At 43.6% G+C, this 57,671-nt stretch carries 50 protein-coding genes and 1 tRNA gene (2 of these 51 cut by a window edge); 32 read left to right on the top strand and 19 right to left on the bottom strand.

Features of this window, described 5'->3' with window-relative positions:
* Together glnD and map are read right to left on the bottom strand one after the other, a co-directional pair.
* Positions 1–403, bottom strand: the start of a protein-coding gene (gene glnD / locus KO501_RS06470; RefSeq protein WP_216028820.1) for a [protein-PII] uridylyltransferase. Its footprint begins 2,249 nt before the window's first position; only the first 403 of its 2,652 coding nucleotides appear in the window; its start codon is at positions 401–403; its stop codon lies beyond the left edge, outside the window.
* Positions 404–578: 175 nt separating this feature from the next.
* The gene (map, locus tag KO501_RS06475) at positions 579–1,373 is read right to left on the bottom strand and encodes a type I methionyl aminopeptidase (RefSeq protein ID WP_216028821.1); all 795 of its coding nucleotides are present in this window, start codon (positions 1,371–1,373) and stop codon (positions 579–581) included.
* Positions 1,374–1,723: 350 nt separating this feature from the next.
* On the opposite strand from map, the gene rpsB reads away from it, so the two are divergent.
* The 17 genes from rpsB (at position 1,724) to tilS (ending at position 21,189) form a co-directional block, all read left to right on the top strand.
* Positions 1,724–2,452 (top strand): 30S ribosomal protein S2, encoded by a 729-nt coding sequence (rpsB, locus tag KO501_RS06480; protein ID WP_216028822.1) that lies wholly within the window; start codon positions 1,724–1,726, stop codon positions 2,450–2,452.
* Between the two features lie 124 nt (positions 2,453–2,576).
* Positions 2,577–3,449 carry a translation elongation factor Ts gene (tsf, locus tag KO501_RS06485; protein WP_216028823.1) on the top strand — a complete coding sequence of 291 codons (873 nt, stop codon included), beginning with the start codon at positions 2,577–2,579 and terminating at the stop codon, positions 3,447–3,449.
* Between the two features lie 192 nt (positions 3,450–3,641).
* Positions 3,642–4,382, top strand: a complete 741-nt coding sequence (gene pyrH, locus KO501_RS06490; protein ID WP_216028824.1) for a UMP kinase — start codon at positions 3,642–3,644, stop codon at positions 4,380–4,382.
* A 16-nt stretch (positions 4,383–4,398) separates the two neighbouring features.
* Positions 4,399–4,956: a ribosome recycling factor gene (frr, locus tag KO501_RS06495; protein ID WP_216028825.1), complete on the top strand. Its 558-nt coding sequence runs from the start codon at positions 4,399–4,401 to the stop codon at positions 4,954–4,956.
* 9 nt (positions 4,957–4,965) lie between these two features.
* Positions 4,966–5,736: a polyprenyl diphosphate synthase gene (gene uppS / locus KO501_RS06500; protein ID WP_216028826.1), complete on the top strand. Its 771-nt coding sequence runs from the start codon at positions 4,966–4,968 to the stop codon at positions 5,734–5,736.
* A 58-nt stretch (positions 5,737–5,794) separates the two neighbouring features.
* Positions 5,795–6,658 (top strand): phosphatidate cytidylyltransferase, encoded by an 864-nt coding sequence (locus KO501_RS06505; RefSeq protein WP_216028827.1) that lies wholly within the window; start codon positions 5,795–5,797, stop codon positions 6,656–6,658.
* Positions 6,658–7,839, top strand: coding sequence for a 1-deoxy-D-xylulose-5-phosphate reductoisomerase (gene ispC, locus KO501_RS06510; RefSeq protein ID WP_216029062.1), 1,182 nt, complete (start codon positions 6,658–6,660; stop codon positions 7,837–7,839). Before KO501_RS06505 ends, ispC begins: the two co-directional genes overlap by 1 nt.
* Positions 7,839–9,191: a sigma E protease regulator RseP gene (gene rseP / locus KO501_RS06515; protein ID WP_216028828.1), complete on the top strand. Its 1,353-nt coding sequence runs from the start codon at positions 7,839–7,841 to the stop codon at positions 9,189–9,191. Before ispC ends, rseP begins: the two co-directional genes overlap by 1 nt.
* Before the next feature lie 58 nt (positions 9,192–9,249).
* Positions 9,250–11,727 carry an outer membrane protein assembly factor BamA gene (gene bamA, locus KO501_RS06520; RefSeq protein ID WP_216028829.1) on the top strand — a complete coding sequence of 826 codons (2,478 nt, stop codon included), beginning with the start codon at positions 9,250–9,252 and terminating at the stop codon, positions 11,725–11,727.
* Between the two features lie 47 nt (positions 11,728–11,774).
* A complete protein-coding gene (locus tag KO501_RS06525) occupies positions 11,775–12,290 on the top strand; it encodes an OmpH family outer membrane protein (protein WP_216028830.1) in 516 nt (171 codons plus the stop codon).
* Between the two features lie 196 nt (positions 12,291–12,486).
* Positions 12,487–12,936 carry a 3-hydroxyacyl-ACP dehydratase FabZ gene (fabZ, locus tag KO501_RS06530; RefSeq protein ID WP_216028831.1) on the top strand — a complete coding sequence of 150 codons (450 nt, stop codon included), beginning with the start codon at positions 12,487–12,489 and terminating at the stop codon, positions 12,934–12,936.
* A 1-nt stretch (position 12,937) separates the two neighbouring features.
* A complete protein-coding gene (gene lpxA / locus KO501_RS06535) occupies positions 12,938–13,708 on the top strand; it encodes an acyl-ACP--UDP-N-acetylglucosamine O-acyltransferase (protein ID WP_216028832.1) in 771 nt (256 codons plus the stop codon).
* On the top strand, positions 13,708–14,853 hold the full coding sequence (gene lpxB, locus KO501_RS06540; protein ID WP_216028833.1) for a lipid-A-disaccharide synthase: 1,146 nt from the start codon (positions 13,708–13,710) through the stop codon (positions 14,851–14,853). Before lpxA ends, lpxB begins: the two co-directional genes overlap by 1 nt.
* Positions 14,846–15,421 (top strand): ribonuclease HII, encoded by a 576-nt coding sequence (gene rnhB, locus KO501_RS06545; protein WP_216028834.1) that lies wholly within the window; start codon positions 14,846–14,848, stop codon positions 15,419–15,421. The genes lpxB and rnhB overlap by 8 nt, the downstream gene beginning before the upstream one ends.
* Before the next feature lie 11 nt (positions 15,422–15,432).
* Complete coding sequence (dnaE, locus tag KO501_RS06550; RefSeq protein WP_216028835.1) at positions 15,433–18,897, top strand: DNA polymerase III subunit alpha; 3,465 nt, start codon at positions 15,433–15,435, stop codon at positions 18,895–18,897.
* Between the two features lie 33 nt (positions 18,898–18,930).
* Positions 18,931–19,887 (top strand): acetyl-CoA carboxylase carboxyl transferase subunit alpha, encoded by a 957-nt coding sequence (gene accA / locus KO501_RS06555; protein WP_216028836.1) that lies wholly within the window; start codon positions 18,931–18,933, stop codon positions 19,885–19,887.
* Between the two features lie 12 nt (positions 19,888–19,899).
* The gene (gene tilS / locus KO501_RS06560; protein ID WP_216028837.1) at positions 19,900–21,189 is read left to right on the top strand and encodes a tRNA lysidine(34) synthetase TilS; all 1,290 of its coding nucleotides are present in this window, start codon (positions 19,900–19,902) and stop codon (positions 21,187–21,189) included.
* 30 nt (positions 21,190–21,219) lie between these two features.
* Here tilS and KO501_RS06565 read toward each other — a convergent pair whose 3' ends face one another.
* Entirely contained in the window at positions 21,220–22,044 is an 825-nt protein-coding gene (locus KO501_RS06565) for a GGDEF domain-containing protein (protein ID WP_216028838.1), read from the bottom strand.
* A 245-nt stretch (positions 22,045–22,289) separates the two neighbouring features.
* Between KO501_RS06565 and KO501_RS06570 the strand changes: the two genes are divergently transcribed.
* Positions 22,290–24,227: a monovalent cation:proton antiporter family protein gene (locus KO501_RS06570; protein ID WP_216029063.1), complete on the top strand. Its 1,938-nt coding sequence runs from the start codon at positions 22,290–22,292 to the stop codon at positions 24,225–24,227.
* Between the two features lie 62 nt (positions 24,228–24,289).
* Here KO501_RS06570 and KO501_RS06575 read toward each other — a convergent pair whose 3' ends face one another.
* Positions 24,290–24,523 (bottom strand): hypothetical protein, encoded by a 234-nt coding sequence (locus KO501_RS06575; RefSeq protein ID WP_216028839.1) that lies wholly within the window; start codon positions 24,521–24,523, stop codon positions 24,290–24,292.
* 241 nt (positions 24,524–24,764) lie between these two features.
* On the opposite strand from KO501_RS06575, the gene tadA reads away from it, so the two are divergent.
* Complete coding sequence (gene tadA, locus KO501_RS06580) at positions 24,765–25,283, top strand: tRNA adenosine(34) deaminase TadA (RefSeq protein WP_216028840.1); 519 nt, start codon at positions 24,765–24,767, stop codon at positions 25,281–25,283.
* Positions 25,284–25,536: 253 nt separating this feature from the next.
* On the opposite strand, the gene KO501_RS06585 is transcribed toward tadA, so the two are convergent.
* A complete protein-coding gene (locus KO501_RS06585; RefSeq protein WP_216028841.1) occupies positions 25,537–26,823 on the bottom strand; it encodes a transporter substrate-binding domain-containing protein in 1,287 nt (428 codons plus the stop codon).
* Positions 26,824–26,997: 174 nt separating this feature from the next.
* On the opposite strand from KO501_RS06585, the gene purL reads away from it, so the two are divergent.
* Both purL and KO501_RS06595 read left to right on the top strand, forming a co-directional pair.
* Positions 26,998–30,894: a phosphoribosylformylglycinamidine synthase gene (purL, locus tag KO501_RS06590; protein ID WP_216028842.1), complete on the top strand. Its 3,897-nt coding sequence runs from the start codon at positions 26,998–27,000 to the stop codon at positions 30,892–30,894.
* Positions 30,895–31,064: 170 nt separating this feature from the next.
* On the top strand, positions 31,065–31,211 hold the full coding sequence (locus KO501_RS06595; protein ID WP_216028843.1) for a hypothetical protein: 147 nt from the start codon (positions 31,065–31,067) through the stop codon (positions 31,209–31,211).
* A 153-nt stretch (positions 31,212–31,364) separates the two neighbouring features.
* On the opposite strand, the gene smrA is transcribed toward KO501_RS06595, so the two are convergent.
* From smrA to KO501_RS06625, 6 genes are all read right to left on the bottom strand, one after another.
* The gene (gene smrA, locus KO501_RS06600; RefSeq protein ID WP_216028844.1) at positions 31,365–31,952 is read right to left on the bottom strand and encodes a DNA endonuclease SmrA; all 588 of its coding nucleotides are present in this window, start codon (positions 31,950–31,952) and stop codon (positions 31,365–31,367) included.
* A gap of 356 nt (positions 31,953–32,308) precedes the next feature.
* Positions 32,309–34,207: an AAA family ATPase gene (locus KO501_RS06605; protein ID WP_216028845.1), complete on the bottom strand. Its 1,899-nt coding sequence runs from the start codon at positions 34,205–34,207 to the stop codon at positions 32,309–32,311.
* Positions 34,197–34,700, bottom strand: a complete 504-nt coding sequence (locus tag KO501_RS06610; protein WP_354667816.1) for an ABC-three component system middle component 5 — start codon at positions 34,698–34,700, stop codon at positions 34,197–34,199. The genes KO501_RS06605 and KO501_RS06610 overlap by 11 nt, the downstream gene beginning before the upstream one ends.
* The gene (locus KO501_RS06615; RefSeq protein ID WP_216028847.1) at positions 34,700–35,239 is read right to left on the bottom strand and encodes an ABC-three component system protein; all 540 of its coding nucleotides are present in this window, start codon (positions 35,237–35,239) and stop codon (positions 34,700–34,702) included. The genes KO501_RS06610 and KO501_RS06615 overlap by 1 nt, the downstream gene beginning before the upstream one ends.
* Positions 35,240–35,398, bottom strand: a complete 159-nt coding sequence (locus tag KO501_RS06620; RefSeq protein ID WP_216028848.1) for a hypothetical protein — start codon at positions 35,396–35,398, stop codon at positions 35,240–35,242.
* A gap of 108 nt (positions 35,399–35,506) precedes the next feature.
* Positions 35,507–35,749 (bottom strand): helix-turn-helix transcriptional regulator, encoded by a 243-nt coding sequence (locus KO501_RS06625; protein WP_216028849.1) that lies wholly within the window; start codon positions 35,747–35,749, stop codon positions 35,507–35,509.
* A 188-nt stretch (positions 35,750–35,937) separates the two neighbouring features.
* Between KO501_RS06625 and KO501_RS06630 the strand changes: the two genes are divergently transcribed.
* The 4 genes from KO501_RS06630 (at position 35,938) to KO501_RS06645 (ending at position 38,258) form a co-directional block, all read left to right on the top strand.
* Entirely contained in the window at positions 35,938–36,309 is a 372-nt protein-coding gene (locus KO501_RS06630; RefSeq protein WP_216028850.1) for a hypothetical protein, read from the top strand.
* Positions 36,302–37,675 carry a HipA domain-containing protein gene (locus KO501_RS06635; protein ID WP_216028851.1) on the top strand — a complete coding sequence of 458 codons (1,374 nt, stop codon included), beginning with the start codon at positions 36,302–36,304 and terminating at the stop codon, positions 37,673–37,675. The genes KO501_RS06630 and KO501_RS06635 overlap by 8 nt, the downstream gene beginning before the upstream one ends.
* A 42-nt stretch (positions 37,676–37,717) precedes the next feature.
* A complete protein-coding gene (locus KO501_RS06640; protein WP_216028852.1) occupies positions 37,718–37,918 on the top strand; it encodes a hypothetical protein in 201 nt (66 codons plus the stop codon).
* 103 nt (positions 37,919–38,021) lie between these two features.
* Complete coding sequence (locus KO501_RS06645; RefSeq protein WP_216028853.1) at positions 38,022–38,258, top strand: hypothetical protein; 237 nt, start codon at positions 38,022–38,024, stop codon at positions 38,256–38,258.
* A 312-nt stretch (positions 38,259–38,570) separates the two neighbouring features.
* Here the strand turns inward: KO501_RS06645 and cadR are convergent, their stop codons facing one another.
* Positions 38,571–38,960, bottom strand: a complete 390-nt coding sequence (gene cadR, locus KO501_RS06650) for a Cd(II)/Pb(II)-responsive transcriptional regulator (RefSeq protein ID WP_159609836.1) — start codon at positions 38,958–38,960, stop codon at positions 38,571–38,573.
* Positions 38,961–39,041: 81 nt separating this feature from the next.
* Here cadR and KO501_RS06655 point away from each other — a divergent pair, with 81 nt between their 5' ends.
* The 7 genes from KO501_RS06655 (at position 39,042) to KO501_RS06685 (ending at position 46,889) form a co-directional block, all read left to right on the top strand.
* Positions 39,042–39,677 carry a cation transporter gene (locus KO501_RS06655; RefSeq protein WP_216028854.1) on the top strand — a complete coding sequence of 212 codons (636 nt, stop codon included), beginning with the start codon at positions 39,042–39,044 and terminating at the stop codon, positions 39,675–39,677.
* Positions 39,674–40,033 carry a DUF3703 domain-containing protein gene (locus tag KO501_RS06660; RefSeq protein ID WP_057790215.1) on the top strand — a complete coding sequence of 120 codons (360 nt, stop codon included), beginning with the start codon at positions 39,674–39,676 and terminating at the stop codon, positions 40,031–40,033. Before KO501_RS06655 ends, KO501_RS06660 begins: the two co-directional genes overlap by 4 nt.
* Positions 40,026–40,910: a cation diffusion facilitator family transporter gene (locus KO501_RS06665; RefSeq protein ID WP_057790217.1), complete on the top strand. Its 885-nt coding sequence runs from the start codon at positions 40,026–40,028 to the stop codon at positions 40,908–40,910. Before KO501_RS06660 ends, KO501_RS06665 begins: the two co-directional genes overlap by 8 nt.
* Before the next feature lie 87 nt (positions 40,911–40,997).
* A complete protein-coding gene (locus tag KO501_RS06670) occupies positions 40,998–41,393 on the top strand; it encodes a hypothetical protein (RefSeq protein ID WP_057790219.1) in 396 nt (131 codons plus the stop codon).
* Between the two features lie 125 nt (positions 41,394–41,518).
* Positions 41,519–42,787, top strand: coding sequence for a TolC family protein (locus KO501_RS06675; RefSeq protein WP_216029064.1), 1,269 nt, complete (start codon positions 41,519–41,521; stop codon positions 42,785–42,787).
* Positions 42,784–43,722 carry an efflux RND transporter periplasmic adaptor subunit gene (locus KO501_RS06680; protein WP_216028855.1) on the top strand — a complete coding sequence of 313 codons (939 nt, stop codon included), beginning with the start codon at positions 42,784–42,786 and terminating at the stop codon, positions 43,720–43,722. Before KO501_RS06675 ends, KO501_RS06680 begins: the two co-directional genes overlap by 4 nt.
* Before the next feature lie 53 nt (positions 43,723–43,775).
* Positions 43,776–46,889: a CusA/CzcA family heavy metal efflux RND transporter gene (locus KO501_RS06685; protein WP_216028856.1), complete on the top strand. Its 3,114-nt coding sequence runs from the start codon at positions 43,776–43,778 to the stop codon at positions 46,887–46,889.
* Between the two features lie 438 nt (positions 46,890–47,327).
* Here the strand turns inward: KO501_RS06685 and KO501_RS06690 are convergent, their stop codons facing one another.
* The 7 genes from KO501_RS06690 to KO501_RS06720 all read right to left on the bottom strand — a co-directional run.
* A complete protein-coding gene (locus KO501_RS06690) occupies positions 47,328–49,520 on the bottom strand; it encodes an AAA family ATPase (protein ID WP_216028857.1) in 2,193 nt (730 codons plus the stop codon).
* Entirely contained in the window at positions 49,517–49,942 is a 426-nt protein-coding gene (locus KO501_RS06695; protein WP_216028858.1) for a VPA1267 family protein, read from the bottom strand. Before KO501_RS06695 ends, KO501_RS06690 begins: the two co-directional genes overlap by 4 nt.
* Positions 49,943–50,596 (bottom strand): hypothetical protein, encoded by a 654-nt coding sequence (locus tag KO501_RS06700; protein ID WP_216028859.1) that lies wholly within the window; start codon positions 50,594–50,596, stop codon positions 49,943–49,945. It lies immediately after the preceding gene.
* On the bottom strand, positions 50,593–53,979 hold the full coding sequence (locus KO501_RS06705) for a hypothetical protein (RefSeq protein WP_216028860.1): 3,387 nt from the start codon (positions 53,977–53,979) through the stop codon (positions 50,593–50,595). The genes KO501_RS06700 and KO501_RS06705 overlap by 4 nt, the downstream gene beginning before the upstream one ends.
* The gene (locus KO501_RS06710; protein ID WP_216028861.1) at positions 53,976–55,397 is read right to left on the bottom strand and encodes a site-specific integrase; all 1,422 of its coding nucleotides are present in this window, start codon (positions 55,395–55,397) and stop codon (positions 53,976–53,978) included. The genes KO501_RS06705 and KO501_RS06710 overlap by 4 nt, the downstream gene beginning before the upstream one ends.
* Positions 55,398–55,844: 447 nt before the next feature.
* A tRNA-Arg gene (locus KO501_RS06715) sits at positions 55,845–55,921 on the bottom strand.
* Between the two features lie 243 nt (positions 55,922–56,164).
* Positions 56,165–57,671: the 3' portion of a phytase gene (locus KO501_RS06720; RefSeq protein ID WP_216028862.1), read on the bottom strand. Its footprint extends 368 nt past the window's final position; the window shows 1,507 of its 1,875 coding nt (coding positions 369–1,875); its start codon lies off the right edge, out of view — the gene reads right to left on this strand; the stop codon is at positions 56,165–56,167.

Below are 57,671 nucleotides of genomic sequence, written 5' to 3' on the forward strand. Positions count from 1 at the left end.
GCAGTGTTTCTTTAATGGTGCGAACTGACTGACCCACATCCAGTTTAATATCCCACAGCAAGGTGATGAACTGACTAATTTTTTCTTGCGCACTAGCGTCTAGTTTTTTGTGACTAACAATCAGAAGGTCAATATCTGAGTGGGGTTGCAAATGACCGCGACCATATCCGCCTACTGCACACAGAGCTAAACCTGGGACGGTATCTAAGCCCATTAATTGCCAAATGTGTGAAAGCAATGCATCTATAAAGTGGGCTCGCCCGGTGACCAATTGGTTAACTGGGGTAGTATTAAAAGCGCTTTCCAACCATTCGTAACTGTCTGAAATACAGGATTTGATACCTGCAATGTCTTCAGCCGAGGTAATGGTTTCAGCTTGGTCAATCAGTCTTTGTAAGCTCAAAATATGCCTTTTTTACTGCGGAAAGGAAATTCTGAGGCACAATAACACGAAAAGTGTGTTAGTCGCATTATTCAAACGTAATAGTTATGAGCAAAAAGATGAATAATTAGTCGAAAAAGTTATATAGATGAAGGGGAAAAGACCCACGGCTGGGTCTTTTCTCTGAATTGGGACGTTAGCGGTGGCTTATGACTCGAGGTAGGTCTTCTTCCTCGCGCAATGTGAGCACTTCCACGCCATCTTCGGTTACCAGCAAGGTGTGTTCCCACTGGGCACTTAAACTGCGGTCTTTGGTTACCACCGTCCATTGGTCTGGCAGTACTTTTGAATAGCGTTTACCTGCATTAACCATGGGCTCAATGGTAAAGCACATGCCCGGGACTAGTTCTTCCCCCGTTCCGGCTTTGCCATAATGCACAATTTGTGGTTCTTCATGGAAACCTGCGCCAATGCCGTGACCGCAATATTCTCTTACGATGGAATAATTATGCGATTCAGCGTGGGTTTGGCAAAGATGGCCTATGTCGCCAAGACGCATGCCGGGTTTCACTTCTTTTATTGCTTTATAAAGGCATTCTTGGGTCACTCTTACTAAACGCTCAGCAAGAATGGAAGGCTTACCCACAATGAACATCTTAGAGGTATCACCGTGATACCCGTCTTTAATCACGGTCACATCGATATTGATGATATCGCCATCTTTGAGCTTTTTGTCTGATGGAATGCCGTGGCAAATACAATGATTTACTGATGTGCAGACGGACTTAGGAAAAGGCGGGTGCCCGTAATTAAGTGGTGCAGGTATCGCCTTTTGCTCGTTAACGATATAATCGTGACACAAGGTGTTCAGTTCGTCAGTGGTCACCCCTTTTTTCACATGAGGCGTGATCATGGTTAATACATCGGCAGCCAGTTTGCCGGCTACCCGCATTTTTTCAATTTCTTCAGCGGTTTTAATAATTGCGCCCACTGTACCCTCAATCGTCTAAACAAAAAAAATGTATATAGCTTACTTAACAAACCACAAGATTATGTCTTTGCGCCATGTCTGCTATATACCTCTGTTTTATTATGGTAACCCTTGGGAGTCGCGGTGTATAGTCGCAGGACAATATACCCCTAAAACTTGAGTAAATCTTGTAGCTATGGTATAAAGCGCCCGCGTTTTGTCACGGGAAGGTAATTTACCTTTTTCGTGCCTGTTAAAAACGTAAATTCATTATTGTAAATAACACACATATACCGACACTTGTCATCGGGGTGTCCTACGGGATCGATGCAAGGGGTATATGGAGGCCTAACCCCAAGAGGAAAATTAAAATGGCAAACGTATCAATGCGTGACATGCTGAAAGCCGGCGTGCATTTCGGTCACCAAACTCGCTACTGGAACCCAAAGATGAAGCCTTTCATCTTCGGTGCTCGTAATAAAGTTCATATCATCAACTTGGAAAAAACCGTTCCTTTGTTCAACGAAGCGATGAACTACCTATCTGGTGTTGCTTCTAAGAAAGGTAAAATCCTGTTTGTTGGTACTAAACGTGCAGCGGGCGAAGCGGTAAAAGACGCAGCGGTAAAATGTGATCAGTTTTACGTAAACAAGCGTTGGTTAGGCGGAATGCTGACAAACTGGAAAACAGTACGTCAGTCAATCAAACGTCTTAAAGATCTTGAGCAAAAAGCCCAAGACGGCACGTTTGAAAAGCTAACTAAAAAAGAAGCGCTGATGTTACAACGTGAAATGACTAAGCTTGAAAGCAGCTTAGGTGGTATCAAAAACATGGGCGGTTTACCGGACGTGATTTTTGTTATCGATGCAGATCACGAGCACATTGCAGTTACAGAAGCACGTAATCTTGGTATCCCTGTAGTAGGCGTTGTCGATACAAACTCTAACCCTGACGGTGTTGATTTCATCATCCCAGGTAACGATGATGCTATCCGCGCTATCCAGTTGTATCTTGATGCAGCAGCTGATGCAGTAAACAACGGTCGCGAAAGCAACCTGGAAGTTCAGGCTGAAGACGACTTCGTAGAAGCCGCAGAGTAATCTGACCTGTTCGATGACAGTGGTGGTGTCGTTAACATACCACTGTCATCAATACTGACGAATATCGAAGAGGGGCGCACCGCCCCTTTTACCTTTTAAACGTTTAATGCTGAGGAATTGAAAAATGGCAGTGACTGCAGCACTTGTAAAAGAACTGCGTGAGCGTACCGGCGCAGGTATGATGGATTGTAAAAAAGCGCTGGTTGAGACCGATGGTGACATCGAACTGGCCATCGAAAACATGCGTAAGTCTGGCCAGGCTAAAGCCGCTAAAAAAGCCGGCCGTATCGCCGCTGAAGGTGTTATCTTAACGAAAGTTCAAGGTAACCGCGCAACCATGATGGAAGTTAACTGTGAAACTGACTTCGTTGCACGAGACGAAGGTTTCTTAGGCTTTGGTAACCAAATCCTAGCCGTAGCTCATGACAACAACATCAACGATATCGATGCGCTAAACGAGACAGAGATCGACGGTGTTAAAATTAGCACTGTACGTGAAAACCTGGTTGCTAAAATCGGTGAAAACATCTCTCCTCGCCGTGTTATCAACGTTGAAGGCGACAACTTGGGCGCGTATGTCCACGGTGGTCGAATTGGCGTAGTTGCTATCTTAACCGGTGGTGACGAAGAGTTGGCAAAAGATGTAGCAATGCACGTTGCAGCAGCAAGCCCTCAATACGTTAAGCCTGACGATGTGCCAGCTAACGTAGTTGAAAAAGAAAAAGAAATTCAAGTAGAGTTGGCCATCCAATCTGGCAAACCTGCTGAAATTGCTGAGAAAATGGTTGCAGGCCGTATGAAGAAATTCACCGGTGAAATCAGCCTAACAGGTCAACCTTTCGTTAAAGACCCGTCCATTTCTGTGGGTGAGTTGTTAAAAAGTAAAGGTGCCGATGTCGTTAACTTTATCCGCTTTGAAGTGGGTGAAGGTATCGAGAAAAAATCTGAAGATTTCGCAGCTGAAGTTGCTGCGCAAATGGAAGCGGCGAAGAAATAATTCTGCGTTTTGCTTTTTCATTCGGCCAATGTCGGATACACTACAGAGCACCTCTTCGGAGGTGCTTTTTTATATACATGGTATACTTTTTGCCACTTTTACAATATCGCTTGTAACGAGTCGGTTTGCTTCATTTTTTGTTACTAATAACGAGATATGAAACAAGCCGAATTCATAAGGACAATTCAAACAATGAGTATCACACCCAAATCAGCCTATCGTCGTATTTTATTAAAACTCAGTGGTGAAGCCCTGATGGGCGCTGAAGGGTTCGGTATCGACCCGAAAGTCCTGGATCGCATGGCGCAGGAAATCAAAGAGCTGGTTGAATTAGGTGTACAAGTAGGGTTAGTGATTGGCGGCGGAAACCTTTTCCGTGGTGAAGGGTTAGCCCGTGCTGGTATGAACCGTGTGGTCGGTGATCACATGGGAATGTTGGCAACGGTGATGAACGGCCTTGCCATGCGCGATGCACTGCACCGTGCTTATGTTAATGCCCGCCTAATGTCTGCCATTCCGTTAAATGGTGTCTGCGACGCTTATAACTGGGCGGAAGCCATCAGTTTGCTAAAATCCGGCCGCGTTGTTATTTTTTCTGCGGGTACGGGTAATCCTTTCTTTACTACTGACTCCGCCGCATGCCTACGTGGCATAGAAATTGAAGCTGACGCTGTACTTAAAGCAACGAAAGTTGACGGTGTTTACAGTGATGACCCAGTGAAAAACCCAGACGCTACACTTTATCCTCAGCTTTCCTATCAGGAAGTGCTTGAGAAAGAACTTAAGGTGATGGACTTATCTGCATTTACGTTAGCCCGTGACCACAGCCTACCCATTCGCGTTTTCAATATGAACAAACCTGGTTGTCTAAAACGCGTGGTATTAGGCGAGCCTGAAGGCACGCTTATCGACCATCCAGAAAATTTTAAGTAAGTAATAGGAATCTATTGTGATTGATGAAATTGAATTAGATGCGCGTGAGCGTATGGAAAAGAGCATCAGTGCACTGAAAAGTCAGCTTAGTAAAATCCGCACAGGACGGGCTCATCCGAGTCTGCTTGATGGCATTATGGTGCCTTACTATGGCGTGGACACGCCCCTCAAGCAGGTAGCGAATGTGGTGGCGGAAGACAGCCGTACGCTAGCTCTAACGGTTTTCGATAAAAGCGCTATTCAGGCGGTAGAAAAAGCAATCATGCAGTCGGACCTCGGCCTCAACCCTATGAGTGCTGGCGCGTCTATTCGCATTCCCTTACCGCCACTAACGGAAGAGCGTCGTAAAGATCTCATTCGTGTCGTTAGAAATGAAGCAGAAGGTGGACGGGTCGCAATCCGGAATATCCGTCGCGATGCTAATAGCGATGTAAAAGAACTGCTTAAAGAAAAAGAAATCAGTGAAGATGAAAGTCGGGCGGCGGAAGAAAATATTCAAACGTTGACTAACGACTTCATAAAAAAAGTGGATGTCATGCTGGCAGACAAAGAAAAAGAACTGATGGAAGTTTAAGTAGATACTATGTTAGGAAAGCGGTCTAGCGCAGCGCCCGCAAAGACTGACGGCCCCGTGGATATTCCGGGGCCGCAGCACGTTGCTATTATTATGGATGGCAACGGTCGATGGGCACAGAAAAAAGGCAAAATCAGAACGTTTGGTCACAAGGCAGGGGTTGAATCTGTCCGTGCCGTGGTGCGATTTGCCAGAAAAAACAGTATTCAATCGCTAACTTTATTTGCTTTTTCCAGCGAAAATTGGAAACGGCCTGAAGAAGAAGTGTCAGTGTTGATGGAATTGTTTAATCTGGTATTAAACAATGAAGCTAAGCGTCTACACAAAAATGGTGTGCGGTTAAAAGTTATCGGCGATGTGTCTGCCTTTGACGACAAATTAAAAGAAAAAATCCGCAAAGCGGAAACGATGACCAGCGAAAATACAGACTTAGTATTAAATATTGCTGCAAATTACGGCGGTCGCTGGGACATTGTAAATGCAGCCCAGCAACTCATGGAAGATGTCTCGACAGGTAAGCTTGCTATTAGTGATATTAATGAAACCACGTTTGATGAGCGAATCTCCACGGCAGGTTTGCCAGAACTGGATTTGCTCATTCGTACCGGTGGCGAGCACCGCATTAGCAATTTCTTGCTATGGCAAAGTGCCTATGCCGAGCTGTATTTCACCGATGTACTCTGGCCGGATTTCTCAGAAAGCGTCTTTCAGGATGCTGTTGATGATTATAAACAGCGCCAGCGAAGGTTTGGCCTTACAGGTGAACAAGTCAGCGTTTAGTTAGCCCAAACGTGTATTGCATGCTAACCGACGCTGCCAAAGGAGCACAACGCCCACTATGCTAAAACAACGAATAATAACAGCATTAATTCTGGCGCCATTAGCGCTAATAGCCATTTTATTTCTTCCCGTGTGGTGGTTCGAAATCGCAGTTGCCGGGGTTATTGGGCTCGGTGCATATGAATGGGCCAATATGTCTGGCGTGCCAGCACGTCCATTAAAAGCCGCTTTTGCATTACTGGTTTTTGCTATCTGTTTTTTATTGTCCACCATTGTGGATACGCAAACCATTTGGTTCCAGGGCAAATTACATGGGCTCTATCACTTCATCCTTGCGGTGTCGGTGGTGTGGTGGTTAGCGTCATTATTCATGATCATAGCCTATCCTCGATACTCGGCATTTTGGCGTAATAATAACCTCATCCGAATGGGATTCGGTTTACTTACTTTAATACCGACATGGGTCGCGGTCATCAGTTTACGCACCAGCTTGTATGATGTAGATCCACTGTACGGTGCATCTCTTATCTTCTACGTATTGGGCATTGTGTGGGCGGCAGATATTGGCGCATTTTTTGTGGGGGTCAAATTTGGTCGTCACAAACTGCGTCCCAATGTATCACCGGGGAAAACCTTAGAAGGGCTACTCGGTGGCGTCGGGGCTTCCTTTGCGATTATCGCTTTTGCCGCGCTGCATTACCAAGTGGCGGCATCTCGCATTTGGTTACACTTACTGATTGGCGGCATTACTGTGGCCGTATCGGCCTTAGGTGATCTAAATGAAAGTATGTTAAAACGCTGCGCCGGCATTAAAGATAGCGGAAAACTACTCCCTGGTCATGGTGGTATTCTTGACCGTATTGATAGTCTAACCGCGGCCTTTCCTATTTTTGCTTTTTGCTATGTAACGTGGATGGCATGATGCAAACAGTTACCGTACTTGGTGCAACCGGTTCCATCGGTTGCAGTACATTAGATGTTATTCAACGTCATCCTGATAAATATCGTGTATTTGCTATCTCCGGTTATCAGCAACTCGATAAGCTGATGAAGCAGGCCAAGCAATGCGCTGCCAGATACGTGGTGCTCGCTGATGAGCGCCAGTACGACGACGCTGTGCAAAAGGCCGCTCAATATCAAGTCGAATCAGAAATTCTTTGTGGCCAAAAAGCCTTGGAAGAGGTGGCTAGCGCACCAGAAGTGACTACCGTAATGGCAGCCATTGTTGGAGCGGCCGGTTTACTGCCTACCCTGGCCGCAGTGCGCGCCGGAAAAAGAGTGTTGTTAGCAAACAAAGAAGCCTTAGTCATGTCTGGGGCCCTGTTTATTGAGGCGGCGAATCAATCTGGTGCACAGATTTTACCCATAGACAGCGAGCACAATGCTATCTTTCAGTGTTTGCCCGATAATTTTCAATACGGTGATCTACCCGCATCGGGTATTCAGCAAATTTTACTTACAGGTTCCGGTGGCCCCTTTAGAACCCGCGATTTAGCGACCTTTGACGCGATTACAGTGGAGCAAGCCTGTGCGCATCCAAACTGGTCTATGGGGCGTAAAATTACCGTAGATTCAGCCACTATGATGAATAAGGGCTTGGAGTTTATTGAAGCCTGTTGGTTGTTCGGGGCCTCGGTCGATGATATTACCGTTGTGCTTCATCCTCAAAGCGTTATCCATTCAATGGTACAATACAACGATGGATCGGTGATTGCGCAGATGGGAAACCCTGACATGCGTACGCCTATAGCCCATGGATTGTCTTGGCCTGCACGTATTGATGCCGGAGTAGAACAGCTGGATTTCGCGAAAATACAGGCACTTACTTTCGATACTCCTTGCTACACTCGCTACCCAAACCTTAAATTGGCCATTGATGCCTGTGCCAGCGGTCAGGCCGCGACTACACGATTAAACGCGGCCAACGAAGTGGCCGTGGCGAGCTTTCTTGAGGGCAAGATTTCCTTTACCCAGATTGCTCAGGTAAACGAAGAAACACTTAATGCGATGGAACCTATGGACGTTTCGTCACTCCAACAAATTCTAGAAGAGGACCGCCGAGCAAGAGACATTGCTCATGGTTTAGTAAGAGGTTTAATATAGTGTTGTCTTTTTTATGGAGCCTAGGGGCTTTTATTGTTGCCTTGGGGATCCTAGTGGCAGTACACGAATGGGGCCATTTTATTGTGGCTCGTTTGTGTGGTGTTCACGTAGAACGTTTTTCAATTGGTTTTGGCAAACCATTTTGGCGTCGTACCGATAAGAAAGGAACGGAGTTTGCCATTGCTGCCATTCCCCTTGGTGGCTATGTGCGAATGCTCGATGAACGCATTGATGATGTCCCTGAATACCGTCGCCATTTAGCGTTCAACAATAAACCTGTTTTACAACGAATGGCCATTATAGCGGCCGGCCCGGGTGTAAATTTTGTGTTTGCCGTGCTTGCTTTGTATATCATGTTCCTTATTGGACAAAGTACAGTGAAGCCGGTGATAGGGAGTGTGGCTCCCACAAGCATTGCCCAACAAGCACAAATATCAGCGGGTGATGAAATTACCAATGTTGGCGGGCACGACACACCAGATTGGGAGTCGGTGAATTTAGAATTGATCTCTGCCATTGGAAGTCAGCGGGTCGAGTTAACCGTCAATGATAGCCAAGGACGTGAAGTTGCCCGCACACTGAATATTAAAGACTGGAACTTTGACCCCGAAAAACAGTCTGCATTAAACAGCTTGGGAATTACGCCTTTTCGACCGGCCGTGACATTGGATGTGGCTTATGTTGCTAAAGATAGTCCGGCAGGACAAGCAGGGATCCAAGTAGGGGATACCTTAGTTGCATTAAATAATGAACCCATCGAAGATTGGATGTCGTTGGTAGAAAAAATTAAGTCTATGCCGGGGGAGTCTGTTCAAATTACCGTAAAACGGAATGGACAGGAGCAGGTGATTAATGCCACTATCGCTCGCCGAGACACCCCGCAAGGACAAAATGGTTTTCTTGGTGTAAGCCCTTTAGCTGAGCCCTGGCCCGATGGTTATGTATTTACCCATCAATACGGCCCAGTTGATGCGCTTTTTAAGGCAGCCGATAAAACATGGCGATTAACCGCCGTTAGCGTGGAAATGTTAGGAAAGTTGGTTACCGGTGATGTGTCACTGAATAACCTTAGCGGACCAATTTCTATCGCGCAGGGAGCAGGCACCAGTGCAGGATATGGATTAGCCTACTTTTTAAGTTTTCTAGCGTTGATCAGTGTCAGTTTAGGCATTATCAACCTGTTGCCAATACCCATGTTAGATGGCGGACACTTATTGTTTTACGCCATCGAGTGGTTAACCGGCAAGCCTGTCCCCGAGGCGATTCAGGAATGGGGATTTAAAATTGGTGGGGCACTGCTTTTCATGATGATGAGTATTGCCATTTTTAATGACATAAGTCGCATCACCTAGCTATGTGTGTCGACAGTTTTAATTAGAACAGCAAACGCGGCCAGGAATAAAAGAATAGATGAAGTTAAATCAGTTAGTAGCAGCCGGATTAATGGTATCCAGTGCTAGCTTCGCCCATGCTGCAGCGTCTGACAGTGAATTCGTTGTTGAAGATATCAAAGTTGTTGGACTCCAGCGCGTGGCTCTTGGTGCCGCGCTGACTTACCTACCAATACAAGTGGGTGATCGCCTCAACAGCTTTCGTATAACGCAAGCCATTCGCTCTCTTTATTCTTCAACGCATTTTGAGCGCGTCGAAGTGTTGCGAGACGGCAATACATTGATAGTTAAAGTGGCTGAACGCCCCACTATCAGTAATATCATTTTTGAAGGCAACGATGATATAAAAGACGAGCAGTTGCAGGAGAGTTTGGACGGAAATGGTATTCGCGTAGGTGAACCATTAGATAAAACCGTACTAACCTCCATTGAAAATGGGCTGAAAGACTTCTTCTATAGCATTGGTAAATACAATGCTGACGTAACGGCCATAGTTACGCCCTTACCCCGTAATCGTGTCGATTTGAAATTGCTCTTCGAAGAAGGGGATGCGGCTGAAATCCAACAAATTAACATCATTGGCAATGAAATATTTTCCGATGAAGAGTTAATGGATGATATCGAGCTGCAGTTCGACACACCTTGGTGGGACTTTTTGTCAGAAACCCGTTATCAGCAGCAAACCTTGCAAGGGGATATGGAAACCCTGCGTAACCACTACTTGGATAGAGGTTATCTGCGATTTAATATTGATTCCACACAGGTGTCGATGACGCCTGAAAAAGACGGTATCTATATTGCGCTAAATATTACCGAAGGCGAGCAATACACCATTTCTGGCGTAGAGCTAGTGGGTGATTTATTGGGTAATGAAAAGTATATCGAGCGGGTATTACCTCTGACCGTGGGTGAATTATATGACCAAGCGGAAGTGACCTATACAGAAGAGTTTATCAGTAAGTATCTCGGTCGATTTGGTTATGCTTATCCTGAAGTCACTACCATTCCAGAAATTAACGACGAAGACAAAACCGTTAAACTTACTTTGTCAGTGGATCCTGGCAAGCGTATTTATGTGCGACGCATTAATTTCTCTGGTAACTCTGTCACCTCCGACAGTGTGTTACGTCACAACCTGAATCAAATGGAAGGCACTTGGCTATCAAATTCACTGCTTGAGTCGTCGAAAGGGGCCTTATCGCGGTTAACGTATATGGAACAAGTGGAGTATGAAACGACACGACTTCCAGGAAAAGATGACCAAGTTGATGTGGACTTTAACGTTAAGGAACAGCCTTCTGGCTCGTTCAATGCCGGTATTGGTTATGGCGATAGAACTCAATTAAGCTTACAGGCCGGTATTCAGCAGAATAACTTTTTAGGGACAGGTAAACAGGTAGGGTTGAACCTAAGTACGGTTTCCTATCAAAAATCGGCTCAGTTAACCTACAACGACCCATACTTTACTATTGATGGTATTAGTTTGGGGGGAAGCTTAGGCTATAGCGAATTTGATGGTTCCTCATTTAACGTTATCCAGTACAACTCTAAACGTTGGTCGCTTGGTGCCAATATTGGTTATCCTATTAATGAATTTAACCGTATCAACTTCGGTTTAACCTACTCTAGTGTTGAACTTTACAACACGGGTTACTACGAGCAAACGGAACAATTCTATAATCAGTTCCGAAATACGTCCGATCCGGAAGCGGCCATCGATTATGACAGTTATCTGGCCAGCGTATCATGGAGCCGCAGTACCCTTAACCGAGGGTTATTCCCAACGGCGGGGTCTAGTCAGCGAGCTAGCTTTAGTATTACCACTCCCAACTCTGACGTAAATTATTTTAAAACGATCTTTGATACCAAGTTCTATTTTCCTTTATCTCGTGACCAGCGCTGGTCCGTTCTTGCCCGGTTAAGACTCGGTTACGGAAACGGGTATGGCAGCATCAATGGCAGTGAGCAGATCTTGCCGTTTACTGAAAACTTCACTGCGGGTGGTTCCGACTCTCTACGTGGTTTTGAAAACAATACTGTAGGTCCTCGGGGTATCATCAGAGCCAATTACGACACGATTACCGGTCCAGATGGGCAGGTGTATGCCGGTGACTCATCTACCGATAGCATTTCAATCTCCTCCAGAAGCCTTGGAGGTAATGCGATGGCGCTTGGTGGTATCGAACTCATTGTTCCTACCCCTTTTGTCGATGCAGAATATGATAATTCTGTAAGAACCAGTGTGTTCCTAGATGTCGGTAATGTCTGGGATACAGAGTTTAATTATGATAAATATAGACACCTGACCCAACTCAATGAGTCGAGTGGCAAGTTATTGGACTATTCTGACTGGACACAGTATCGTAGTTCCGCTGGTATTTCTGTACAATGGATTTCACCAATGGGGCCGATGGTATTTAGTTTCTCCCGTGCTATTCAGGAGCGGGAAGGCGATGATGCCAAGTTCTTTACCTTCAACATTGGTCAGACATTCTAATACAAACCCGGCAATGAACCGGAATTATTAATAAAAAGGAGTTCCTTTTGAAACAGTTGGCAAGACAATTCGTTGCAACCCTGATGTTAGGTAGCGCACTGGTAAGTGCGTCTGCAATGGCTGAGCAAAAAATTGGTGTTGTAGATGTGCAGGGTGTATTTCAAGCGATGCCTCAGGCTGCTGAAATTACGAATAATATTCAGATGGAATTTAAAGACCAAATCGACGAAGTTAATCAGCTTCAAAAAGATGGTCAGTTCTATGCCGAGCGTTTACAACGTGATGCGGCAACCATGAGCGAAGACGAGAAAAAAGATCTACAGCAAAAAATTCTGAGTGTACGTGAGCAACTGGCAGAAAAAGGCCAACCCTTACAGCAAAACATTCAACGTCGAAGCAATGAAGAACGTAACAAATTGTTAGGTTTGATTAAGCAAGCTATTGATGCGGTAGCTGCAAAAGACAATTATGATCTGGTACTTAATGCAGGTGCCGTTGCGTTCGCAAAAGATCAACATGACCTTTCCGAGGAAGTTCTCGAGCAGGTTAAGAAAATCAACTAATTCTTGGCTCGGAGACGAGCTAGTTAAGTTGACAGAGCGCTTAAGTGCTAAAAAAAAGCAGGCTAACGTCGAAAGGCGTTGGTCTGATTTGTTTTTGGTAGATATGCGCGTATGGTTGCCGCCATTTAAAATTACAATACGGCAAACAGCCTTCAAGTTTTCAAGCAGGCTGGACTTGGCATAGGAGAGCGTTTTTTTGGCCAATACATTAAATACTATCGATATTCAGGAAATCCTGGATTTACTTCCTCACCGGTATCCTTTTCTGCTTGTTGATCGGGTGACAGATTTTGTTACAGGTGAATCAATCAAAGCCTATAAAAACATTACCATGAATGAGCCGTGTTTTACTGGGCACTTTCCAGGGCGTCCTATTTTTCCCGGTGTATTAATTCTTGAAGCGATGGCGCAGGCCGCCGGCGTACTCGGTTTTAAAACCATGGGTAAATCAGATAAACTGTACTTATATGCCGGAATTGATTCGGCGCGCTTTAAGCGTCCGGTTACACCGGGTGACAGATTGGATTTCGACGTTGTTTTACTTAAAGAACGCCGTGGGATCTGGAAATTTAAAGGTACTGCAAGTGTGGATGGTGAAGAAGCCTGTAGTGCAGAATTTATGTGTGCAATCAGAGAGATAGTATAAGGTGATTCATTCTACTGCCGTGATTTCCGATAAGGCGACATTGGGCAATAATGTCACGGTTGGGCCGTTTAGCTATGTGGGCGACGATGTGGTTATCGGTGATGACTGCGTGTTGGAGTCCCACGTGGTGATTAAAGGGCCAACCACCATCGGTAAGCGTAATCGCTTTTTCCAGTTTTGTTCCATCGGCGAAGAATGCCAAGACAAAAAATATGCCGGTGAAAAAACGTCTTTAACCATTGGTGATGACAACGTCTTTCGAGAAAGTTGTACAGTTCATCGTGGCACGGTTCAGGACAAGGGCGAGACTATTTTAGGGTCTAGAAACCTTATTATGATTAACGCTCATGTTGCCCACGACTGTGTGATAGGCAATGACTGCATCTTGGCTAATAATGTGTCGTTAGCAGGGCATGTCCATCTTGGTGACTTTGTTATTTTTGGGGGTGGCGCCGCCATTCATCAATTTGGCAAAGTTGGGGATCATGCTTTTGTGGGCGCAGGGGCGATTGTCTTACGAGACGTTCCTCCCTACGTGATGGTAAATGGCATCAAAAATGTTGCTGCGGGTATAAATTCAGAAGGCTTGCGTCGTCGAGGTTTTTCTTCTGAAGAAATTATGGCAGTTAAACGGGCTTATCGGGTCATTTATCGTGATAACAATACCGTAGAAGAAGCCATCGCCAAGTTAGCGGAACAAGCCGAGAAATTCTCAGGTATAGAAGTACTCGTTGGCTTTCTAAAACACGCTGAACGGGGCATTATTCGTTAATGCCCAATAAACCTTTGCGTATCGCTGTAGTGGCTGGCGAGCCATCGGGTGATGTTCTCGCCGCAGGAATGATAAAGGAACTTTATCAACAATTCCCTGATGCCATTATAGAGGGAATTGGTGGTGACAATATGCAAGCCACCGGTTTTACATCGTTATTCGATATGGAAACATTATCGGTAATGGGTTTGGTAGAGGTGTTGTCTCACTTGCCCGGGATCTTAAAAGTCAAAAAGCAGTTGTTGGCGCATTTTGAGGCAAACCCACCAGATGTATACATCGGCGTCGATGCCCCCGATTTTAATTTACGGGTAGAAAAAACCTTAAAAGCCCGAGGAATTAAAACCGTTCACTACGTTAGCCCTACAGTTTGGGCTTGGCGAGAAAAACGGATCCATAAGATTAAAGCGGCCACCAACCTTGTACTAGGCCTATTTCCTTTCGAAGAGCAGGTGTATCAAAAATACCAGGTGCCTTATAAATTTGTAGGCCATACCTTGGCCGACACCATTCCTATAGAACCTGATCAGGAAGGAGCAAGGAGCGAGCTTAACATTGCGCAATCCAAGACGGTGATCGCGGTATTGCCAGGTAGTCGAAATGGTGAGTTAAACGCCCTGTTACCTGTTTTTGTGGAAACCATGGCGAAGGTGAAAGACCAATTACCCGATTGCCATTTTATTATACCTGCCGCCAACCGGCACCGGTTCGATACCATAAACGCTTATCTTGCAAACACGGCGTTTTCCGATCAAGACGTTACGCTGTGCCAAGGTAATGCGAGGGAAGCCATGATCGCCAGCGATGTTATTTTACTCGCCTCTGGTACCGCCACCTTGGAAGCCATGCTATGTAAGCGTCCCATGGTATGCTGTTACAAACTGTCTCCCCTTACATATAAAATGATGCAATATCTATATAAAGCACCGTTTTTTTCTTTACCGAATTTACTGGCTAATGCGCCCCTAGTACCGGAATTATTGCAGCAAGACGTCAATCCCGACAATTTGTCTGACAATCTTATCTCGCTGGTTAACCAGGATAATAGTGACTTACTGGCTCGTTTTACCGCTATTCATCAAACTTTGGCGTTAAATGCAGATAAAATGGCAGCAAAAGCGGTGGGAGAGATGATAAATGCCTAAATTAATTGCCGGCGTTGACGAAGTGGGTCGCGGCCCTCTTGTTGGCGATGTAGTGACCGCCGCGGTTATCCTTGACCCGGAAAAGCCCATTGTCGGCTTAACCGACTCTAAAAAGCTGTCGGAAAAAAAACGGGATGCATTGGCAAAACTAATTAAAGAAAATGCCCTATGTTGGGCTATTGGGCGAGCCACGCCCGAGGAAATTGATAAGCTTAATATTCTGCATGCCACCATGCTGGCAATGAAACGGGCAGTGGAAGGACTCGCCATTCAACCGGATTTTGTACGGGTAGACGGTAATCGACTACCGGATTGGCCCTATGCCGCTGAGGCCGTGGTAAAAGGGGATGCCTTACATGGTGAAATATCCGCCGCATCCATTTTAGCCAAGGTAGCACGAGATGCAGATATGGTTGCTTTGCATGCACAACATCCGCAATACAACTTTGCGGGCCATAAAGGCTATCCAACTAAAGCCCACTTCGCTGCACTTGAAACCTATGGCGTGTTACCCTGTTATCGGATGAGTTTTAAACCAGTTCAAGCCCGTTTAGCACAAGAAAAATAAGAGAATTGTTCATGTCATCGCCTTTTATTCACTTACGAGTACACAGCGATTTTTCCATGATGGATGGGTTAAATAAAATAAAACCCATTTTAAGTCAGGTGGAAGCCTTCAACATGCCTGCTGTGGCACTCACCGATCAGATGAACATGTGTGGCTTAGTGAAATTCTATTCCGAAGCTCACAATCGTGGTATCAAACCCCTTATTGGTACGGATTTTTGGGTCAGAAGTGAAATGCTCAGTGATGAGCCGTTTCGTTTAACGTTGCTGGCCATGAATAACGAAGGCTATAAGAATATCACCTTGTTGATTTCTAAAGCTTATCTGCGGGGAGCTGTACATCACCGAGCGGTCATTGAACAAGCATGGTTAGCTGAACACGCAGAAGGCGTGATTGTGCTATCTGGTGGCCTGCACGGCGATATTGGCGTCGCTTTAACGAAGAATCATAGTAAGCTATTAGATGCTGGGTTAGCCTTTTATCAGACGCACTTTGCCGATCGCTTTTACCTTGAATTAATTCGTACCGGCCGTCCCGGTGAAGAAGATTATTTGCACCGTGCCGTGGCACTGGCTGAGCAAGAAGGCTTGCCGGTGGTGGCAACAAACGAAGTTTGTTTTATCGAACGGGAAGGATTTGAAGCCCACGAAATACGAGTGTGTATTCATGATGGCTATACCCTTGATGATACCCGTCGCCCAAAACGCTATAGCGAACAGCAGTATTTACGTAGTGCTGAAGAAATGGTTGAGCTATTTAGCGATATTCCTGAAGCAATTGAAAACACAGTAGAAATAGCCAAACGTTGTAACGTTACGGTAAGACTCGGTGAATATTTTCTACCACAGTTCCCCACCGGGGGAATGAGCACTGAAGATTTTCTGGTAAAAGTGTCAGAGGAAGGGTTAGAGGAACGTCTAGACTTCTTGTTTCCCGATGAAGCCGAACGCAAAGAAAAACGGCCTGCCTACGATGAGCGATTACAAATCGAATTGGAAGTGATTAACCAAATGGGATTTCCCGGTTACTTCTTAATCGTGATGGAATTTATTCAGTGGAGTAAAGACAACAACATACCGGTGGGACCAGGTCGGGGCTCTGGTGCCGGCTCACTGGTTGCTTATGCGTTGAAAATCACCGATCTTGATCCACTCGAATTTGATTTGCTTTTCGAACGTTTTCTAAACCCAGAACGGGTATCCATGCCGGATTTTGACGTGGATTTCTGTATGGATAGACGGGATGAAGTGATTGACCATGTCGCCGAGTTATATGGGCGACAGGCGGTATCCCAGATTATCACCTTCGGCACCATGGCGGCTAAAGCGGTGGTGCGGGACGTGGGGCGGGTTCTTGGTCACCCTTATGGTTTTGTGGATCGTATTTCTAAGCTGATCCCGCCGGATCCAGGTATGACCTTGGCTAAGGCTTTTGAAGCGGAACCTCGCTTACCTGAATTATACGATGACGATGAGGAAGTTAAAGACCTCATCGATATGGCCCGTATTCTTGAAGGGGTAACACGAAACGCAGGTAAACATGCGGGTGGGGTAGTCATTGCACCCACTGCCATCACCGATTTTTCTCCTCTTTATTGTGATGATGAAGGTAAAAACCCGGTTACTCAGTTTGATAAAAACGATGTAGAAACCGCCGGGCTGGTTAAATTTGACTTTCTTGGTTTACGCACGCTGACAATTATTCAGTGGGCACTGGATATGATCAAAGAAGGGCGCAATGAAGAGGTGGATATTACGGCTATCCCCCTTGAAGATAAAAAGAGCTTTCGTTCTTTACAAGCGGCAGAAACCACCGCGGTTTTCCAGCTTGAATCCCGAGGCATGAAAGAGCTAATCAAGCGTCTAAAGCCTGATTGCTTTGAAGATATCATTGCATTGGTGGCACTATTTAGGCCCGGTCCATTGCAGTCGGGCATGGTAGAGAACTTTATCGACCGTAAGCACGGGCGAGAGGCTATCTCCTATCCAGATGCTGATTATCAGCACGAATGCTTAAAAGAAATACTTGAACCAACCTATGGTATTATTCTTTACCAAGAACAGGTTATGCAAATAGCCCAGGAGATGGCGGGCTATTCATTGGGCGGAGCCGACTTGCTTCGTCGTGCCATGGGTAAGAAAAAACCTGAAGAAATGGCCAAACAGCGTGAGGTCTTTAAAGAGGGGTCTCACAACAATAATATCGATCCTGATCTGGCGATGAAAATCTTCGATCTGGTAGAGAAGTTTGCTGGATATGGCTTTAACAAGTCGCACTCTGCGGCCTATGCCTTGGTGTCTTATCAGACATTGTGGTTAAAAGTACATTACCCGCCTGAATTTATGGCTGCGGTTATGTCCGCCGATATGGATAACACCGATAAAATTGTTACCCTCGTCGATGAAGTCGACCGCATGGGCTTGAAAATCTTGCCGCCGGACCTCAATGCTGGACGTTATAAGTTCACCGTGAATGCCGATGGCAATATCGTTTATGGTATTGGCGCCATCAAAGGGGTGGGCGAAGGTCCTATCGAAGCGATTATCGAAGCCCGAGAACAACATGGCGCATTTACCGACTTGTTTGATTTTTGTGCTAAAGTGGATATCAAGCGGGTAAATAAACGGGTGTTGGAAAAGTTGGTGTTAGCGGGAGCCATGGATAATCTGGGTCCCCACCGAGCCGCTTTGATGGCCTCGTTACCTGATGCCATCGCCGCCGCCGGTCAGCATGCAAAAGCAGAGTCTTTTGGACAGTCGGATATGTTTGGTCTTTTGACCACAGAACCCGATGATGTGAAACAAGCTTTTGCCGATGTGCCCGAATGGCCTGAAAAAGTTTGGTTAGAAGGGGAAAAAGAAACCCTGGGGTTGTACCTTACCGGTCATCCTATTAATCAGTACGCAGAAGAAATTAGACAATATTGCGATGGACGCTTGGTTGATCTCAAACCAACCGCCAAAGACCAAATGGCCACGGCGGTTGGATTAGTGCTAGGCGTCCGTGTAATGACAAATAAAAAGGGGCGACGCTGGGCCATTGTCACATTGGATGATAAAAGTGCCAGAATGGATGTTCGTTTTTTCCCCGAAATGTACGAAAAATATGAAAGTATTCTTGAATCTGACCGTATCCTGCTGGTAAAAGGACAGGTCAGCTTTGATGATTTCTCGGGGGGCAATACAATCTCCGCCCGAGACGCAATGGATATTGTTCAGGCGCGAGAGCAAAATGCGAAAGCACTCGCTTTGCAACTGAGCACGGAAACATGGGATGACAATACGTTGTCGTCGCTACAGGCAATTCTGGAACCATATCGCGGTGGCAGTTGCCCGGTACAATTACATGTGGTGCATCCAGATGCAGAAGCCGTATTGGCTTGTGGTGCACAGTGGTATGTAACACCGGAAGATCAGTTGTTACATGATTTAAAACAGTGTCTGGGTGAGCAGTCGGTCGTTATGAGTTATCACTGACAGGCGTGAAAGGTAGTAAAGATAGGACACAGAATGAGTATACAGTTTTTGGAATTTGAACAGCCGATCGCTGAACTAGAAGCAAAAATCGAAGAACTTCGGCTGGTGAATCAGGGTGGTGATTTCGATGTGGGTATCGAAGAAGAAATTACCAAATTACGGGGCAAAAGCTCAGATCTTACCCGCAAGATTTTTTCTGATCTCGGAGCGTGGCAGATTTCTCAGTTGGCGCGTCATCCCATGCGTCCTTACACCTTAGATTACGTTGGGCGGGTGTTTACCGAATTTGATGAACTGGCAGGTGATCGGGCGTTTGCTGACGACAAAGCCATTGTCGGTGGTTTGGCAAAAATCGATGACCAACCTATCATGCTTATTGGTCATCAAAAAGGTCGAGATACCAACGAGAAAATTAAACGTAACTTCGGCATGCCCAAACCAGAAGGGTATCGTAAGGCGTTAAGGCTTATGAAAATGGCTGAACGTTTTAACTTGCCGATTGTTACGCTGATTGACACGCCAGGGGCTTATCCTGGGGTTGGCGCAGAAGAACGGGGCCAAAGTGAAGCCATTGCTCGCAATCTGTTCGAGATGGCACAATTGCGGGTGCCCATTGTGTGTACGGTTATTGGCGAAGGCGGCTCAGGTGGTGCGTTAGCCATTGGCGTCGGCGATCGGGTTAATATGTTGCAATACTCGACTTACTCGGTGATTTCTCCTGAAGGTTGTGCATCCATTTTATGGAAGAGTGCCGATAAAGCGCCACTAGCTGCTGACGCCATGGGCGTAAGTGCTCCACAGATCAAAGAACTTGGCTTGATTAACAGTATTGTGGAAGAGCCTCTAGGCGGCGCTCATCGCGATCACGATAGTATGGCAGCAAACTTGAAAGCCACCATCAAGCAACAACTTAGTCAGCTTAAAACATTGGATGTGGAAGATTTGCTTGAAGAACGTTACCAACGTTTATTGTCATTCGGTTACTGTTAAGTACTAGAGTGGATGACTTCGCAGACTGATCCCACGTCCTTGCTGGCACACATTGCCAAGCGTTTAAGCGGTCTGCTTAATCAACTTGATACACCACCTGCTACCCTTGTTGTTGGGTTTAGCGGTGGTGTGGATTCTACCGTTTTACTGCATGGGATTGCAGACAATACATCCTTACCTGTACACGCAGTATATATTAACCATGGTTTAAGTAAGAATGCCCTCCACTGGCAACAACACTGTCAGCAGTATTGCCAGCAACACAACATTCCTTTTCATGCCATCGCCGTAGATGTTTCTGACGCTCCTCGAAGGAGTTTGGAAGCCCAAGCCCGTGATGCACGGTATGCCGCCTTAACCGAGTACTGTGAGCGCCAGCAAGGGGCCTTATTGTTAGGACAGCATCAAGATGATCAACTTGAAACCATGCTTTTAGCGTTAAAACGAGGAAGTGGGCCGCTAGGTTTAGCCGCCATGTCGGAGGTGTCCTTTCGTAATCGAATCGCGGTATTGCGACCCCTTTTAACCGTATCTCGGACAGATATTGAACAGGCTGCACGGCACCATCACCTTACCTGGATTGAAGATGAATCTAATCAAGATACCCAGTTCGATCGAAATTTTTTAAGAAACGATATCATTCCTTTGCTAACCAATCGGTGGCCTCAACTCGGTGCGGCGGCGCAGCGTAGTAGTCATTTGTTGCAAGAGCACAATGCCATGCTCAACGAGGTGGTTGAGGCGCATTTTCGTCAAGTTGCAGGGCCGAATCAGACCCTTTTCGTTAACCCATTGATGAAGCTAGATGCGCGTTGGCAACGGGCGGTATGCCGGTATTGGCTGGCGAGTAACTCACGGGCTATGCCGAGTCAGGCTCAACTGGGGGAAATGCTACGGAGCATGCAAGCAAAGGAAGATGCGCAACCTGTCGTTCAAATTGGTCAATACAGTGTACGCCGTTATGGAAATGCGCTTTATATTTGTGAAGCATTGCCAGAAGCGTCACCAACAGATTTAGTGCCGGGTCAGTGGGTGCAGTTGCCTTGGTGGAACACCCCTTTATGGGTTGATGGGCCGGGGACGTGGCAGGCGGTGCCGTTAACGGTATTACCTAAAGTGTATTGTGCTAAGCGAAATATAAGTAAAGCGTCTCGCAAATGGCTAAAAGAGTGGCAAGTACCACCCTGGGAGCGGAATAATGTGCCTGCGGTATTAAACGCCGGAGAGCCTGTGGCCGTTATTTTAAAAGAGACGATAGTAGAACTGCAGTTTGATATTAGCGAGAAAGTAAAAGTACGATAACGGCAGTTTCTTGCCGCATCTTACGCAATCTTATGCCGCAATATAGTCATTTTTTCCAGCCGCTTTAACCCGGTACATGGCATCATCAGCACGACAAAATAACGATTCTACATCATCGCCATCTCGATACGTGCTTCCGCCAATACTGCAAGAAATACCATGGCGTGCCAGTAATGTATGGTTTTCGACACGGCTTTTTAATCGCTTGGCGATCTTAATAAGCGCATCTTTGTTTTCGCATGTTAGTAAGCAACAAAACTCATCACCACCTAAGCGAAAGGCTTGGTCTTCAGTACGTAGAACCGAGGAAATTTGAGCGGCCACCGCTTGCAATACTGCATCACCTTCTTGGTGCCCAAATTCATCATTGACGTTTTTGAAGTTATCTAAATCAATCACCATGATGCCGTAACCTTCGTTGTATCGTTGGGCACGGCTATGTAATCGGCTACTGGCTTCGTTAAAAGCATTTCGATTTCCTAACGCAGTCAAGGTATCTTTGGTTGCCAGTTTTCTCATATGCTCAAAGGCTAGAGCGTTGGCAAATTGATGGGCAAACAAAAGGTGTAATTCGCCCACACAAAGACGTTCTTCTCGTGAGGGGATGCCACTGAATGTATATTGAACACAGTGTGGATCGGCATCCTCATTAACCCCTTTAAGTGGCAGCGAAAAGGACTGTTGTTGATTGCAGTTCGCGGGAGCTAGGCCGTAAGTCAGGTGAGGCTGGGCTTTACTCAGACTAAGATGTACCAATGAAACCCGTTGTTTAAGCTGGTGAAAATACAGTGAGCCTAACGCAGATAAATCGATGGTGGTTAATAATTGCCCTAGAAAAGCATTTTTTTGTTCCATGCTAAGTCGCCCGCAATCTGATGTAATTGGATAAAAATGGTCAGACAGCGTATGTTCAAATAGTGACGTAGATAATTCCAAAGCCAAGCTCCTAGGTATCGTTAGGGATTCAAGCGCTGAACGCGAACCCCTAAGTGTCGGAAAATCGTCAATGCAGCATTATTAATTTGGTAAAGCATTTTGCATGCCATCAAGTAGGAGAGGAAAATTTGCTAGCGAGTGGTTTTGGTCAGGTGGTGGCGTTGATGGCCCTGTCGGTAGTCAGTGTAGCGGTGTTTAAAAAACTGCACCTTCCTCCGATTCTCGCCTATCTATTCGCCGGTTTCTTAGCCGGTCCGGATATTTTTTCTTTATTTGCCCATCCGGAAGATATGCACCTGCTGGCAGAAATCGGTATCGTCTTTTTACTTTTTTCTCTTGGCCTGGAATTCTCCTTACCTAAACTGATGTCCATGCGAAGCCTCGTGTTTGGTGTGGGGCTCGGGCAAATGGTGGTCACCACATTGGCGTTTTCCCTCATTGCGTATGGATTGGGTATGGCTCCTGGTGCGTCGGTTATTATCGGTGGCATGTTAGCCCTTAGCTCGACAGCTATTGTCATTAAACAATTTACTGAGGCCGGCGCTATGCATCATCGCCGCCGAGAAATGGCTATTAGTATTTTGTTGTTCCAAGACTTGGCGGTGGTGCCTTTTCTTATCGCTATTCCGTTGATGTCATCAGCAGATGATGTCAGTTTGGTATCGGCTTTGATTCAGGCGCTTGTAAAAGGTTTGCTGGTGGTGGTTATTTTACTGTCCGCAGGAAAATGGATCTTGCCATGGGTATTTCGCGAAGTCGCCAAAACCCGTACTGACGAACTCTTTGTGTTAACCACCATTTTAGTGGCAATTTTGGCCGGCGGGTTAACTTATGTGTTTGGATTATCCATGGCGTTAGGCGCGTTTCTAGCCGGTATGATGTTAGGAGAGAGCCAATATAAATATCAGTTAGAAGCCGATATACGTCCATTCCGCGACATTCTTATGGGACTGTTTTTTGCCACCGTGGGGATGCAACTTAAGCTCGATGTACTCGCCTCTGATGGCGTGTTGATATGTATTGGCGTTGTCTGTTTGATGGCGTTGAAAACGGTGTTGCTCCGATTGGTCAGTAGGGTGCTTCGGTGTGATCCGGTGGACTCCTGGGCGACGGGGATCAAGCTGTGTCAGATTGGCGAATTCAGTTTCGTTATGGCAGCGCTCGCAACGTCTGAAGGTGTCATAGACAGTAGAACCTCTTCGGTGATCATAAGTATGGGCATTATTAGTATGGCGTTAACACCCTTGCTAATAAATCGTAGTGTGGGTTGGGCAAAAAAATTAGTACCGCAAAGTGGACCGGTAGACATACCTCAAAACAGCCCTGTAGATGTGGAAACGCTATCGAATCACATTATTATCGCGGGGTTTGGTCGAGTAGGTCAGTCGGTTTCCCGGTTACTGAAACTGGAAAATATCAATTATATCACCATTGACGTTGATCCTGTGCGAGTACATGAAAGTCGAAATGCCGGCGAATCCATTTTATTTGGGGATGCCAGTCAGAAAAATATATTGGAAAAGGCAGGGGCACACACGGCTAGTCTTGTTCTGATCACCTTTGATGAACCCGAAAAAGCCAAGCAAGTGATTAGCGTTTGTCGGAAAATTGCACCGAAAACCAATATTATGGTGAGAACAAAGCGAGATTATCAGCTTGCGTCACTTTATGAAGCAGGGGCCAGTCAGGTGGTACCTGAAATCCAGGAAGGGAATCTGATGTTAATTTCCCAAGTCTTGCATTATGCCGGTGTGCCAATGTCAAAAATTTTGCGACGGGTACGGGAAGAACGACAAGGGCGTTATGATCATTTGCATGGTTTTTACCCCGGAGAAACCACCGAAATTAGCTATGGTACCGAAGATAAACTAGAGTTTATCCATGGCGTTGAACTCAATCATAATGCTGCTTATATTGGAAAACGCCTCTGTGATATAGATTTTAATCGTATGCGGGTAAAACTAAAGGGGGTGCGTAGACATGAACATACTATTGTACAACCTCCCAAAGCCTTTGTTTTGCAAGCCGCAGATGTGGTCATTATTGCCGGTAAACCGCGCCGGGTGGAACGGGCAGAGCGCCGTTTCTTAGATGGACATTGAGTGTGCCTAGTGTTCCACGATTGCAGGCAGTGCCACCACAGTGGCACTGGACATGTGGAGGATTAAGCAATCTGATCTTTTTCTAAGTCTTTAAATTGTTTTTTGAGATCATAGTTATCATCAGTGACGATTTTTTCCAGCACTTCTATACGGTCTCGTAGCGCGTCTATTTCTTGTTGCAAGGCGGCTTCTTGTTGTGCGCTTTTCTTATTTGGCTGGTTATTTTTGGTGTTTCGAGTGATTTTTACCAAAGCCCAAGCGCATATAGCAACGATGGCAATAACGGTCATGTTCATTTTGTTCCCTCAACATAGTAAAATTAAAGTTTAGCGCCATTAACACCCTGTGTCGTCCGATCCGCAAAGGATCCCCCCGTAGCATCAGGCCCTATGGCATTAAACTGGCACAATATGTAGTAAAATAGCAAAAAGGTTGCCACTTATTAATTCTGTTGTAAAACAAAAGGTTACTATTTTTACCTGATGACGCATTATTATAACTTAGCAATAATTACCAAATTAGTGGTCAAATTAACTAATGAATGAGCTAAAAGAGAATCAAGATGAGCGTTGGATGCGCTATGCCCTCACACTGGCAGAGAAAGCCGAAGCCGTCGGCGAAGTGCCAGTAGGAGCCGTGATCGTGTCTGACGGAAATGTGATAGGAGAAGGGTGGAATATGCCTATCAATCATCATGATCCATCAGCGCATGCTGAAATGATGGCCATTCGAATGGCGGCAGCCCATCGTCAAAACTATCGAGTGGTTGATGCAACCTTGTATGTCACGTTAGAACCCTGCCCAATGTGTGCTGGGGCTATTGTTCACGCCCGTATTCCTAAAGTGGTATATGGAGCGCCAGACTTAAAGACAGGGGCCGCCGGTTCAGTAATGCAATTACTGCAAAATGCCCACCTAAATCACCATACAGAACTGGTTGGTGGGGTACTCGCCGAACAGTGCGCTGCAACCTTGTCTGACTTTTTTCGACGGCGCAGAGCTGAGAAAAAAGCGTTAAAACAAGCACAAAAAGTTAGCGCGCTTGGTGGTCAATAATTAGGGTAACATTTCTTGGGCCATAAACATTCTGCGGCGACGTAACACACGCTGGTGAGCGCGTTTTAACATGAGTTTACGGCGGTAATTATTTTTAACCATTTTCTTGGGCCTCATAAATCGATTTTTTTTCATCAAACCTCTCTGCTTAGTCACGGGGAGGAACTGTGTGCTAACACACCAAATTACAGATGGTTTTAGGCGATATATGTGTCAACATTATGACAATTTTTCAAAACTCGCCAGTAATTCATTATTCTTTTTCATTTGGCGTAGATAAAACCTTCATGGCGTCGTAATAACGCCCCACGTTCTCCACCTTGCTGATAACTTCATCTCCCTGTACAACCCCCGCCTTTGCATGGCGGTAAAACCGTTTGTAGGACAAGTTTATATAGCGTTGTTTTACGTCTATCCAGTTATCTGGATCGCCTCGTTGTTGTTCGGTTAATGCACGCGCATCGGCAAGATGTGGTGCACCGCCAAAATAGGCTGCCAACGTCATCCACAACCGATCCTCACCGACAATGCGCGCGGGTATGGTCATCGCCAGTGTGTCTAAATCTGCCGATACCTGCTGGTCAAGGGATTGCCAGTGGTCGTTTTCATAGGCCACAGCGGCATGAAGTTGCCAAGGGAGTTGGGATGCTAATGGGCGAAAATGATCAATAAGGGTTTGGTATCGGTGATGTGCCTGCGGCACCATGGCATCCATGTCGGTGGTCGAGGTAGCGGCCGAAGCATCGAAGTACTTTGACTCCAATGCCGCAAATTCATCGGACGCGCGATATTGGCTGATAAACTCATAGAGTGCGGCTAATACACTATGGTCTTTGTTTGAATGTAAACGCCACGCTACCTTTTGATGCTGAGCAAGTACATCTCGGATGGTGAGTTGGGGGTATCGAGTACGCATCAGGGCTAGGGTATTAGAATCAACGACGGTAGCCGACAGTTCGTTATTCGCCAAGCGCTGCAAAATTTCACGCTTATCCATGGTTAATGAAGGCGCAATGTTCGCTTTATTCGACTCATCTTGTTGGCGCAATAATGACTGGTTAGTACTGTCGGCCACCACGGTTATTGCGGTATGCGACGTGATGTCAATGGCGTCTTTGGCCGTCACCAAGACCTGATTGACAAAGTATAATACGGGGCCATATTGATGATGGGTTGGCATTTGAACCGGAACGGCATCGCCGGTTATGGCAATATCGATATCATCGTCTTGTAAAGCCGCTTGTAACGCTGCATGATCAAAGTAAACATGAATACGGGTAGTGACATCTAGATAATCGCCAAAGGCAGACACCAATTCGTAGTCAAACCCTACCGGACCGGTGGGCCCAATGGCATAGGTTTGAGGGCCATTTATGATTCCGACACGCAGAGTGTTTTGTTTAACTATCTGACTTAACTTGTTTTCCTCCCAATTTGGCTGGCAACCAATCGAGATAGTACACACCATCAATATGATGAGTATGGGAATAATGCCGCGGGTTAGGCTGGTCGCCTGTAAAGGAGTAAAGTTATACGACACGGTTATCTAATTAAGCCTTATTTGATAAAAATCTGAAAAAATGTAAACAATATCGGCGTAGTAGGTTATCAAGTGACTGGAATTCCTCTATAATCCGCGCCGAAATCCTCGTCCATCCAAGAGATAGCGTTTTGAGCTGTCATACGCTGTTTCCAAACAATCAGGTAAAGCGATATGTTGGTCCTTAGAGGCGCGCCCGCACTGTCTGAATTCAGACAAACTAAACTTATTGAACGGCTGGGTCAATCCGGTATTCACGTTAATGGTATTTACGCAGAGTTTGTTCACCTTGTTAATACCCTTGAACCACTCGATGACGATGCCCGTCAAGTACTTGATAAATTACTCACCTATGGGCCTAAAAACCAAGCAAAGGCGCCCACAGGGAAATGCTTTTTTATCACTCCCCGTCCAGGTACCATTTCGCCATGGTCTTCCAAAGCCACTGATATCGCGCATAATTGTGGTCTGGCTCAAATCGAACGTATCGAAAGAGGCTGTGCCTATTACGTTGAGGTTGACGGCGAATTAACGGAAGCTCAATGGCAGCAGGTAGCGGCACAATTGCACGATCGCATGACTGAAACCGTATTTGCTGCACCACAAAGCGCGGATGTGCTGTTTAAACAGGCCTCTGCTCAGAGCTTTATGTCGGTGGATATCTTAGGTAGAGGTAAGCAGGCCCTTATTGAAGCCAATAGTGGTCTTGGCTTGGCCTTAGCGGATGACGAAATAGATTATCTGTTTGCTAGTTTTACCCGTCTAGGTCGTAACCCTAACGATGTTGAACTTTATATGTTCGCGCAGGCGAACTCAGAGCATTGCCGTCACAAAATATTTAACGCGAGTTGGACAATCGACGGAATGGAACAAGGTAAATCCTTGTTTAAAATGATAAAAAACACCTTCGAAACTCATCCTGAATTTGTTCATTCCGCGTATAAAGACAACGCTGCGGTAATGGAAGGCTGGAAAGCAGGGCGGTTTTTCCCCAATCCACAATCCCATCAATATGAATATCATCATGAAGATATCGATATTCTTATGAAGGTGGAAACCCACAACCACCCTACAGCCATCTCTCCCTTTCCTGGTGCCGCTACCGGCTCAGGTGGCGAAATTCGCGATGAAGGCGCTACCGGACGGGGATCAAAACCTAAAGCAGGATTAGTGGGCTTTAGCGTGTCTAACTTGCGTATTCCTGGTGCCCAGCAACCGTGGGAACAAGATTACGGTAAGCCCCAGCGTATCGTCACTGCACTAGACATTATGGTGGAAGGACCATTAGGTGGTGCCGCATTTAACAATGAGTTTGGCCGTCCTGCGCTGTTAGGTTATTTCCGTACCTATGAACAGGAAGTCGCCAGTTTTAATGGTGTGGAAGTTCGAGGCTATCATAAACCGATTATGCTGGCTGGTGGTTTAGGAAATATCCGCAAAGATCATATCGAAAAAGGTGAAATTACCGTCGGCGCGAAATTGATCGTACTTGGTGGTCCCGCCATGAATATTGGCTTGGGCGGCGGCGCCGCGTCTTCTATGGCATCCGGCCAGTCGAATGAAGACTTAGATTTTGCTTCGGTACAACGGGATAACCCGGAAATGGAGCGTCGTTGTCAGGAAGTTATTGATGCTTGCTGGCAACTCGGCGAGCACAACCCCATTCAGTTTATCCACGATGTGGGCGCAGGCGGGTTGTCTAATGCGCTACCTGAGTTAGTTAACGACGGCGAACGGGGCGGGCGTTTTGAATTACGCGACGTGTTATCTGACGAACCGGGCATGACGCCGCTGGAACTATGGTGTAATGAATCTCAAGAACGTTACGTTTTGTCGGTGGCTCCGGAAAATCTTGCCACCTTTGAAGCGATTTGTGCCCGGGAACGGGCGCCTTTTGCTGTGGTTGGCGAAGCCACCGCAGAACGTCATCTATTGTTAAACGATCAGCAGTTTGAGAATCAACCTATCGATATGCCGTTAGATGTATTGTTAGGCAAGCCTCCTAAAATGCACCGGGATGTGACGTCGAAAACTGTTTCACCTGAGCAACTACAACGTCAGGGTATCACCTTGGCCGATGCCGCTGAACGTTTGCTTCGTTTACCTACAGTGGCCGAAAAAACCTTCCTTATTACCATTGGGGATCGTTCGGTAACGGGTTTGGTGAGCCGCGATCAGATGGTCGGGCCTTGGCAAGTACCGGTGGCCGATGTGGCAGTGACAGCATCTGCCTTTGATACCTACCATGGTGAGGCCATGTCGATGGGTGAACGCACGCCAGTAGCGCTTTTATCTTACGGTGCATCTGCTCGTTTGGCCGTGGCCGAAGCGTTAACCAATATTGCGGCATCTTATATCGGTGATATTCAACGCATCAAGTTGTCGGCAAACTGGATGGCAGCCGCAGGGCACCCTGGAGAAGACGCGGGTTTGTATGAAGCGGTAAAAGCGGTAGGTGAAGAATTGTGTCCTGCCCTTGGATTGACCATTCCCGTTGGTAAAGATTCCATGTCGATGAAAACCGCATGGCAAGATGAAAACGGCGCTGACAAGTCTGTTACCGCCCCCTTATCATTGGTTATCACTGCTTTTGGAGCGGTAAAAGATATTCGCAAAACCCTTACCCCTCAGTTACGCACTGATAAAGGAACAACCCGGTTGTTGTTACTTGATTTGGGGAATGGACAAAACCGACTGGGCGCAAGTTGTTTGGCTCAAGTGTACAGTCAGCTAGGGGATAAGCCGGCTGATGTAGACAGTCCCGAGCAATTACTGGGTTTCTTTAATGCTATACAGACCATGCAGTCCAAAGACTTACTGTTGGCGTATCATGATCGTTCCGATGGCGGTTTGTTTACCACAGTGGCAGAAATGGCCTTTGCAGGTAAAACCGGCGTTAGGGTTTCGTTGAATGATTTGCCAGAGGATGATTTAGCGGTATTGTTTAGTGAAGAACTGGGGGCTGTTATTCAGGTGCGTGAACAGGATGTGGCGGCGGTGACTGCCATTGCCGGCGAACACGGCCTAGCAGCGCAACTTCATGACATCGGTACGTTAAATAGCACGGATATGGTTGAGTTTGTGCGCGGTGATGTCACGGTACTGTCCGACTCGCGGTTGTCTTATAGAAGCATTTGGGCCGAAACCACCCATCAAATGCAACGCTTACGAGATAACCCTCAATGTGCCGATGAAGAAAATAATGGGAAACAAGATGCTGCCGACCCTGGTCTAAACGCAAGGTTAAGCTATGACATCAACGAAGATGTTGCAGCGCCCTATATCGTCAAAGGCATCAAGCCTGCGGTGGCCATATTACGAGAGCAGGGCGTCAACTCGCACCTTGAAATGGCAGCGGCATTTAATCGCGCTGGGTTTAACGCCGTTGACGTACATATGAGTGATGTTCTAAGCGGTAAGGTGGCACTAGAAGATTTTAAAGGGTTAGCGGCCTGTGGCGGTTTCTCCTACGGTGACGTGTTAGGAGCCGGTGAAGGATGGGCTAAATCCGTATTGTTTAACCCCCGAGCCAGAGAACAGTTTGAAGGCTTCTTTACCCGTAACGATACTTTTAGTCTAGGTGTGTGTAATGGCTGTCAGATGTTGTCTAATCTGAAGACCTTGATTCCAGGCACAGAACACTGGCCCCATTTTGTCACCAACCTGTCTGAACGTTTCGAAGCACGCGTTGCTATGGTTGAAGTGCTCGACTCGCCATCGGTATTGTTACAGGGAATGCAAGGATCGAAAATGCCCATTGCCGTGTCCCATGGTGAAGGTAAGGCTGAATTTGCCTCTGAAGCCGCATTTGATGGAATACAGGCAAGCAATCAAGTGGCCCTTCGTTATGTGGATAACTATGGTCAGGTTGCCAATACCTATCCCGCTAACCCCAATGGTTCGCCAGCGGGGATTACCGGGCTAACATCTAAAGATGGCCGTTGTACCATTATGATGCCTCACCCCGAGCGGGTTTTTCGGGCCGTGGCCAATTCCTGGCGGCCTGACGACTGGGAAGAAGACGGCGCTTGGATGCGTATTTTTAGAAATGCGCGGGTATTTGTGCAATAGTGACAAAAAAATGGTGATAAGGCGTCAATTATTTGAACAGATGCCTTGTCATCTGCAAGTCTCTGTTTTACATTAGAGTTGGTCAGGATGGCAAATTCGTAGATAGGGAAGACATTGAGATCTAATTTGGGTCGTGTGATCCATTATTGACGAAATAATAAGAGACGAATATGTATCGTTCTAATAAGGGATTCGGTTTAACCGGTGTGGCTGTTGCAGTGTTGTTCATGATTTTGACCGCCGTCTTCAGTTCTTCTGCCAGCTCGGCAGAAATTAACACAGAGACGTCGTCGAACGTTGAGCAATCTGCAAAATAATAAATAATATGGTGGTGGTAAGAACAAATTTACCGGTTTTATGTTTTTAGCATAACGGTCTGTTTGTTGGTGCCGCCACTTTATTTAACCTTCTTTTCTTTTTTCACTGTTTTTCACAACGATCACATTTTCTTTCTGTGGGTTACACCATGGTCATCGTTTACGATTTTTTTCTCGGTTAATTAGTTTTTGTTGCGGATGCTTTTTAAGCAGTACGTAGGTGGCGCCAAACCCGCCGTGCATAGGCTGGGCGGTATGCCAGGCAATGACAAAATCCAATTCAGCTAGCCAATGGTTAACGTAACTTTTTTTCAACGCGGGAAAGGGCTGGCTGTGTTCTCCCTTGCCATGCTGAATTAATAACGCCCGCCCCCCTTTCTCATGGGCCAGTTTTAGTGACTGAAACAGTAAATCTCGACAGGTTTTAAGGGGCGTCCCGCTTAGTGTGATGCGCTGCTCGATATCGTATTTGCCTAATCGGAGGTTTTTAAATACGCCGTCTTGAATACCGGGTTGCTGAAAGGCAATAAAATCATCGGGCTTAACCGGCTTTACCCCTTCCATGCTCAAGGGGTTGAAAAGGGGATCTTTATCCACCGATAATGCCGCTCGTTTGGCTTTCTTCGCCACACTGTCTTGAGGGTTATGAACAAACACCTTGTCGTTGGAAGCTATGCGCTTTACATCGTCCATTTCTTCCATGAAAGAACGTAGATCATCGTCACTTTGCGGGTGGTGCATAACCCCTCCTGAATGTTTTGACTGGGCAGACAAAGATGCTCAGCTTATGCATTGGGGCATTGTGCCTAAACTTTATAGTAGGTTGCAATCTTTGCGGATCTTTTTGTGCAAAAAATAATCGGATTAGTGGCGGGGTATTTGAGTCGATAAACGGATGGCCTAGGTGGCCGGAACGTATGTCCCAATGGTTGGCTGAAGCCCAAGACAGCACCTGGCGTCCCTAGCTGGAATCGAACTGTTATATCCTATAGAAACACATATTAAAACACTGTGTGAGTGAGTGAAAGCTCATATTAAAAGCACCTTTAGAACATGTATGCAAAATCATTATTACTGCACTTAGTGCATAATTGTTACTAATCGAATGATTTTAACGTCTGGTTTGTTTCGCTATATTCTTCACCAATCATGTATGTAGTCGACTTCAAGCTTCCATCTACATTCTTTGTGGCAAAAATTAACTGATAGTCTGCCTTATATACCGACAAAGCTTCAGCTACAATCTTTTGAAAATTTTGAGAGCGCTCATCTTCCATCCCTCCATTTTCAATACCATCTAAAACTAATATTCTTGGTAATCGAACGTAATTTTTTTCTAAAGAAGCCATTAGCAAGGCTACGTGGAATGCATTATTTAGCAGAACCGTTCCACTCTCTGAAAAGGCAGTTTTTCCGTTAACAGATACACTATTCGCTGCGAAGTCAAACTCAACATATTTTGCATCTTTAAATTCTTTTTCAGCTCCATTGTCTTTACGCAGCAAACTACAAAGCTTCTCAGAGATTAGTTCTTTAATTTCGGGCTCACGTTTCAGTTTTTGCTTTTCAATTAGTTCGATTTTATCTTTTGATAGATTAAATTCAGACTGAAAAGTATCTCTCTCAGAGCGCAATTCAAGTAACGATTGATGTAACTCTGCAATTTTATCTAAAGTTTGCAGCTTTTCTTCAAGCTCACCAGTTTGCCGATAAAATTCAAAAATTTGTTTCTCTCTATTCGAATCAACAGAACTTATAGTTGCAGTTATTTTAGTAACTTGCTTTCTAAAAGCTGTCCTTAGTTCGTTACGCTTTTTTGCTAGCTCAACTAATTTACCTTTCTTTTTAACCAAAAGCTTTTCTGACTCTCGAAGTTGAATTTCGATTTCATTCTTCATTCTTAATAAACTATTGGAACTATCGGTTGAATCACTCGGCTCGCCGCACAAAGAGCAACATTCTTTAGCCTTCTCTTTCACAGGCTTATGGCAACTTGGGCAGGATGAAAATTTAAATCCATCTATTAATTCCCCAACTTTAATAGAATCAGTTATTGAACATTTTTTATCCAATAGTTCTGACACGAACTCTTCTGAATCAAGTATATTGTAATTTAACTGCTGTATCTCAGTTTCAACTTCTAATAACTTATTTTTAATCGCAACACTATTTTTAGCGGATGATTCAGTTTCTTTCTTTTCTGCGCCGTATGAAATGATTGATTCTTCTTTGGCCTTCAATATCTCAACATTTATTGAGGCTATTTCAGTTAAGATAGATTTTTTCTGTTCTTCTAATGTGCCAACCTCCTCCCCGAAAGAGGTTTTACCTATTACAGATTGAATAGCCTGAAGCTTCGCTACTACTTTTTGCAGCTTTTTTTCTGCTTCGACCAACTTGATTTTGGCCTCATATAATTCATTGTCATACAGGCCTAGTAAGTACCTTCCAACGGACTCTCTTTTAAAGGCTGAATCAAATGGTTCGCTATTAAAAATTGCGCTAGAGTTGTTGGATTGATCTGCATATATAAGGCGAAATATCTGGTGTAATGTTACGTTATTATTATTTGCATCGGCTTTAGCCTCAGGTATCCCCATCACATCAAACATTTGCTGTGAAAAACTAGGCTTTGTACCGATTGAGTACGGATAATTGAGCCAGTTCGTAATAGGAGCTTGCAAAGCTATTTCCATATCCGCAAAACAAAAATCCATTGACTGCTTATCTGAACCGTTATTTTTACGTCTTACGGTTAAAGGGCTACCGTTAATTGATAGCCCAACGTAAACATTGTCACATTGACCAGCTTCATCTTTCCAATTAGGGACTTCATAACCTAACCCATACATTAACAACTGAATAACTGAAGTCTTCCCCGAGCCATTATGACCAAATAATACATTGACACCTGAATGGAAAGTTTCATCAAAGGCAACTTGTGAGCCTCGCTTTACATGAAGCCTGTCTACCTTCAAAGTGGGTTTAATTAACATCGTATTTGTAATCCATTAAATTTGTTATTTTTTTTAATCCTTCAGGTCCGGTTACAGAGATCTTTGTCAAATTTTTCACAATAAAATCGATAGCTTGTATAGAAATGCTGTTATCTTTTGACTCTGCTAATAATTTCAATTCATCAGGTATATTTTCGAGTAATACGTGATAATAGGACATCTTTGATTCGAGCTTTAAAATCCCTATCTCAACAAGACGCTCAATAACTAAACAGTGAATTTCCTTCATTGCATTGAATAGACTTTTGGGATCAAAGTTTTGATATCGATTGCTATAACTTTTAAACTCTTTCTTCTCTAAAAATTTACCTTTCGGTACAGAGAGTTTGTGGATATGGCCGGGATTTGCAATCAAAAAGTCAAATAATCGAAGAGCTTCAACTTCAACCGTTTCGGTATTCCATGAAGCAAGAAGTGCTGTCATGCGTAACAAAGTGTGATTTGCATCTAGTGCTTTGTTATAAAGAAGCATTATTTCCACTCCAAGTGACAGTTTCCGGTAAGGAAATAAACCATTCCATTGATCTGGCGGTTATATATTTCTAAAACATTTTCTCCAAGATGAGTTTGAATCTCACATTCTAAATGAGTTCGAAATAATAGTTTGAGAGCTGATTCCTCGTTAACTGTAAGTAGTTCAGTTTTGATTTTTGCATTAAATATCGATTCAACTTCAGCTAATAAATAAGTTATTATTTTCTGGGCAGATTTGTAATGTTGATTCCGAATGATTAATTTACTGACTTCTTCTTTTAACGACTCACCCGTTTCAATCATATAATCAAAACCGGCATCATGAAGCTTTTCTGTCAAATCTCTAATGTCATGTCTTTCATTACTGTAGTGAGTAAGTTCATCAATAATCACATGGGTCATTTCCTGATTTGACTTTTCTTCAACATACTTCTGAGAAAGCAAATCAACCTGTGTAGGTGTGGGGAGGATATTTGTGATCTTATCCCTTCCTACAACATCACCTCCTGCGCGAATATTTTTGAGCCAACTCAACATCTACTTGTGGACCTTATCTCTACCCACGACGTCACCGCCAGCTTTCACATTTTTGATAGTGCTTTTGCTACCACCTTTAAAGCTGATAGCAACCTTAATACCAAGCCCCAACACTGCTAGAACAGCCACTATTATTAAACCTATTGAAATTAAGTCCATGTTGTTTCCTTTTAATCCAGTTAGCCTGAGTATACCTTGTACTGATTTAGATTTGCCGAAACAAGTCCCTTTCTATCCTTCAAAATGAAGCAAATGCAACTCTAGAAACTACCCTTTCTTTGTTTTTAACAGGTTTAGCCCATCGCCAGGAGTTAGCCCTAACGCTTCACAATATTGGACATACTCGAAAACATTCAATCTTCGCTGACATGTTTCTACTTTGTTCACAAATTGATGTGATTCATCAATAAGAGCAGCCAACTGACGGACTGTAAGTCCTTTCTGCTGCCTCGCATTTACAAGCCATCGTATAACGGCTTCATAACGCGGATCGTTTATATGCTTAATCATCGGGCTATTATGAGGCTATTGCCTTTAGTCCCCAATTCGGGGACAATGCCGTTAAGCCCACAAAATTTTTGATCATTATCGACTTAATATTCGGAAATGATGTTATCTGGCAAAAGGCAAATTGGTATGGGTAGGCATGAGTTAGAGAGGATGTCGGAGGTTTATAAATTGACAGGGGAGTGTGTGTTATGCTGAACAGATTGAATCATGAGTTAAGTTTAAATACTGATAGTTGGACTGCTTTTAAACTCGTCAGCAGTGTCGGGGACCTGCATTATCGCATTTTTAGTTGCATCAATAATCGTACTTTCTGGTCCAAAAGAATTGATCTCAAGAAGAATATATTGGTAGTTGAAAACGGTTTCATTTTACAAAATAACCCGCGAATTTCGCTCTACTTGGAAGCGCTAAAAGAGGGGAGAGTACAACGAAATCTAGAAGTTGAAATGGAGCGCACCTTATCCGATGTACGAGCGCAATGGGCACGAGTTGAAAAAGTTAAAATGAAAGAAGAATTAAAAAATTATAAATCTAGCTTTTTGAAATATTCTGATGGCTAACCCAGAAATGGAAACTAGAACGATCCGAAATTTTTCTCTAGATTTCGAGCCATATGTGCTCGATGTTTTTGCTGAACAACACAAAGTGGGTGTTTTGACATTTAAGTCATCAATGCACTGTTCTTTCATTTATGATGACAAATGGATGTTAGACGGATTTGATATTTCGCCCCACATTAATGTTGGAAGAGACGTTGAAGAAAACGATATCAACCGCTTTATCCAAAACCTTCTGCCTGAAGGTACTGGCCTTAAATGCCTATTGAACGCTTTCAACATATCTCGTCTTTCCGTTTCAGGTATGCTAAACCACGTTCTCGGAGAGAGTGCTGGTATTCTGCATTTTGAATCTCGAGAATCAGTTACACCAGCGTACCTTGAACTAACCAGCCAAATGCTAAGCAAAAGGCTTGATACATTTTCGAATGTGGTCATCTGGAACAATCAGTTCAGATTAAATGTGGCAGGGGTTCAGAAAAAACTAAACGTTCACCACAAGAGCGACAGATCTTTTTGGTTGGCCAACAAAGAGTTTCCATCTACTCATATCATTAAATTTGCCGAAGAAGAGCACTCCACAATTATATTGAACGAGCTCTTGTGTATGCGTTTGGCCAAGGCTATAGGCCTTGAAGTAGCATCTGTTGAGTTACTTCGTGTTTTTGATTCACATGGAAAGTCCAAACACAGCGCCATTTCAATTGAGAGATTCGATAGAGAGGCGTTATCTAATGGCACTATACGCAAACTCCACATTATCGACGGTTGCCAGGCATTAAATTTGCTGCCTGAACATAAATACGAGCAGATTTTTGGCCGCCATCCCGATGTAGCTCATTGCCGTGATGGCGCGAGTTTAAAAGCGCTTTTTGCTTTCGCCCGTCAGCATGAGTTTTCTCATCAAAATGTCATGCAGATGCTTTACTGGGTTGCATTTAATCTTGTAGTCGGAAATAGCGATGCTCACGGTAAGAACATCAGTTTTTTCATGGATATAAATGGCATTAGTCTGGCCCCATTTTACGATATTTTATCGATTGTCTTTGAAGCGAGACGAATCAATAACCTAGATACTGATTTAGCTATGGCAATAGGGGATGAATTTGATTCGAGCAACATTACTGCATTTCATCTACTCTCATTTGCTGAGGAGGTGGATGTAACCCCAACACAGCTAAAAACAGTAGTTGAACAAGTTGCCCTCGACTGCAAACGTTTGGCGACGCCTGTGCTTTGTTCAGATGAATCAATGTCAAAAGCTGAATTGGAAAACTTAGCTCAATTAATAATAATGATTAATCAACGTGCGGACTATTTTCTTCATCAAACTTCCCTGTTTGATGAGGTCAAAAAGGCACTTTTATGAATTTATTCATAAAGTTGCATCACCTTAATAAAGGAATAGGTCATGGCTGAGAAGCAGAATCCTTGTGCTGATATGTGCAAAAGCTTGTTGGATAATCCTCTCGCAGGCTGTGTTGTCTCGACAAATGGCTCAGTGAGTTATTTTTATGGCACTGATGGTGTTGTTACAGCTAACGCGGAAGACGCGGCCGATATCATTAAGCTCATTTCTCAACTCATAAAGCGGCAAGAAGAGCGAAGTTGATAGCAGTTGGCTGAATTGCGCAGTAAATATTTCATGACCACTAACAAAGCTTTCAACTAACTAGTTTTACGTAGAACGCAGATTAATCAATTTGGAAAGTTCGATGAGCAAAAATAAAGATGATGAATATAAAGACGAGTTTGCAAAGCAAACATTGGTTACTGACTTATCTTTATTTATTTCGCCTAAAGGAAGCAATGTTGAAGAACAAAAGCAATTAGAGGTTGAGTTAGGGAAATGGACAAAAAGAACTACCCTCGTTCACAAGAAACGGCTTGCTAAGGCATTCGAGAGTCTAGCAAAAGAAACCGGTAAAACGCGCAGCGGAGATGAAAAGTGACTTTAGTTGAACTGGATTAGTCACAACTTAACCTGACACTTTCAGTGATAAGAGCTGAAGAAAATCTGACTGTCTCTTGTGTACGTAAAGCGGACGTTGGCATTACGAAAAGCCAACTTCTCCAATGAGCGATCAACGGACATTCAAACGATCTGAGTCCTCTGGCCGCTATGTCGGAGGTAGCGGACGCATCTTTTATTTGACTATTGTCAGCTTCGAGCGAATCGTGGATCATCAATTTATAATTGATGACAATCGACTGTGCTAAGAAAGTAGGCAAGCGTAAAACTATAATACTTGTAGATATGAGTATCACTTTTCAAGTAACTGCAATACCCCACACTCTTTAACTTTTCTATCATCTGTGCATGCCGAGGCCATCTCAGATAGTGTAAGTTTTAGCTCCTCAAGCTCTGCAATGCGATGTGTGACGTCAACCATATGTTGATGGATCAAATTGTTCACACTAGAACAACTTTTGTCGGGATTATTTTTCGTATCCAACAGCTGTTTAATTTCTATTATAGTCAAATCTAATGAGCGACATTGCTTAATGAATCGCAGTGCTCTCAACGATGACGCGTCGTAAATTCTATAGTTGCCTTCACTGCGATTGCAAGCCTCAAACAAATCCTGTTTTTCATAAAAACGGATCGTCTGAATAGAACACCCACTTTTTTTTGATAGCTCACCTATTTTCATAAACGCGCCTTTTTGTTGTTGACTCTATACTAAATATAGACTTTACACTGTACCTATAATTTTGGGAATAAGAGTTGAACAATGAGTGGTTGCGGCTGTGAAGTGGAAATCAAAGATGCCTCACAAAAACGGGTTTTGTATTGGCTGCTTGGCATCAATGCGACGATGTTTTTCGTTGAGATGACCGTTGGTATTTTGGCTGACTCTACTGCCTTGATAGCAGACTCTATGGATATGCTAGCGGATGCGGTTGTATACGGCATAGGTATTTATGCTGTGGGTCAATCTATACTTTACAAAGCCAAAGCTGCGCAAATCAGTGGTTACTTTCAGCTGTTGCTGGGCGTGATCATTCTCATTGATATTACCAGAAGATTATTCTTGGGCAGTGAGCCTATCTCATCATTAATGATAGGAATGGGGTTCATTGCACTCATTGCAAACGTCGCTTGCTTGGTGATTATTCGTAATCATAAAAACGACGAAGTTCATATGCGAGCCAGCTGGATTTTTTCAGCTAACGATGTCATTGCCAACATGGGTGTCATCATCGCCGGTGTTCTAGTGGTATGGCTTGATAGCAGAATGCCGGATCTGGTTATCGGCTGTATAGTGTCAATAGTCGTGCTACGCGGAGCGTGGATGATCCTGAAAGACGCCAAGCAGGAATCACTTAATAACGAAGTACAGAAATGTAAAGCGGGTGATCCACTATGACATACAATAAAGCCGTTAAGCCGCATATCGATTCCAAATTAACCGATTACTCAGATGCAATGTCTAACAATAATGAGAGGCAGGCATTTGCAGCGCTGGAGGATGCGCATGTAATTGGTCAGCACTCTACTTATTATCATTGTTTAATCCATTATAAAATGCTGCGACATGGTTTTCTAAACAAAGATTGGAGAGCCGTTTTTGGACAAGTTATAAGAATAATTGGTGCTGCAACCAAAACCGCTATCGGCCTTGTACCCAAAGGGAACACAGGTGGCACTAATATCAGTCCATTCAAACGACTACCGGTAAGTGCTAAAAATCAAGCGATATTGGACAAAATCAATCATGCATAATCATAACCACAGTCACAGTAATAACAGCGCTTCAAAACGCATTGGCTGGGCATTTTTCTTGAATGTCGTATTTACTATCATTGAATTTATTGGCGGATGGCTGACAAACAGCACGGCCATAATGGCTGACGCAGTACATGATTTGGGCGATAGTTTATCTATTGGCACTGCATGGGGATTGAACAAGCTAAGCGATAAAGAAGCGAATACCACATTTTCATATGGTTATAAACGATTTTCGCTGTTAGGCGCTTTGATCAACGGAATTGTTTTAACTATAGGCTCAATATGGATTTTGTTCGAGGCCATACCTAGGCTTTCAGCACCTGAAATGCCGCAAGTGGAAGGTATGTTAATGCTTTCGATATTTGGTATCGCGGTAAATGGTTTTGCCGCATATAAACTTAGCGAAGGGAGCTCCTTAAACGAACGTATCTTAAACTGGCACTTACTTGAAGATGTATTGGGTTGGGTGGCAGTGCTGATCGTATCGATTGTGCTGATGTTCAAGCCATGGGCAATTTTGGATCCCATTTTATCTATTGGCTTTACATTATTCATTTTATTTAATGTCGTCAGAAATCTAAAAGAAACCTTGTTGTTATTCTTGCAAGGCACGCCAGATACGACGCAGATGGTGAAAGTGCGTAAAGTACTTATGTCAAACGCTGATGTGGCGGATATACATCATTTTCATATCTGGTCTTTGGACGGTGAACATAGCGTCATGACGGCACATGTGGTGTTGAAACAAGATGTTTCGATTTCTCAATTGAGAACACTCAAAGACGAATTTCGTCACGACCTTGGTGAATTTGACTTTGTGCACACTACCATTGAAATTGAATTTGCCAGTGAAGATTGCCGTGATAAGTAATGTAATGGTTGAAATACTTTGTTTTGGTTGGTCGATTGGCCTTAGTTCGATAAGCTGTTAACATAAACATGATGAGAGAAGATAGATATGTTTAGTGTAAGGGTGGCAAGTTACCTGTTGATTTCGCTGATTTTGTTTCAGTCGTTTTCGGCTGTCGCTAATTCCTTGGATTTTCATGTTATCGACTCGCAACATCTAAGCGAAATACACGAACATCAGGCGGGAGATAACACTGTTTCTGCGAAGGCGCTTGTTCAACAGCAATCTAACGAACAACCCAATGCTGATAAAATCACCGTAGATATTTCTCATAATCCCGCTGATTGCCACCACTGTGGTCATTGTCACGGAACCCATGCTCACTGGCTTGGAAACAGCAATGGCATCGAACTCGATTCTGTTACCACCCATCACGGTTTCTATTACTTAACGAAAGTAATAGAAGGGCCCGTCACACAATTGTTACGCCCACCTAAAGCATAACCCTGAACTAATCAAACACCGTTCGCCAACAACTTGGCGATATATATTTTTGATAATTTAGGAATAAAACAACAATGAAATTTTCATTGAATAGTCCTGTGCGTGTGCACGCTTGGGTGGTTTCCATGATGATTGTCCTTTTGACAACACACACCGTGGTAGTAGCACAAACAAACAGTACCAACAATCTAGAAATAACGTTGCAAAGCGCCATACAGCGTACATTAACTAATTCGCCAGAATTGCATGAGTTCACATATAGGCAACAAGCAGTTGAGGGGGAAATTAAAACGGCGTCTCTCAAACCTGAGGTTACAGCCGGTATTGAACTAGAAAACTTCTTAGGTACAGGAGATGTCTCAGGAACTAAGGACACCGAGATGACTCTCACATTGTCGTCGGTCATTGAATTGGGCAATAAACTCAACTCACGTAAGGAGTTTACTAAGGCGCAATCCACCTTAGTCGAAGCACAAAAACAAGTGCAAACCTTGGATGTTTTAGCTGAAGTGACACGTCGCTACATCGATGTCTTAGCGCAACAAGCGCTAATTGACGCACAACAAGAGACAGAAACTCTTGCCCGATATACCTATCACGCGGTCACAAAACGTGTGGATGCGGGAGCATCTCCAGTATTTGAACAGCAACGTGCTGAAGCTGCACTGGCAAGAGCCAGACTGGATGTGGTGACGGCACAGCAGACTAAGCAAGCCATGATAAAAAGTCTGGCTATTATGTGGGGGGAAAAAAATCCTACTTTTACTGGTGTTGAGGGTGACTTATTTACACTGCAATCATCTCCTTCATTAACCTCGCTTTTCAACACACTATTGAACAGTCCCAATCTTGAGGTCTATACGAAAGAATCGAGATTGCAGGCATCTCAAGTCCGCCTTACTCAAGCAGCTAATCAATCAGATTTAAGCTGGACAGCGGGAATAAAACGTATAAATAGCATTGATGATACCGCTTTCGTAGCAGGTGTCAGCATGCCGTTGTTTGCGGCAAGTCGAAACCTTGGTGAGTATGAAAAACAACGGGCTGTTCAAGGGCAATTGGAACAACAAAAACAGTCTGCAACCCAAAACCTTTACCATCAACTAAATATGGCGCTAGTAGCGAGAAATAATGCGCTGCTCAATGTGCAGACACTACAAGACTCGATTATCCCGCCGTTAGTTCAAGCGCTGAAATTGGTAGAACAAGCCTATATCAATGGGCGTTTTAGTTATTTTGAGTGGGTCAGCACCCGTCAAGAACTACTTAATGCCAAGCAAGCCTTAATTCAGTCTGCCAAACAAGCACATCAGCGGGGGGCGGATATTGAATCACTCACTGCGCAACCGCTTGCTGATGCAAATGTCACATCTTCTTCGAGTAAAAATCAATGAATAACAAAACAGTAATCAAGACACAAAACCCCCTGCGAACTTTCATAACATGCAGTGTGTTCATATTGCTTATAAGTCGTCCAATATACGCATCAGAAGGCGAACATAGGGATGAAGATACCCACAACGCTGAATTTGTGCTTATATCTGACAATATGGCGCAAAAAATGGGTGTGGTGACACAAAAAGTGAGTGCAGGACAACTCAATATCACCACTACCGTTTACGGAAATGTGGTGACCGACCCGGCTTCACTGAGTCATGTCCGCGCCCGGTTCGACGGTATGGTGACTAAAGTCAACGCAAATCTGGGTTACAAAGTCAAAAAAGGCGAGACACTGGCAATCGTTGAATCCAACGAAAGCTTGAAAAGCTACCCCGTTACAGCACCGTTTTCAGGAAGCGTGATTGCGAGGCATGCCAATGAAGGCGAGTTATCTAATGGACAAGTGTTATTTTCAATCGCCAACTACGAGGATGTGTGGGCGCAGCTTAAGATTTTCCCACAACAACTCTCAGAGATAGCTGACCAACAAAGCGTTCAGCTTAGTTTGTCAGAGGCAAAGTTAAACACAACTATTCAGCATATTTTACCATCACCCGATGAAAAGCCTTACGTCTTGGCTTACGCAAAAATTGCCAACACGTCAGGTAGGTGGCCTGTTGGCGCAGCTATCAAAGGTCTGGTCACAATCAACAAACTTGATGTCGCCATGATGGTACCTAAAGCTGCGATTCAAGAATTTGAAGGGACATCTGTAGTATTTGTTAAAGAAGGTGAGGAATACCATCCCGTTCCCGTTATGCTTGGTCAACAAGATAGTAACAATATCGAAGTGTTATCAGGCCTGCATATTGCAGATGTCATTGTCAGCCAGAATAGTTATCTATTTAAAGCCGATTTAGAAAAGTCGGAGGCTGGTCATGATCATTAATCACGCAAGACTATCTGTCTGGTCTATCGCCCTAAATATTGGGAGACAAACACATGATTGAGTCAATACTGCGTTTGTCTATTGAGCGTCGAGGTTTAATGTTGATGCTAATTTTTCTTGTGCTGGGAATGGGGCTATTCAGTTACCAAAAATTACCTATTGATGCGGTACCTGATATCACCAACGTGCAAGTGCAAATCAATACACAAGCACCGGGTTATTCGCCCTTGGAAACCGAGCAACGGATCACGTTTGTAGTAGAAACAGCATTGGCGGGATTGCCTGAACTATCCTACACCCGCTCTTTATCCCGCTATGGGCTATCTCAGGTAACAGCAGTATTTGATGAAGGCACTGATCTATATTTTGCGCGTAATCTCATCAATACGCGACTAGGAGCAATCAAAAGTCAGCTACCTGAAGGTTTAGAGCCAGAAATGGGTCCTATCGCTACGGGATTGGGCGAAATCTATATGTATACCTTACGAGCTGATCAAAGTGCCGTGCAAAAAAATGGTGAGCCATATGACGCAATGGCTCTTAGGGAAATTCATGACTGGATAGTAAAACCTCAGCTTGCACTCGTTAAAGGGATCACAGAAGTAAACGCCATTGGTGGTTACGTAAAGCAATATCATGTGAATCCTGAACCACAGAAAATGCTAAATTTTGACATTAGTCTAGGAGATATCCATCTTGCTCTGGAGCGAAGCAACGCGAATCAGGGAGCGGGGTTTGTTGAGCGCAATGGACAACAAATATTGGTGCGCTCACAAGGTCAGCTCCAGACACTTAGCGATATAGAAAATGTGGTAATAAAACGCATTAATACTGTCCCCGTTGCGGTGAAAGACATTGGTAGTGTAGCTATTGGCAAAGAGCTGAGAACCGGTGCGGCAACACAGGAAGGTGAAGAGACCGTTTTAGGTACCGCAATGATGCTTGTCGGCGAAAACTCACGAGCCGTTGCCCAATCAGTTGCCAAGAAGGTGAAAGACATCCAATCCAGCTTACCTGATGGTATTGTCATTGAGCCAGTCTACGACCGCACCCTACTGGTCGATAAAGCTATCGACACGGTTCAGAAGAATTTAGTAGAAGGGGCGTTATTAGTCATAGTGATTTTGTTCATATTACTTGGCAATATTCGCGCCGCGCTCATCACTGCGGCAGTTATTCCGCTAGCGATGTTGGCGACCATCACAGGGATGGTTAATACCGGTGTGTCTGCCAATCTGATGAGCCTTGGTGCATTGGATTTTGGATTAATTGTCGATGGTGCGGTAATCATCGTAGAGAACTGTATCCGGCGACTATCCGAGTCACAGAAACGAACAAATGGTGTTCTGCAACTTAAAGAAAGGCTTGAGCTGGTTTTTCAAGCGACCAACGAAGTCATTCGTCCTAGCTTGTTCGGTGTATTGATTATTACTGTGGTGTATATCCCCCTGTTCTCATTGACAGGCGTTGAGGGCAAGATGTTTCAGCCAATGGCGGCAACGGTCATCATGGCGCTGATAGCAGCGATGCTGTTCTCCATTACCATTGTACCAGCGGCAGTCGCGATGTTCATGGGCGGAAAAGTCAGTGAAAAAGAAAGCTTCATTATTGTTGCAGCCAAATCCGCCTATCGCCCCATCATTCATATTGCACTGAAATTGCGCTGGATAGTGATTGTCGGCTCAGTCGTGCTAGTAGTAGGCAGCTTATGGCTGGCAACGCGACTAGGCTCTGAGTTTGTTCCCCAGCTTGATGAAGGTGACATTGCGCTACACGCTATGCGTATTCCTGGCACTGGTATAGAACAAGCCGTCGCCATGCAAAAGACGCTTGAATCTACCTTGATGGAATATGAGCAGGTACTCACAGTGTTTGCGAAAACCGGTACAGCAGAAGTAGCTACCGATGCGATGCCGCCCAACGTAACCGATACCTTTGTGATGCTAAAACCACGTGCGCAGTGGCCAGATCCAACTTTGTCAAAAGCGGATTTCGTAGAAACCCTTGAGCGAGACTTACAAGCGGTGACAGGCAACAACTATGAATTTACCCAACCTATTCAAATGCGCTTTAACGAGTTGATAAGTGGAGTGAGAGCTGATCTTGGCATTAAAGTCTTTGGAGATGATTTAACCACGCTTGTTGCCTCTGCAAACGACATCTTAACGGTTTTGCAATCAATAGACGGCGTGGCGGATGCACGACTTGAGCAGGTCGATGATATCCCTATCTTCACTATCAATCCTAAGCCAGTCGAGTTGGCACGTTATGGGTTGGACGTCGCCGACTTGCAGGAGTGGTTGGCGTCGGCCATCGGGGGTAATACCGCTGGCTTAATTTTTGAGGGAGATAGACGATTCGAGTTGCTTGTGCGATTTGATGAAGGTATTCGCACCGATTTAGATGCTATTGGCAGCACTCCTATTATTACATCCGATGGGGAATTTGTACCGTTATCAGAAGTCGCTACACTGAGTTACTCGTCTGTTCCCAATCAAATCAGTCGAGAAAACGGTAAGCGCAGAGTCGTGGTTACCGCCAATGTCAGAGAACGCGACTTAGGGAGTTTTGTTGACGAAGCAAAAATCAAAATAACCGAACAGGTTGCACTGCCCGCAGGCTACTGGCTGGATTATGGTGGCACGTTTGAGCAACTTGAAAGTGCCAGTCAGCGACTGTCTATCGTGGTGCCTGCCACGCTATTTCTAATACTTGTGTTACTAGTGGTGGTGTTTGGCTCATTTCGTGATGCCTTGATCATCTTCACTGGCGTGCCTTTAGCCTTAACGGGAGGTGTCTTCGCGCTCTGGATGCGTGACATGCCACTGTCTATATCTGCCGGAGTCGGGTTTATTGCGCTCTCTGGTATTGCGGTACTAAACGGCTTAGTGATGTTGTCATTTATTAAACAGCGAGTACTAGAAACAGGTGACTTAATTAACTCGATCGTTGACGGGGCTATCACAAGATTGCGTCCGGTTTTGATGACGGCACTGGTAGCAAGTTTAGGCTTTATTCCCATGGCACTTAATATCGGAACGGGGGCTGAAGTGCAAAGACCGTTGGCAACGGTAGTGATTGGCGGGATCATCTCATCGACCATTCTAACATTGGTCGTTTTGCCTATTTTGTATCGGGTAATGCATTCGAAATCAACGAAAGTGTGATTGTTAAGCACCGTATTTAAGAAGATACGGTGCTTTTCGTCTTAAAATTCAAAATAATTGAAAATGATCACTGGATAGTGTGTCCACCAATAAGGAACTGATTGTCCAGAATGCTACGATTGCCACTATTTCAATCAAGGTGGAATGAAGATCCGCGAATGACATAAACATCTTCGGCAGGTTTAACGCTCGTCTGTCCACTTAGGTTCACATCTGCCTTCCAGAGAACTTCTTTTAAACGGCTGCAATTGGCAAAATGCAGAATCTCATGAATTAATACCTGAACGTCCGCTCCTTGTCTTTTGCTACCTGTCAGTTTAAGTCGAAACTCTCGAACAAAAGTGTCAGATTAGATATGAGCTACTACACCTAAATATGGCGGCTACGCAAATCTCAGTTTGTTGCAAATTTGTTCTTACCAACGTTAAAAGCTTGATATTACCTCGTGACACCTTGTGGGTAGTTTGTGAGAGCGCTCCTCAGGAGTTCTTTTAAGTGACTGTTTCGAGAGTCACTTTGCCTGGTTGATTTGGTTATTTCACTAAAATCCAGTGAAGATCCCACAATGTGAACTTCAGTTTCAGCGCGAGTGATAGCAGTATAAAGCCAAGCACGGTCGACAATTCGTCCTTTATTGAATGCTACAATGACCCGAGGAAACTGTGACCCTTGAGCTTTGTGCAGTGTGATGCAGTACCCAAGTTCAATATCGTTTAGTAGATCCTGATCCAGTGTGATGTCCAGCCCACTATCCAGCCTAACAAGACCCAGTTCTTCACTATTTCGAGTCACTAAACATATTGTACCAAGGGAACCATTTTGAACTCCTTTTTCATAGTGATTCTTTGTAAATAGAATTCTATCGCCTTTTCTTAAATCGCCTCTCAATTGTCTTTCTTTATCAAATACAAACTCAATTGCTTGGCCGTGGGGATTCAGTTTGGCCTGGATTCTTTTGTTTATATTTTGCCCCATAGCGAGAGTAGAACATACGACTTGGCTACTTGCTGGAAATAGCTGATAGAGGTTTGTGCATGTAGTTTCAATTTGTTCTATTGGTACATCGTGGAAATGAATACATTTCTGACTTAGCGCATGTGGAACGGTTCCCTTGTTTATTTGCTGGGAATACTCTGGAATACCAGACGCACTATCTTGTCGTTGTACTATATCAAGGCGAGTATTTGGTATTACTCGAGATTTTACTAGATCTGAAAGTACCTTACCGTATCCGATAGGGGGAAGCTGATCTGGGTCGCCAGTAAAAATATATCGTACAGATTCATGAGTATGATTTATCAATTGATATAATGTTGGTAAGTCGATCATTGAAGACTCATCAATGATCAGTATTTGACGCGCCTGTCGAGAAGGGGTGATTGCTTTACCTCTTAGCAGGCTAGCTATTGTCTTAGTTTGAAACTCTATTGATTCTTTTAATCGCGTGGCAGCTCTTCCTGATAATGTAACAGCATTGACTTCAAATCCTAGTTGATTGAATGCTTTTGCAATAACGCGCAATAGAGTTGTTTTCCCTGTTCCTGCTCCGCCAGTGATGCAGCAAACCATATTATTTACTGCTGAGTAAAATGCATCTCGTTGCATCTTAGTTAATTCGTGAGGTATCTCGGAGATTGAGTCGAGAATGATTTGTTTTTCTTTTACATCAATATCTTGCGGGGATTTGACTAATTTTATTAGTCTTTTACTTACGACAGTCTCCATTAAATATTGTGCAATTGGGTGGAAAGTACCTGTTTTAGAATTAACAACAAAAAGAGATGAATCGCTGGCTGCTTTTAGCGCTCTACTAACCAGTTGCTTGTCGTTAATTATGCGAAAAAGGTTTGTCTTAAGGTTTTCAGGACTAGAGTACGTGTGACCCCTGTCGATCTCTATTTTCATAGCGGATTCAAGTGCCGCGTTTAAGCGGCGAAGGTCTGCTTTGTCGATGTAAAAGTGACCTTGTGATAGGGCGTCTACTTTTTCGAAACTCATGCCAAAACCAATTAGTAAATATGGATTATTTTCGATAGCATCAATAATCTTTTCGTTATGATACTTGAGTAATCGAAGTTGGATTTTGGAGGGGATTCCTCGAGAGGTCATCCAATTGCAATATTTTAAGTTTCGATATTTGGAATAACCCTTGTATAAAGAGTCAATCGACTTACTTGAAAGTATAGCACTTAGCAATAATCTATGTTTTTTTGTATCTTTGCTAAGTATTTTGTCGAATCTGTGACCGAGAAGAAGCCAAAGATCCCTAGCTTTCTTCGCTCCAATTCCTTTAAAGTCCGGTTCTCTAGTTATGAACTGAACTAGCTGCTCTTCTGTTTCAGGGAGTACACACTTTACATTGTCCGGTGAGCGGTATTCATGTTCACTCGCTAAGTAATCCCTAATCTTTAAGTGTTTAATTCTTCTTAATCCCCTTACTTGCCATACTTGTCCAGAAATTGGTGGGACCGGAAGTTGGGTGGGATTATGCAATACGGTAACGTGGTATTTTCCTTTCGCAATATGAAAGGCGTCGCTTCTTAAAGGTATTCCCTTAAATACTATTAAATTTTTGGATAAAAATGAGACGCTCGTAACACGTATAGATTCTTGGTAATAAGATTCTGTCATCGAGGCAATATTCCCAATTCAATCATTGATTCTGATAGCTCAGTAAAGCAGTTTAACCTTTCCTCGAGGTAGCGAACCTGTGCTTTTAACTCAAGGTTTTGAGTTTCCAGAGCCGATATTTTTTTCGTCTCACTCTTAGAGTGATTCTCTTTGCTATGCTTTAAACGGGAAGGATTAGCAGACTCATTCAAAGCAGGTAAGATTTGATAGGCTCTCAAGCGCTCCTCTAGCTCTGATAAAGCATTTCTTATTGAAGGGTTTTGATATAGCGACGACTTCCCCAATCCTGAGCTTTTAGCAATCTCTGTTCGACTTAGCTTTCCGTCTTTTATTATTTTTTTGAAATCATCGAGCCGTTGTGTGTCTCTCCAAGATATAAATGTCTCGAAGTTGATTTTTGCCAGTTGCTGCCCATTAGCCATCTATAACTGCTCCCCTAACCAGTCGAAGAACTTGGGGAGCTCATTATTATTCACAAATGGCTTATTTAGCTCCCAGTCATAAACCAACCCCTTATCAACTATCGTTTCGACTATTCCTGCACTTTCTAATTTTCGTATTGCTTCGTATAAGAAATTAAACAGCTTCTTCTCAGTTTCGTCATTAGAACGGTTAAATGTATCCGAGCTTGCTAGGTGCAGAGAGTACTGTTCTGCGTACTCTAGAGTGAGCCTGTTTTTTAACAGTTTATCTGCTTCTAATAGTCTTTTTTCTAGTTCCAATATTTTTTCATCTTTCTCAGCTAAAACTTTACTAATACGCCTTGAATTTAGTTGCTCGGAAATAAATGTGTCCGCCTTGTTGCCCAAAGCTTCAGGGCACACTTCATTTAAGTATTCGATTAATAATGAACTGTACTTAATGTTTCTTCTAATTGTGCTGGACCAGACTTTGCCAACTTCTTTATCTGATAATTGATCAGCAACATATTCACTCAAAGCTGTTTTGTTTTTAAAGCTGACTTTATATTCCTTTAGTCTGTTTAGTATTTCCTTGATGGCTTTAGTTCTTTTGTCAGTGAGGGGAATTTTGCGATAAGTGAAATTGGAATTTTCTATTTGGTTTTCTTTACTCATAGCAATTCCAACCATTCAGGTTTAATTAGCTTGATGTCATTATTTTCCAGCACGGATGAAAGCTCTTGTTCGCTTATATTACTTGTTCTACAAATGACTTTTATTAATTGTAAAGTGACGTCTATATCATTTTCTGGACTGAATTCACTATTGTTAAATAAGTCAGGGGACCTGTTTAGTAACGCAAGAATCTTATGCTTTAAAGCTCTCGTCTGACGTTCTAATTTTGGTGAAGTCAAAGAGCTTATTCCATTTGTCTCTATCAACCTATTAATTACATTCTGACCCTCAGTTGATCCTGAAATATGACGAATGAGTTTTTTGTCCTTTTGACCAGTGTAAAAATCTTGACGATTTATTTCTTTAGATAGAAAAGAATGTCTAACATTCCAACCACTTATAGCCTTTATTGTTCTATCTCTTTCTTGCATCAATATAGCTTTTTCAGTTTTTAAAAGTTGGTTTTCACTATTTATAGACTTATTAATTTCCGCCGCAATATCGCCCAACCTCTTTAATTCGGCACTTATACCAATAGCGTGGTCTTTACAGATAATCGCGTAAGGGCATATTGCACAACATTTCTCGCCTTGTAGTTCAGACAAAACTTCCTTCGGGCAATCGTTGTCAAATGGGCAGATGTGAGTGCGATTGAATGCAAGTTTATTTGCTGGTGCATTGTTTAGCGTATTAATTGGTGTGTCTAAGCCGTTAATCTTTATTGGCGATAGACTTATGCACCCAAAATCATGAGCTGCTGATTTATTTGCATGCTTTTCAAGAAACTTGTCTTCATTTAACTTCACCTCATTGGCAGACGCTATTGACCTTTTAGCTTGAGCGTCAGATAGTTGAGGTGGAAACTGCCCCTTAAAACTATTTGCGGTTTTAATTTCCTTTAAGGTCGCAGTTTCTTCAGGGGTGTTGATAGTGTAGTAACCGACAGTTGCTGCTCCTTGCCCTGTCGATATTTTACCTACTGACTCCATATCTGCGAGGACAGAACAAACGCTATCGAAAGTAACTCTCAGTGAATGTGGTGTCCATTTAACAGCCTCTCTTATAGGCGTAAACTCTGCCTCTTCTTGATTATCTAAGCTACGGAGTACTGCTTTATAATCTTGCTCAGCATGAATTATGTTTCTAATTTTACGAAACGTTGCTTGGTTTGCATAAATAGGCAAATAATATATCGAAGAAGAATATTCGATCTGCGGTCTGGAACTTTTGGATGCTACTAAATTATGAGCATTTAAGCACTTTTCAAATTCCTTAAGTACAGAAATTAGAAACCCGCCTTTGGAGCTGAATATGTTACCATTATTCACGGTTTTTTGTAGAAGTGGTTTAATCGAAGACCACTTCGAATATTCAGCTCCTTGATAAGGAATCGCTTCGTTAAAACCGTTTCTATCAATTTTTAGACGAAGTTTGGCGACTCTATCCAAAAGCTTCATAATGAAACCTGGAATTTGACTTGTGTATGGTTCCGTTTTTGCCTTGTCGGTATTAACATATAAGTCAACAAAGTCATCTTTTGAATATTTTGGCGGGCATTCTGATGAGTAGTTATTTACATCAAGCCAGGCAACATTGGAATACCTCAACCCACTCCATGCCAATAGCGTCAGTGTTACTAGACTTTGGTATTCAGTGATCTTGATAGGACTTTTCCAATCACTGAAGCTAAACATTCCTAAATCGGTAGCGTCGAAGTTATCTATATGAACTTTGTAACCTAACCATTCAATGTTCTTGTTGATTTTTAGTACGTCTTTATTCCTCGCATTATTGAATACGACGGCTTCAGCATTATCAAGCACCGCCTTTGTAACCTCATAAAGAAATTGGCGTAACAAAACCCAGTAGTCTAGTGAGATTTTTTCTTTAACAGTGTGATGATATTTGTAGCCCTTTCGTGAATCTTTATCAAAATCTGTTATAGGGTTTGTCGCAATTTTACATTCCGGGATGCTAGAAAACCGAGCCATAATAAATTCAAAGTAACGCTGAATTGTGGCAACGGTGTCTCTTCCTGCATTTGTTTTTGTGTACCCTCTTAAAGCTGACTTTTCGTCAGTTATTGTATATATGTAATTTAATAAGCTAACCGGGTATGCTACATTTTTTTTATTTTCAAAATGTGCCATTGTTAGCGTTATTGATGGTTTGACAAATAAAAAACTTAAGAATTCAGAAGGGCTCTTAGGGTAGCTATAACCACAATTTGGATACTTTTTGAAAAATGTAGGTAAGTAATCATACAAGTATGAGTTCAAGTATGCTAAACGGCCTTGTCTTGATTTCCGCGTGCCTTTTTCATTACTGGTATTCAGGTAGTCTAATTGAGTTTTTTTCCAATAGTCATCAATCTCAATATTTTCAGGTGTAAAATCTCTGAAGCTGTCTCTTGCAGAAAATGAATAATCACCAACTGAAAATATATTTACTTCTCGTAAAATTGTTTCTATTTCAAATTTTTCATGTTCTAAATGGAAACAGGTCATGCTTTTTATTTCTGTTTCTGTGTGAAAAATTTTCTTTAAATTTTTATTTTGTGGTTCTTTCGATACGCTTTTCGCGGAGAGTCCTCCTGATGATACGATTTTCTGATATTGTTTTTTAAAGCTTTTGTCTTTGTGTTGATTAAAGAAATCTAAATAAAAAGCGTAGGTTACGGTGCTTACTTTGTTATGTTTATTATTTTTTGCGATGAAATATGCTGAAGCTTCTGAATTAGCAAGATAGTATCTAGTTAGAGTATTTACAGTAACGTCTTCAATTTTTGATACTTTTGAATAAATAATAGCTTCCATCAAGTTCATTGCAGCTCTTTGCCATGTTGAACGAAATTTAGGGCCTGATTTCTTAAAAAACTCTACGTGCACTTTTGATAAATGCTTCTTAAAGAAATCTAGTCGCATCTCAGTAGAAGTCATGTACACAAACGCTACACTTTCGGTAATCAAACCATGTTTATGGTACCAATCGAAAGATTCCGGTCTAGATGGTAAGTGAATTTGATGTCCGAATCGAAGTTCAATATGACCTTCGAAAGAAAGGTGTATCAGTAACAGGCTAATATGCTGGAATATATGTGATGCACATTGCTCTCCATGTTTAAGTGGTACTTTGATAAATTTGCACATCGAAATCATATTCTTTTTACTACGGTCATTTTTTGAATAAAAAAGAGAGACTTTCTCGATATCTTCCAACCAATTGTGTTTTTCTAAGCTGATCGAGATTAGCTTAGCGATGTACGCATATCTTTCATTGTTCCAGTTTGGTTTTTTCTCGACAGACATAGCCTTTTTCAACCATAGGTGCGCTGCTTTTTTAACTTGAGAAGGACTAGTGATAATCTTTGTGTTTGTCCTCATAGTGAAACTCCTTTAAGTAATGTCGTCAGCACATTGTTTTGTTGATTTGTTAGGAATTCTTTGGTGTTTTCTCTATATTTATTTTGAAGAACGAGATTAGCGAGCCTTATTTTTTCTTTTGCAATCTCTTTGTTGATGACTGCGTAGTGCTCAGTCGATTTTCTTTCTTTATGCCCCATCATGTATTGCACGTCTTCTATATTGAGTTTTTCACCTGTTTCAGTTCGATGGAAGTTAATAAGCCAATGGCCATAAAAATGCCTAAGTGAATGAAGTGTATATCTTTTATTTAAACCATCTTTGTATGGGCACGAGATTTTGTTCTGTACTTTTTTGAACGAATAGTTTTGAGTTGTGTTTGAAGAGCTAAATAGCGGCTCTCCTTTACTTCTATTTCCATTTGTTACAAATAGATAGCTGTGTTTAGAGCCATAAGGTCTTTCGAATTTCAAATATTTTTCAATCGAGTCAAAAAATACAGTTTTGAATGGATAAATAAAAAATACTTCCTCAGTTGCTCTACCTTTAAATGAAAGGTTGAAAATACTTTTGTCATTAAGTCCTTCAAAGCATGCAATACGATGTCGGTAACTAAGAATTTTCACTTCTTCTTTTGCTAAATCAATGTCTTGAACTAATATTTGACCAGCTTCACTCATTCTCAAGCCCGTTCCGAGTAAAAGTGACCAGAGGGCCCGATCTCTGTATGTCTGTGCGTTATCAAGCAGAGGCTGGATGTAATCGATAGGGAAGTGCTTGTAATCTTTACTTGAAGTTAAACTGATGCGAGATGGTGTACGGAATAATATGGAATTTGTGTAACGAGCTCCACCTCGAATGACTTGCCCAATGACCGAGTCTTTTTGCAGTCTAATGCGTTCAGAAGTGCTTAACTTTCTACGATTAAGAAGCTCTTTGTGAATGTTTTTTGATGCTACATCGATATTAATGAAATCGAGTGTGTTAGCTTGCGAATTTCTTTCATGATTTGCCGCTGAAGCATTCAAAAATTTATTAACTGTACTTAGGTTTCTAGCTACACTTTTTCCTTTTACTGGAGCTCTATTCGTTATTTTGGCTGTCTCGCGTGCCAATTTGCTCTGCGAATTTTGGGCTAGCGACAAATAACTTGGGTAGGAAAGGATAATTTCAGAAAGATAAGTTGTTTCAGTACTTACCTTATTTTTAAATAGAAGGTCTTGAGCATTCAGAACATACTCCAAAAAGACTTTTAAATCTGATGCGACCGCATTGATTGAATTCTGTGCCTGTCTATTTTCACTAACTTGGTTTGCCATGATTTCATGCAGAAATTCTGCATAAGATGGAACGCTTTCTCCGGTTGAAATATCTAGTAAGTCGTATGACTTCATACCGAATGAAGTATTCTTGAAAGAGATTTTCTTTAGTTTAATCATGACTGCTCCACTATGATTTCTTGTACGTTGTGCACAAGTTATAGTGAACGCATATATGAAACGACAATAGCAAGCACGAAAAAAAATGAAAAAAATTGGTTTTTTCGTAAATAGGTATATTAATGATTTAAATAGGAAAAGTGGCGTTTAGGCGGGGTGGTAAAAGTAGTATTAAAAAAGGTTGTGTGTAATTTGAGCGGAGATTAAAAGAGTTTTAATTCCCGAAACAAAATCTATTTCTTGGATTGTTGTTGCTACGATTAACGACAGAACATTTTAAATTGAACAGGGTCTCACTGAGCCTAGCGCCCATACATATAATCTACGTAGTCCAAGTAATATCAGTGCTTAGTGGATAAGTTATTGCAAGAAATTACAATATGAGCCAGAGAAAATGGCATAATATTTCTTAAAAATATTTATGTAATTGATTTTATTGCAAAAAAGTGGCCGAAGCGGTGGGGCACGATCCCACAACCTTCCCCTTAGGAGGGGGATGCTCTATCCAGTTGAGCTACGCCTCGGCAGATGAATTAGTATTGCACTAGTATTGCACTAATCCCTATAGTAGATAAGAACCAACATCTAAGCCTTAGGAGGGCCTTGTTTTATCCGTTAAACTATAGGGACTCGGGCGCAATTATACGTAGAAAAGGTGTCGCTGTTAACCCCTCGTTTTTCAACAGGTTTTAAAAGAATGGTTCAGTGATTAAAAACACGACGAGGGGAAGGGCTCGCCGTGTTGTATTTACTGAGGTTTGTCTGCTTTATCGGTATTTGCGAATAAACTCTGCCAACTGGGAACCAGAAATGAGTTTAAAGTTTTGTTGTGATGATGGCATTACATTGTGACCATCCTGCACCACTAACAGGCCGTCGGGTAGGGCTTTCCCAAGGGGGAATGAGATGGCTTCTAAACCGTCCGTTTCCGAGGTGCCATCAATGCCGGTAGCAAAATCAGGAACCACATTAAAGGTACCTAAAAAGGTGTGATCTTCGGTGGTGGTATAAATGGGGTAGCGATCATTGCCTTGACTCGATACCACCAGATAACGCTCACCGTCCACATCAAATAACGCCATGCCTTCAATATCGGCTTCCACTTTGCCGCCGACGGTGGCAATGAGCTTAGGCGCAGAAACCTGCCCACTTATGTCACGTTTCCATACGCCTACGGCTTCTTCGCCATAATATAACACCCCGTTTTCATCATCGGCCACGCAGCCTTCTGGTTGGGAAGGTACCGAGAAGGTTTCCACAAGATGGGCAGTAATCTTGGTGCCTTGGGATGTAAGCCGGTGACGTTCAACCTGTCCATCGGTATCATTGGCAAACACATCAAGGGTGTTGTTGTGCTGATAAAGGCATAAGCCGTATAAATCGTTTAATGATGAGGGCAGCTTGGAGGCGAGGCTGGCTTGCCGCGTCATGGGATCAAGGACAAAAATATCAATGGTTTTGGTGGTGCGATTGGTGGCGGCGGCAATCGCCAGTACGCCATTATCCGTTTGCCAGTGACGGCGCACATCCACGTTATTGAGTCTGCCTACAGCAAGATGCTGAAGGCGTTTACCGGATAAATCATACAGGTCCAGCCCTGACTTTTTGTCGGTGCCCAAAATGACAGAGGTTTCAGGTGCCTCGTCCAAATACCAAATGGCCGGGTCGTCAGCGGCATCGCCAAAACGGGCCACCGGATCGGTTTGTGCGAAGGCGGTAAGACTGCCATCTACCGGGTCCGTCTTGACGGCGGCTAGGCGGGGAAGTCGGGGTAAAGATACAGTATACAATGACGCCGTATTATCGTCGTAGATACCGGCAATGAGGCCATTGTTATGGGCTGTAATGCGTACCGACTCTAACTGATACTCGCCAGCTAAAGGGTAGGCAGTAAAGGTGTTGTTATCACCCACCCACAAGGCATTGTCCTTAGGCGACACGGCCACTACTGCACCTGTACTTTCCACGCCCACCCCTTCTAGGCCAGTTTGGGTTGGCGTGGTAAGCAAATCATGTCCATCACTGGCTTCAAAATGGCTATTGTATTGCCAAAGGCCGGTATGTTCATCGGCTAGGTAAAGGGTGTGCGTTTGGCTGTCCTGTTGACAAGATTTGATCCCCGTACCCACATTTACCTGACGAATATCCACCCAGGCGCTGTTGATTAAACCCTGTTGCTTCATCCGGCCGATGGTATCAATGGTGGTGACAACCAACAGGTTGTCTTGGTTCGCTAAGCACACCGCTTCAATATCGGCATCCGCCGCAGGCAGG

The sequence above is a fragment of the Alteromonas sp. C1M14 genome, from assembly GCF_018860965.1.
Classification (GTDB): domain Bacteria; phylum Pseudomonadota; class Gammaproteobacteria; order Enterobacterales; family Alteromonadaceae; genus Alteromonas.

Coding starts and splice junctions, on each gene's coding strand:
- rpsB (WP_216028822.1), top strand. CDS start 1,724: ATGGCAAACGTATCAATGCGTGACATGCTGAAAGCCGGCGTGCATTTC.
- tsf (WP_216028823.1), top strand. CDS start 2,577: ATGGCAGTGACTGCAGCACTTGTAAAAGAACTGCGTGAGCGTACCGGC.
- pyrH (WP_216028824.1), top strand. CDS start 3,642: ATGAGTATCACACCCAAATCAGCCTATCGTCGTATTTTATTAAAACTC.
- uppS (WP_216028826.1), top strand. CDS start 4,966: ATGTTAGGAAAGCGGTCTAGCGCAGCGCCCGCAAAGACTGACGGCCCC.
- KO501_RS06505 (WP_216028827.1), top strand. CDS start 5,795: ATGCTAAAACAACGAATAATAACAGCATTAATTCTGGCGCCATTAGCG.
- ispC (WP_216029062.1), top strand. CDS start 6,658: ATGCAAACAGTTACCGTACTTGGTGCAACCGGTTCCATCGGTTGCAGT.
- bamA (WP_216028829.1), top strand. CDS start 9,250: ATGAAGTTAAATCAGTTAGTAGCAGCCGGATTAATGGTATCCAGTGCT.
- lpxB (WP_216028833.1), top strand. CDS start 13,708: ATGCCCAATAAACCTTTGCGTATCGCTGTAGTGGCTGGCGAGCCATCG.
- rnhB (WP_216028834.1), top strand. CDS start 14,846: ATGCCTAAATTAATTGCCGGCGTTGACGAAGTGGGTCGCGGCCCTCTT.
- dnaE (WP_216028835.1), top strand. CDS start 15,433: ATGTCATCGCCTTTTATTCACTTACGAGTACACAGCGATTTTTCCATG.
- accA (WP_216028836.1), top strand. CDS start 18,931: ATGAGTATACAGTTTTTGGAATTTGAACAGCCGATCGCTGAACTAGAA.
- tilS (WP_216028837.1), top strand. CDS start 19,900: ATGACTTCGCAGACTGATCCCACGTCCTTGCTGGCACACATTGCCAAG.
- KO501_RS06565 (WP_216028838.1), bottom strand. CDS start 22,044: ATGGAACAAAAAAATGCTTTTCTAGGGCAATTATTAACCACCATCGAT.
- KO501_RS06570 (WP_216029063.1), top strand. CDS start 22,290: ATGGCCCTGTCGGTAGTCAGTGTAGCGGTGTTTAAAAAACTGCACCTT.
- KO501_RS06575 (WP_216028839.1), bottom strand. CDS start 24,523: ATGAACATGACCGTTATTGCCATCGTTGCTATATGCGCTTGGGCTTTG.
- tadA (WP_216028840.1), top strand. CDS start 24,765: ATGAATGAGCTAAAAGAGAATCAAGATGAGCGTTGGATGCGCTATGCC.
- purL (WP_216028842.1), top strand. CDS start 26,998: ATGTTGGTCCTTAGAGGCGCGCCCGCACTGTCTGAATTCAGACAAACT.
- KO501_RS06595 (WP_216028843.1), top strand. CDS start 31,065: ATGTATCGTTCTAATAAGGGATTCGGTTTAACCGGTGTGGCTGTTGCA.
- smrA (WP_216028844.1), bottom strand. CDS start 31,952: ATGCACCACCCGCAAAGTGACGATGATCTACGTTCTTTCATGGAAGAA.
- KO501_RS06605 (WP_216028845.1), bottom strand. CDS start 34,207: ATGTTAATTAAACCCACTTTGAAGGTAGACAGGCTTCATGTAAAGCGA.
- KO501_RS06610 (WP_354667816.1), bottom strand. CDS start 34,700: ATGCTTCTTTATAACAAAGCACTAGATGCAAATCACACTTTGTTACGC.
- KO501_RS06615 (WP_216028847.1), bottom strand. CDS start 35,239: ATGTTGAGTTGGCTCAAAAATATTCGCGCAGGAGGTGATGTTGTAGGA.
- KO501_RS06620 (WP_216028848.1), bottom strand. CDS start 35,398: ATGGACTTAATTTCAATAGGTTTAATAATAGTGGCTGTTCTAGCAGTG.
- KO501_RS06625 (WP_216028849.1), bottom strand. CDS start 35,749: ATGATTAAGCATATAAACGATCCGCGTTATGAAGCCGTTATACGATGG.
- KO501_RS06630 (WP_216028850.1), top strand. CDS start 35,938: ATGCTGAACAGATTGAATCATGAGTTAAGTTTAAATACTGATAGTTGG.
- KO501_RS06635 (WP_216028851.1), top strand. CDS start 36,302: ATGGCTAACCCAGAAATGGAAACTAGAACGATCCGAAATTTTTCTCTA.
- KO501_RS06640 (WP_216028852.1), top strand. CDS start 37,718: ATGGCTGAGAAGCAGAATCCTTGTGCTGATATGTGCAAAAGCTTGTTG.
- KO501_RS06645 (WP_216028853.1), top strand. CDS start 38,022: ATGAGCAAAAATAAAGATGATGAATATAAAGACGAGTTTGCAAAGCAA.
- cadR (WP_159609836.1), bottom strand. CDS start 38,960: ATGAAAATAGGTGAGCTATCAAAAAAAAGTGGGTGTTCTATTCAGACG.
- KO501_RS06655 (WP_216028854.1), top strand. CDS start 39,042: ATGAGTGGTTGCGGCTGTGAAGTGGAAATCAAAGATGCCTCACAAAAA.
- KO501_RS06660 (WP_057790215.1), top strand. CDS start 39,674: ATGACATACAATAAAGCCGTTAAGCCGCATATCGATTCCAAATTAACC.
- KO501_RS06665 (WP_057790217.1), top strand. CDS start 40,026: ATGCATAATCATAACCACAGTCACAGTAATAACAGCGCTTCAAAACGC.
- KO501_RS06670 (WP_057790219.1), top strand. CDS start 40,998: ATGTTTAGTGTAAGGGTGGCAAGTTACCTGTTGATTTCGCTGATTTTG.
- KO501_RS06675 (WP_216029064.1), top strand. CDS start 41,519: ATGATGATTGTCCTTTTGACAACACACACCGTGGTAGTAGCACAAACA.
- KO501_RS06680 (WP_216028855.1), top strand. CDS start 42,784: ATGAATAACAAAACAGTAATCAAGACACAAAACCCCCTGCGAACTTTC.
- KO501_RS06685 (WP_216028856.1), top strand. CDS start 43,776: ATGATTGAGTCAATACTGCGTTTGTCTATTGAGCGTCGAGGTTTAATG.
- KO501_RS06690 (WP_216028857.1), bottom strand. CDS start 49,520: ATGACAGAATCTTATTACCAAGAATCTATACGTGTTACGAGCGTCTCA.
- KO501_RS06695 (WP_216028858.1), bottom strand. CDS start 49,942: ATGGCTAATGGGCAGCAACTGGCAAAAATCAACTTCGAGACATTTATA.
- KO501_RS06700 (WP_216028859.1), bottom strand. CDS start 50,596: ATGAGTAAAGAAAACCAAATAGAAAATTCCAATTTCACTTATCGCAAA.
- KO501_RS06705 (WP_216028860.1), bottom strand. CDS start 53,979: ATGAGGACAAACACAAAGATTATCACTAGTCCTTCTCAAGTTAAAAAA.
- KO501_RS06710 (WP_216028861.1), bottom strand. CDS start 55,397: ATGATTAAACTAAAGAAAATCTCTTTCAAGAATACTTCATTCGGTATG.